Genomic DNA, 56,402 nt, shown 5'->3' with positions numbered 1-56,402 from the left:
CCGGGGTGTGCCTGGTGTTCACCTTCCTGCTGTCCCTTCCGGTGTCCTCTGCCTCCGGCACAGCCACGCCGCTGCACCAAGCCCTGTTCACGGCCGTTTCGGCGGTCTGTGTCACCGGGCTGACGGTGGTGTCCACTGCGGTCCACTGGTCCTTCTTCGGACAGCTGGTGATCCTGGTGGGCATCTTCATCGGTGGTTTGGGCACCCTCACCCTGGCCTCGCTCCTGGCGCTCATGGTCAGCAAGCGGCTCGGCGTGCGCGGCAAGATTATCGCCGCCGAGTCCATGAACAACGCAGGGCGCCTGGGCGAGGTCGGCACCCTGCTCCGGATCGTCATCACCACGTCGGTGGTCATCGAAGGCATTCTGGCCCTGACCCTGATCCCCCGCTTCCTCACCCTCGGCGAGGGCTTCTGGCAGTCCGTCTGGCACGGCATCTTCTACGCCATTTCAGCGTTCAACAACGCCGGCTTCACGCCGCACTCGGACGGCATCGTGCCCTACGAGACAGACTTGTGGATCCTGATTCCCCTCATGGTGGGAGTCTTCCTGGGCAGCCTCGGCTTTCCGGTGGTGATGGTCCTGCAGCAGAACGGGCTGAACTGGAAGAAATGGAACCTGCACACCAAGCTCACCATCCAGGTCTCCTTCATCCTCCTGGCCGCCGGAGCGTTCCTCTGGGCGCTGATGGAGTGGGACAACGCCCGCACCATCGGGCCCATGGGGCTCGGTGACAAACTGACCCATTCCCTCTTTGCCTCCGTCATGACCCGATCCGGCGGCTTCAACCTGGTGGACCAGAACCACATGGAATCAACCACCAAGCTGCTCACGGACGCACTGATGTTCGCCGGCGGCGGCTCGGCATCGACGGCGGGCGGCATCAAGGTGACCACCATTGCCGTCATGTTCCTGGCCATCATTGCCGAGGCGCGCGGCGACGCGGACGTGAAGGTGTACGGCCGGACCATTCCGCAGGGCACCATGCGGGTGGCCATTTCCGTGATCGTTGCCGGTGCCACACTGGTTTCCGTCTCCGCCTTCCTGCTTCTGCAGATCAGCGGCGCGTCCCTGGACCGGGTACTGTTTGAGACGATTTCGGCCTTCGCCACCGTTGGCCTGAGCACCGGGCTCAGCGCCGAGGTGGCGCCCGAAGGTGTCTACGTCCTCACCGCGCTCATGTTCGCAGGCCGCGTGGGCACCGTGACCCTCGCCGCTGCCCTGGCCCTGCGCCAGCGCAGCCAGCTGTACCACTACCCCGAAGAGAGGCCCATCATTGGCTAGTTCGTCAGAAGCTTCCCGGCGCCCCGCCCACAACGCGCCGGTGCTGGTTATCGGGCTGGGCCGCTTCGGCTCGTCCACGGCCGAGCAACTGGTCAAGCAGGGCCGCGAGGTCCTGGCGATCGAGCGGGACCGGAGCCTGGTGCAGAAGTGGGCTCCGCTGCTGACCCATGTGGTGGAGGCGGACGCCACCAACATCGACGCCCTGCGCCAGCTCGGTGCGCAGGAATTCAGCTCGGCAGTGGTGGGCGTGGGCACCTCAATCGAGTCCTCGGTGCTGATCACGGTGAACCTGGTGGACCTTGGCATCGAGCACCTGTGGGTGAAGGCCATTACGCCGTCCCACGGCAAGATCCTGACCCGGATTGGCGCCAACCACGTGATTTATCCGGAAGCGGACGCCGGCGTCCGGGCGGCGCACCTGGTGTCCGGCCGCATGCTGGACTTCATTGAATTCGATGACGACTTCGCCATCGTCAAGATGTACCCGCCACGCGAAACGGTAGGCTTCACGCTGGATGAATCGAAGGTCCGCTCGAAGTACGGCGTGACAATCGTCGGTGTGAAGTCCCCGGGCGAGGACTTCACCTACGCCCGCCCGGAGACCAAGGTTTCCTCCCGCGACATGCTGATCGTCTCAGGCCACGTGGACCTGCTGGAGCGGTTCGCGGCCCGCCCTTAGCCGAGCTGCTTGGTGATTTCCGCTGCCCGGTCCGCTGCTGCCCGCGCGCCGGCCGCGATGATGGACGGAATGCCCTGTTCATCGAAGGTGGCAATGGCGCGTTCGGTGGTGCCGTTGGGGCTGGTTACTGACTTGCGGAGCGCCGACGGATCCGCGCCGGGCTCTGCCAGCATAAAGCCGGCGCCCGCCACGGTCTCCCGTGCCAGCAGCACTGCGAGATCGCGGTCCAGGCCCAGCTCTTCCCCTGCCGAGGCCATGGCCTCAGCCAGGTAGAAGGCGTAGGCGGGGCCGGAGCCGCTGATGGCCGAGAGCGCGTCCACCTGTTCCTCGGGCACTTCGACGACGGTCCCCGCACCTTGGAAGAGGTCCTTCACCTGCTGGAGCTGGCCGGGTGTGCAGTTGGTGCCGGGCGAGACGGAGATGACGCCGCGGCCCAGTTTCGCCGGGGTGTTGGGCATGGTCCGGATAACGGGCTGCCCCGCCGGGAGGGCGGCTTCAAGCTGGGCGATGGAGACGGCTGCGGCAACGCTGACTACGATCGTGTCCGGGGTGAGCGCGGGGCTGATCTCCCGGGCAAGGTCCGCAATGCCCACCGGCTTGACGCCAAGGATCGCGACGGCGGACCCTTTCGCGGCCTGCCGGTTGTTGTCCGGTTCCTCCTCGCCGGCGATCGCGGTGATGCCGTGGTACCGCTCGGCCAGTTCAGCGGCACGCTCGGCCCGGCGGACTGTTGCCACGATGTCTGCCGGGTTGGTGCCGGCTTCCACCAGGCCGCCGAGGATGGCTTCGTTCATGGACCCACAGCCAAGGAATGCGATTCGGTTGCTCATGGCTCCATCATTGCAGGCTGCCCCCATTCACAGGCAACTCCCATGTTCAGTGCAGGGAGCGCACAACTTGCGGTCCTAATGTAGTTATTACCTCATTGAGGGTGCGAGTGATGCGGCAGGCATGGGGATGCCTGCCAGGGCACCGGCGGTGGCAACAGGTTTTCCCCCATTTTCCTGTTGCCACTGCCGGTGCTTCCGCTTTTAAGTGGTCCTTTAGAAAGTGGGCTGCACGGCCGGCGGCGCCGCAATGTGGGGCGCAGGCTCCAGTGGCCCGGCGAACACCAGCTGGTCCAGCCGGCGCAGGATGAGGCCCTCACGCAGGGCCCACGGGCAGATCCGGAGCTTCTTGAACTTGAACAGCTCCAGGGCGGCCTCCGCCACCAGCGCACCGGCCAGGAGCTGGTGGGCCCGAGCCTCGGAGACGCCGGGCAGGTGCAGCCGGTCCTCGGCCTTCATGGCGGAAATGCGCTGCGCCCAGACGCCGAGGTCCGTGGCGTTCAGTTCCCGTTTGACGTAGGGGCCGGCTGCGCTGGGCGCTGCACCGGCGATGCGGGCCAGTGAGCGGAAGGTCTTGGACGTTCCGGCCACCAGGTTGGCCCTGCCCAGGCCATCGAACTCGCGGACCGCAGGCTTCAGCGTTGACCGGATGTACCGCCGCAGTTCCTTGACGCTCCTGGCCGAGGGCGGGTCCTCAGCCAGCCAGTCCCGGGTGAGCCTGCTGGCGCCCAGCGGTACCGAGGTTGCGACTTCGGGGAGCTCGTCCTGGCCGAAGGCCATTTCGAACGAGCCGCCGCCGATGTCCAGGTTCAGGATGGGGCCGGCGCCCCAGCCGTGCCAGCGCCTGACGGCAAAGAACGTCATGGAGGCCTCTTCGCTGCCGGTCAGTTCCTGGAGCGTCACAGTGGTTTCGTGCTTGACGCGCGCCAGGACCTCGGGGCCGTTGGTGGCCTCGCGGATGGCCGAGGTACAGAAGGCCAGGAGGTCCTCGGCCTTATGGCGGGCGGCGAACTCCCAGGCTTCCAGGACAAACTCGGTGAGCTCGTGCTGGCCCTCGTCGCTGATGCTGCCGTCCGGTTCCAGATACTGCACCAGGGACAGCGGCCGTTTGTGCGAGGCGAACGGCAACGGCCGCGCCCCGGGGTGGGCATCCACCAGGAGGAGGTGGACAGTGTTTGACCCGATATCGAGGACGCCTAGCCGCATGGTGACATTATTGCTCGTCAGCGCGCTTGAAGTCGCGTTTGATGTTCGCCACGCCTTCCGGGTTGATCTCAAATCCGTAGGCTGCGCCGGGGTTGATCACCAGGCCCAGTTCCTCGCCGATGTTGGCGATGATGGCCGCGCCCTGGGTTCCCAGCACGTTGGGCGCTGCATCCAGGTACTGCTGGTCCACCCGGGTGGGGTGCGAGAAGACGGCCAGGACGGGGGCGCCCTCGGAATTGCCCAGGACCAGGGGCTCCACCTGTGAGTCCTCGCCCTCGATGCCGTCGGAGCTGATGATGTAGACCTCGCTGTTGAGGAACGACAGGATGACGTCCACTGGGTTCGCGTCGGGATCGTTGCCCGTGGCGAGCTTCTCCTCGAGGTCGTTGAGCGGCGTGGGATCGGCGATTCCGGTCTGTTCAGTCATTCCCCTAGCCGATCACGATACGGTGGCCGGCGCAAACGCGCCGGCCCCGCTGCTACTTCTTGGCCGTTGCCTTCTTCTTGGCCGGCGCCTTGCGGGTGGCGGTCCGCTTGACCGGGCCCTTGGCGCGTTTCTCGGCGAGCAGCTCCACCGCCTGTTCGCGGGTGAGCTCCTCCAGCGAGGTGGCCCGCGGAACCGTGATGTTGGTGATGCCATCGGTGATGTACGGGCCGAACCGCCCTTCCTTCACCACGATGTTCTTTTCCGACACCGGGTCCGGACCGAACTCGGCCAGCGGCGGCACCGCGGCACGGGCACCGCGCTGCTTGGGCTGCGAGTAGATCTCCAGCGCCTGTTCGAGCGTGATGGTGAAGATTTCCTCTTCGGTCCCGATGGAGCGGGAGTCCGTTCCCTTCTTCAGGTACGGGCCGAACCGTCCGTTCTGGACGGTGATGAGGTTTCCTTCGGAGTCCTCCCCCAGTGCCCGGGGCAGGCTCATGAGCTGCAGCGCCTCGTCCAGGGTGACGGACTCAACCGTCATCGACTTGAACAGCGACCCGGTGCGCGGCTTGGCCTTGACCGGCTTCTTGGGCGGCTTGGGCTTGCCGTTCTTGTAGTACTCCACCGGCTGGGCAGCGATCTGTTCCTCGGTCATCTCGGGAATGACCTCGGTGACGTAGGCGCCGTAACGGCCATTCTTGGCGACGACGGTGTGCCCGGTGTGCGGATCAGCGCCCAAAACGCGTTCCTCCGGCGCCGCCGTCTCCATCAGTTCCACGGCCTTGGCGGCGGTGAGCTCGTCCGGGGCCAGGTCCTCCGGGACGTTGGCACGCGGGGACTCGACGATCTCGCCGGTTTTGGGATCAACCGTGGCCGCAGAGCTTTCCAGGTAGGGTCCGAACTTGCCCACCCGCAGCGTTATTTCGTCCGTGATGGGGATGGAGTTGATCTCGCGGGCATCGATCTCACCGAGGTTGTTCACGATGCTCAGCAGGCCGGGGTCCGAGTCTTCACCGAAGTAGAAGTGCCGCAGCCACGAGGTTCCGGCGGCCTGGCCGTTGGCGATCTTGTCCAGGTCGCCTTCCATGTCCGCCGTGAACTCATAGTCCACGTAATCCGAGAAGTGCTGCTCGAGCAGGCGGATCACGGAGAACGCGATCCAGCTGGGCACCAGCGCGGAGCCCTGCTTCCGGACGTAGCCGCGGTCCTGGATGGTGGAGATGGTAGAGGCGTAGGTGGAAGGGCGGCCGATGCCCTTCTTTTCCAGCTCCGCCGTCAGGGACGCTTCGGTGTAACGCGGGGGCGGCGAGGTTTCGTGGCCCACTGCCACGATGTCCGAGGCCTTCAGCGTGTCGCCCTTGGCCACGTTGGGCAGGCGGCGGGCTTCGTCGGAGTCGTCGTCGCCGCGGCTTTCGTCCTTGCCTTCCTCGTAGGCGGCCAGGAAGCCGGGGAACGTGATGACGGTGCCGGAGGCGCTGAACTCGGCATCGCGGCCGGCAGCGTCGCCGCTGACAGCCACGGCACCCAGGCGGATGGTCGCCGTCGAACCCTTGGCGTCCGCCATCTGCGAGGCGACGGTGCGCTTCCAGATCAGCTCGTAGAGGCGGAACTCGTCGCCGCGGAGCTGGGAGGCAACCTGGGCGGGGGTCCGGAAGGAGTCACCGGCGGGGCGGACGGCCTCGTGGGCTTCCTGCGCGTTGGCTGCCTTGTTGGTGTAAACCCGGGGCGAACCGGGAATGTATTCGGGACCGTAAAGCTCGGAGGCCTGGCGGCGGGCTGCCGTCAAGGCTTCGTCGCTCAGCGCCGAGGAGTCGGTACGCATATAGGTGATGTAGCCGTTTTCATACAGACGCTGGGCGATCTGCATGGTGCTCTTGGAGGAGAAGCGCAGCTTGCGCCCGGCCTCCTGCTGCAGCGTGGAGGTGGTGAACGGCGCGGCGGGGCGGCGGGTGTACGGCTTCGTTTCAACGGACCGGACCGTGAAGGGGGCGTCCTGCAGCCCGGCGGCCAGGGACGCGGCCAGCTCCTCGTTCAGGTGCGCCACGTTCTTGGACGTGAGGACGCCGTCGTCGTTGAAATCGCGGCCGGAGGCAACCTTGGCGCCGTCCACGGAGGCCAGCTTCGCTTTGAAGGAGCCAGAATCCGCGCCGAACTGTCCGGTCAGGTCCCAGTAGGAAGCGGACTTGAAGGCCATGCGTTCGCGTTCGCGGTCCACCACCATGCGGGTGACCACGGACTGCACCCGGCCGGCGGAGAGGCCGCGGGCCACCTTGCGCCACAGCACGGGGGAAATTTCGTAGCCGTAGAGGCGGTCCAGGATGCGGCGGGTTTCCTGGGCGTCCACCAGGTCCTGGTCCACGTCGCGCAGGTTGCCCATGGCACGCTGGATGGCTTCCTTGGTGATTTCGCCAAAGGTCATCCGGTACACGGGGACCTTGGGCTTGAGCACTTCCAGCAGGTGCCACGCGATGGCTTCGCCTTCGCGGTCCCCATCGGTTGCGAGGTAAAGTTCGTCGGCGTCCTTGAGCGCAGCCTTGAGCTCAGTCACCTTTTTCTTCTTGTCCGGCGACACCACGTAGTAGGGCTTGAAGTCGTGGTCGATGTCGACGGCGAACTTGCCTACCGAGGTTTTCTTGAGTTCGGCGGGGAGCTCCGACGGCTGCGGCAGGTCGCGGATGTGACCGATGGAGGCCTCAACAATGAAGCCCTCGCCGAGGTACTTGGCGATGGTCTTGCTCTTGGCTGGAGACTCCACAATCACGAGTTTCTTGCCGGTTTTGGCCTTGCTTGGCACGGTGCTCCTACAGAAAAAGGTTGCTGGGGCAGATGAGCCCATATTGGCCTAGTTCACCATATTTTGGACAATCCTGCGCATTCATGTGGAAAACGGGGGGTACCAAAAGGGGTGCGGAGACCACGGGTGGATGGTCAGTTTTCGGCCGGCAGGAGGAAGCCGTCGCGGACCAGATTTTCGACGTCGGCCAGCAGCCTCCCGCGGAAGGAGTCCTCTCCGGATCCGCCCTCCCCGCTGCCCAGCAGCGCCTCAAGGGCGCCGGCAATCTGGCCGGCGGTCAGGTCGCCGTCGCACGCTGACACGAACCCGGCAAGTTCGGTGCTGAGGAGGTTGGTACGCCGCAGCCCGGCACCCTGCCGCAGCAGGATCACGCCCGGGTGCTCGGCACCGGGCCGCTGGTGGCGCTCCTCCGTGACATCGCCGGCCACCAGCAGGTACGTGTCCGCCACAGAGTGCGCCGCCAGCCAGTCGCTGCGTTCGACGGCGGCGCCCAGGTGGGGGCCGACAGGCTGCTCGATGGGGTAGCTGATTTCCTCGAAGCGGCGGAGCACGGGCTGCGCGTCCGCGGCCGGGCGCCGGAGCCACACCATGCCGAAGCCGATGCCTTCGACGTTCCGGGAGGCGAAGTCGGCGAGGTACGCCCCGTAGGCGTCGCGGTAGTGGTCGCGGTCCCTGCCCTCGGAAGCGTCCTGCAACCAGGTCTCTGCGTACTGTTCGGGGCTGACCTGCTCGCGCTGGATGAACCAGGCGTCGGTGCCGGGCCGGACCCATGACTGCGGCCGTTCGTGCCAGTCGGTGCCGGCTGCCACTTCCCAGTTGCCGAGCATCTGGGCCGTGGCGCCCGGCGCCAATACGGCGGGCAGGTCCGCCACGAGGGAAGCGACGATTTCGTCGCCCGGCAGGCCGCCGTCGCGGTAGGTGAACTGGTCCGCGGCGTCCTCGCCGGCGCTGCGCGGGGTGATGACGAACGGCGGGTTGGACACCACCAGGCCGAACTCCTCGCCCGCCACTGGCTCCAGCAGTGAGCCGAGCCGCAGGCTCACGCGGTCGGCCAGCCGGCCGGGGTCGACCGAGAGGGCCTCGGCGTTGAGCAGGATGTTGAAGCGGGTGAACGCCAGGGCACGTGCTGAAATGTCGCTGGCCGTGACGTGCTCGCAGTGGTGCAGCAGGTGGAAGGACTGTATTCCGCAGCCGGTTCCCAAATCCAGGGCGCGGGCGGTATGCCGGCGGACGGTGGTCTGCACCAGGGTGGTGGAAGCCTGCCCGATGCCCAGGACGTGGTCATGCCGCAGGACACCGGCCTGCTGGTGCGCGGCGAGGTCGCTGGCCACCCACAGTTCGGCGCCGCCGCTGCCGTCTTCATTCTTCTCCCAGCCGTAGGGCCGCAGGTCCGCCTTGGCGGACAGCCGGCCGGTGCCGGGTACGGGCTGCAGCAGCCCCAGCTCTTCCAGGCCTTCCGCGCGGATCCCCGGCAGGGCGGCGTCGAGCGTTGCCCTGTCCTGCGGTTCTGCCAGGAGCCAGAGGCGCACGACGGCGGCCAGCGGCGCCGCGGCGGCGTCCTCCCGGACGGCGCGGTCCACGGCCAGCATCGCAGGGATGATCTGGTCCCGGTTCAGCGCGGCGGACGCTGACGGGCCCAGGAGGCCCGCGACGCCGTCGAGCGTGTAGTCCAGCCGCCGCAGGTCCGCGGCAAGCGCCCGCAGCAGGTGGGGCAGGTCGCTGCGGGGAGCGTCGGGAGTGTTGCCGGCAGTGAACTCAAAAGGGGTTTCAGGCACCGGACAAGTTTAGTCCGGGACCGGACAGCAGGTAGCGTTGAGGCATGCCTTCCAGCCTTCCCTTCCTGGCGCGTGCCCGCGTGCGGTCCGCCGCCCACCCTCCGGAACGGTCCGGCGGGCCGAAGCTGAAGGCCCTCGCCGCCGCTGCTGCCGCGCTGGCTGCCCTGGCCCTGGCTGGCTGCTCATCAGTTGTTTCGGTGGAAAACGCCGACGTTCCGCAGTGGCGCACCACGGCGCTCCCCACGGCCCCGGACTCGGTGCTTGACGACGCCGGCAAGATCCTCAACCGCGACCGCATCGTGCAGGAGGCGGCCGACGTCCCCGCGGGCAATTACACGCTGACGGCCACCTGCGACGGCGGCGGAAAGGCCTTCTTCGCGGTCTCGCTGAACGGTGCCGCGATCACCGAGGCGGGGGCTGCCTGCAACGGCAGCAAAGAGACGTCCAAGGTTGCGCTCCCCGAAGCGGGCCGGCTCGAAATCAGCACTTCAAGCGTTGATGCGCCGCTCATTTATGCCTACCAGCTGGCTCCGGCGGCAGCGCGTTAATACGGTGGTTCCTGCTCTGGCAGGCGGGCGCCCGCAGGCATAAAGTCGGGATATGCCCAGTGTGCGGAGATTCTCCGTGCCCCGTCCCGTGGGAGTACCTCGCGAAGCGACAGCACGAGCGACAGCACGGGCGACGCCAGCGCGGAAGCCGGCCGGCGCCGTCGTTGGCGTTGTGCTGGCGGCCGGCCTGGCGCTGGGCGGCTGCGAATACACGTACGACGACGGCCGGAGCTACGCCGCGTCGGCGGGGGCCGAAGCGACCGCCGACCCCGGTCCCCTCTTCACCAGGGACCCGCTGACGCGCGACCCCGTGGGCCAGGATGAGCTGGACGGGTGGGTGGCCCGCACGCTCCCGGAGGCCCCGCAGCCCGCTATCCACATGGGCGCGGGCGTGCTGGCCGCCGGCGAAGTGCGGTCCGATGCCTCGCCCGCCCTGGGAACAGGGACCTACGCGTTGACCCTGGCCTGCCGGAGCCAGCGCCGCGTGAACTTCACCGTCCGCAGCGACTCCCTGACCCTGGTGGATCTGGGCCTGCGGTGCGGCATCAACCGTGAGAACGTCATCTACCTTTCGGCACCGACTGCCCTGACCGTCACGGTGGAGGCCAGGACCGGGGCCAACTACGCGTTCCGGCTCCGCAAGCTGTAAGACGGCGGACTTTGGTGGTGCAGCCGGGTCAGGCCGCGCAGCCCCCGGGGCAGCGGAGGGTTTCCGGGCTGGCGGCGCAATCCGCGCAGTACAGGGTGAGGGTGCGGCAGCTGGGATTGGAGCAGTTTTCGAACTTGCTGGTGGGCGCCTTGCAGCGGACGCATTCGCCGATGGTTTTGGCTTCGTCGCTGAATTCGAGGTGCATGCGTTTGTCGAAGACGTACAGCGAGCCTTCCCACAGGCCCTGGTCCTTGAAGGCCTCGCCGTAGCGGACAATCCCGCCGTCCAACTGGTAGACCTCCTTGAAGCCGCGGTTGACCATGAGGCTGGACAGGACTTCGCAGCGGATCCCACCGGTGCAGTAGGTGACCACCGGTTTGTCCTTCAGGGCGTCGTACTTGCCGGAATCCAGTTCCTTGATGAAGTCATGCGTGGTGGCCACATCCGGCACCACGGCGTCCTTGAACCTGCCGATCTGGGCTTCGAAGGCGTTACGGCCGTCGAAGAAGACCACTTCTTCGCCGGACTGCTTCCGGGCCTCCACCAGTTCGTGCAGTTCCTCCGGCTTCAGGTGGGTTCCGCCGCCCACTACTCCGCCGGCGTCCACCGTGAGCTCGCCAGGCGCGCCGAAGGAGACAATCTCGTCGCGGACCTTAACGCTCAGCCGGGGGAAGTCCTCCGCGCCGCCGTCGGACCACTTCACGTCGATGCCGTGGAAACCCTTGTATTCGCGGGTGGTCTTGACGTACTGCTTGACCGCACCGATCTCGCCGCCCACGGTGGCGTTGATGCCGTCCTTGGAGATGATGATCCTGCCGGTCAGGCCGAGCTTCTCGCAGAGGGCACGCTGCCAGAGCCGCACTGCGTCGGGATCCGGGATGGGGGTAAAGCCGTAAAAAAGGACGATTCGGTTCAAAGCCACGTATTTAAGGGTATCCGTCTTTCCACGGGCCGTGTCCGCGTCCGCTCCATCACGAATTGCATAAGCTCTGGGGCGCACCCTGTTGCTTGTGATCGGGCTGGCATAGTCTTCATGCCATGAGTCCGGAAACGTTGATTGAAGACATCACTGGCCTTCTTGAAGTGTGGGTGGCGGGCTGGGCCGGCTGCCGCGGGTACAAGACATCCACCGAGGGCCGCTTCCCCGCCGCCCTCCGGTCCGACACCAGCGGGGAATGGGAATACTTCGCCGCCGACCCCACTGACCAGGAGTTCGGTGAGCTGGCCGCCAGGACTGCGGAAGCCGCGCCGCGGGTCCTGACCATCCTCACCAATGACATTCCCCGGTACACGGCGCTGGCGGCCGGGCACGGGCTGAACGTCACCTCCGGTTCCCAGACCATGATGATCGTGGACATGGAAACGCAGGATGCCGAGGACCCCTGGCTCTCCGACGACGACCTGTCCCTGACCACGTCCACCCACCACGGCGTGCACTATGCCGAGGTCAAGTCCGGTGAGGCGCTTGCCGCCAGCGGCAGGGTGTTCGTGGTGGGCGAGACGGCGGTCTTCGACAAAATCATCACCGAGCCGGCGTTCCAGCGCCGCGGACTGGGCAGCTTCATCATGCGGGCCCTGGCAGCGCAGGCCTTCGAACACGACGTGCAGACGGGGCTGCTGCTGGCCTCCATCGACGGCCAGAAGCTGTACTCCCACCTGGGGTGGAGCACTGTTTCGCAGGTGCTGATGCTCTCGGCGTCGCACGACGGTTCGGATCTGTCCCTGAGCTGACTCCGCCGCCGATCTGCGCGCAGGTCCGTTACCCCGATGGCGAACCCGGCCGGCGGTGTCCGTGCCGGGTGAAACAATGTTGGGGTGAATCCCCATGACTCCCTGATCCCTTTGCTGGGCCGCGGCCCGGACCCGGAGCAGCTGCGTCATGTCCGGACCATTCCCGCGCGCGCCGCGGTCCATGAGCCGTGGCCGGAGTGGGCGCACCCGGACCTGGTGGCGGCCTACGGCTCGCTGGGGATCGGGGAACCGTACCGGCACCAGGTGGAGGCGGCAGACATCGCCCATGGCGGCGGGCACGTGGTGGTGGCCACCGGAACGGCGTCGGGGAAGTCGCTCGCCTACCAACTGCCGGCCCTGGACGCCATCCACCGGTCCGAGCTGCGGGTGCTGGCCGAGCCCGGGAAGATCCACGACGACGGAGCGGTCACCCTGTACCTCTCCCCCACCAAGGCCCTGGCCGCCGACCAGCTCAACGCCATCCGTGCGCTCAGGCTGCCCACCGTCAGGGCCGAAACCTACGACGGCGACACGGACCCGGCGTCCCGGCGATGGATCCGCGACCACGCCAACTTCATCCTCGCCAACCCGGACATGCTGCATTTCGGCATCCTGCCCAACCATGCGTGGTGGGCGGGTTTCTTCCGCCGCCTCCGGTACGTCATCGTGGACGAGGCCCACAGCTACCGCGGCGTGTTCGGCTCCCATGTGGCCAACCTGATGCGGCGGCTCCGCCGGATCTGCGCCTACTACGGCGCCGGCAGTTCCTTCCCTGAGCCGGTGTTCATTGCCGCATCCGCCACGGCGTCTGACCCTGACACGTCCTTCTCCCGGCTGATCGGTGCACCGGTCAAGGCCGTCTCCCGGGACGCCTCACCCCACGGTTCCACCACTGTGGCGTTCTGGGAGCCTGCGCTGACCGAGTTGCGCGGTGAAAACGGCGCCCAGGAGCGGCGCACCGCAGTGGCCGAAACCGCTGACCTCCTGGCCAACCTTGTCTCTGCCCAGGTCCGGACCATCGCGTTCATCAAGTCGCGCCGCGGAGCCGAAACCATTTCGACTATCACCAAACGCCTGCTGGACGAGGTGGACCCCAGCCTCCCGCAGCGGGTGGCCGCCTACCGGTCCGGCTACCTGCCCGAGGAACGCCGGGCAGTGGAGAAGGCCCTGCGGTCAGGCCAGTTGCTGGGGGTTTCCAGCACGTCGGCACTGGAACTGGGCATCGACATATCCGGGCTGGACGCCGTTCTGGTGGCGGGCTGGCCGGGAACCAGGGCGTCCCTGTTCCAGCAGATTGGGCGGGCGGGCCGGGCCGGGCAGGATGCCATCGCGGCCTTTGTGGCCAGCGACGATCCCTTGGACACCTTTTTGGTGAACCACCCCGAGGCTATTTTTGATGTATCGGTGGAAGCCACGGTCTTCGACCCCGCCAACCCCTATGTACTGGGTCCGCACCTCTGCGCTGCCGCAGCCGAGCTTCCCCTCGGTCCGGGCGAGCTGGGCCTGTTCGGCGCCACCGCCGAAGGGTTGCTGGACCGGCTGGTCGCGCAGGGGTACCTGCGCCGGCGCCCGGCCGGCTGGTTCTGGACGCACCCCCAGAGCGCCGCAGCCATGGTCAACTTAAGGGCCGACGGCGGCGGTCCCGTCAGCATCGTGGACGCGGACACCGGCTCGCTGCTGGGCACCATGGACTCCCCCCAGACCCACTACCAGGCTCACAACGGGGCCGTGTACATCCACCAGGGCGACAGCTATGTGGTGGAAGACCTGAATGAGGAGGACCACTGCGTGGTGGTCCGCCGGGCCAACCCCGATTACTACACCACGGCCCGGGACGTCACCCAGATTGAGGTGCTGGAAACACAGCGGACCATGCAGTGGGGCGACATCACTGTCCACTTCGGTGACGTGAAGGTGACCACCCAGGTTGTCTCCTTCCAGCGCAAGGCCCTGATTTCCAATGAAATCCTGGGCGAGGAGCCGCTGGAACTCGGGGCAAGGGACCTGTTCACGAAGGCGGTCTGGTTCGTGGTGGACAACCGCTCCCTCACCGCCGCCGGTCTCATCGAGGCCCAGTTCCCCGGGGCCCTGCATGCTGCCGAACACGCCGCGATAGGCCTGCTGCCGCTGGTGGCGTCCAGCGACCGCTGGGACATCGGCGGTGTGTCGACGGCCCTGCACGCAGACACCGGGGTGCCCACCATCTTCGTGTACGACGGGCACCCCGGCGGCGCCGGATTTGCTGAGCGCGGTTTCGAGAAGGCCAAGGTGTGGCTGGCGGCCACCCGTGCCGCCATCGAAGCCTGCGAGTGCGAGTCCGGGTGCCCGTCCTGCGTCCAGTCACCCAAATGCGGCAACAAGAACAACCCGCTGGACAAGGCAGCCGCCATCACCCTGCTGGGCGTCCTGCTGAAGGACGCCACAGAGTCCGCGCCGGTTGAACAGCCGGACACAGGATCCCGGCTCACCTAGGTTCCCTGCCGTCGCCGCAGGCAGCCTAGGGCGGCGGTCCGGCACGAGCTCGCCCGGTGGCCGCGCCCAGCATCGATCGTTCGTGCAGTTCCGTCCTGACCTCGAGGGTCAACCCGGGGCCCTTTACGCAGCTGAGGACCCGTGCCGCGTGCCGGGACGCGACGTCGTTGGCCACGGTGCAGGGCTCGCCTGCCGAGATTCCGCGCAGGGCGTCGGCCCCTGCGAGCGCTGCCAGGTCCGCGGCCGACGCCGCACGGCTGGCCTGCACCGCTGACTGGGCCAGGAGCATCACCAGCACGGCTGCCATCAGGACCACCAACGCCAGCCCGGCCGCGAGAACGGTGCCTGATCCCCGTTCCCGGTGATCGGGGCCAGGACGGGCTTGCTGACCACGGCGTTGACCCGGGCGGCCCGCTGTCACCTGTTCCCCTTTCCGTCGGTGAGGCCGCTGCTCCCTGCTGGCGCACCGGCCGTGCGCTCCGCTCGGGTGGACGCCCGGGCAGTGAGGGTCCACGGGATGGATGTTCCCAGCGGGCCTCCCACGCGGTCCGTCACGGTGACGTTGAACCATTCGCCCTCGGCTGCCACCGTGGCGGCTGCTGTTCCACCCGCGAGGGTGCGGACGGTCTGCGCCACGGTGGCAGGGTCTTCGCCCCTGGCCAGGGCCCTGGCGCCGGACCGCGCCCCCTCCTCGATCCGCAGCTGGGTGACACCGGCGGCGGCTCCGGCCAGGAGCATGGCCAACAAGGCCACCACGACGGGAAGGGTGACGGCGAACTCGGCTGTGACCGCACCCCGGCACGCAGCTGAACTATTCGCCCGCCGCGGAGCGGCTCCCCGCGCGGCCGGCGCACCCGGCACGGCCGGCGCAGCTGTCACGGCAACGCCAGTGCCGTACGGATCAGGTTCAGCAGGAAACCCCGGACTTCATCGCTGCGGAGGATGAAGACCAGAAGGCCCGCGAATCCGACCGCGGCGAGGGTGGCGATGGCGTACTCGGCGGTGGCCATTCCGGCTTCCGACCCCATCAGCCGGACGGAACGCCGCCGGCGGCGGGACGTACCGGCCCCGGGCCGCAGCTCCACGACGTTTGCCGGCAGGGTGCTGTCCCGTGCGCGGCCGATGGACTGTGGCCCGCCGGCGCTGCGGCCTGAGGGAGCGGGCCGGGCGGCGAGCGCGGACGTGCCGGCAAAGGTGTGACGGTGGTGGTTCGTGGACATGTGGTTTTTCCTTCCGTAGCGCCGGAGGTTCTTCCGGCTGGTGATGACTCTTCCGGCGCGGGCGGCGGCCGGTAAGGTCCCTGTTTCGGTAAGTGGATAAGCAGTGGCGGCCAGCCGCTGTGGAGGACTGGACAGCGGGCTCCTGCCCGGGGCCGCTGGAGCCCCGCTGCTGCGGTCAGGAGCCCCCGGTCAGGAGCCTGAAGGCACCAGGGCCAGCAGTACGGGGACGACGCCGAGGCAGATGAAGGCGGGGAGCGAACACAGTCCCAGCGGAATGACGAGCTTGACGCCCAGCGACGCGGCACGCTTTTCGGCGGCCCGGAAGCGTTCCCGGCGGAGCCTGGCCGCCTGGGCGTAGAGGATGGCCGACGACGGCGCGCCGGTCAGCGCAGCGAAGCCCAGTGCATCCCGCAACTCGAGGATGTCGGGCTGGCGGACGGCGGAGCTGCGCCAGGCCGTTTCCCAATCGGCACCGATGGCCAGGGCTGAAACCACCGGCCGCAGTGATTCGCTGTACTTCGCCGAGGCGGACATGGAGACCAGTTCCAAGGCGCGGCCGATGCTGGAACCGGCGTCGAGCATGGCCGCTACAAGTTCGAGCATCATGGCGGTGTCGGCAAGGCCGGGTCCGGCCCGGTTGCGGGGTTCCGGGATTATTGGCGTATGCCCCGGGCCCGGGTCATGTAATTCGAGGGTGCGGAGCCGTGTCCGGGCCCTGCCTCGTCCGGCGCAGGCCAGGAACGCTGCGGCGGCAAGGACGGCGAACAGCCCCAATGCTGCGATGCCGGTGCCCGTCACAGCTTCCCGGTTCCCGCGGCAGTTGCCACCAGGCGCGAGGACCAGAGCCTGCCGGCAACGGTCAGGGCCACGCCGCCCAGCAAGGCAGCCAGGCCAAGGGGCGTACCCAACAGCATGGCAAGCGGGTCAGCGCCCAGTGCCATCCCGAGCCCAAGGCCCATCAACGGCAGCCAGGTCAGCAGCGAGACCGTGGCTTTTGGACCGGCCAGGGCAGTCTGGCGCGCCGCGGCCGCGTCGGCCTCCACCTCGAGCTGGGCCGCAAAGCGGGTGAGCACATCAGCGAGGGGGCATCCGCTGGCCTCGGCGATATCGAAGCAGGCTGCCAGCTCGGACCAGATCCTTGCCTCCCGGTGCCCGCCTGGAAACACCTCCGGCAGCGCCCGCCTGATGGCCGCCGACACCGGTGTGCCACGCGCCGCGGCACCGCGTGCTGCAGCCAGCACGGCAAGGGAACCGTCCGACAGCCCTCCCTTGGCCGGACCGGCAGCAGCATCCCCCGCAGATGGTTGCGGGCCGTCCGTTCCATAAACGATCCAGAGTTCGTCCCACAGCCTGGCAGGTGTCCGGCCTCCTTTCAGCAGTGCAGCCAGCTGCTGCACCAGGACGGTAAGGGGTGTCCCCACAGTGGCGTTCTTTCCCGATCCCCTATGTCCACGGCGCGAGAATGGCCTGGGGGCGGGTCTGCCCATCAGATCGGATGCCCGGGCGGGCGGCCGGCCCGCGGCACGGCGCAGCCGCGCGGCAGCACCCCGGGGCGGCTTGAGCAGCAGCAGCGCCGCCAGGGACAGGGCAAGCGCCAGCAGGACAATCACCGGATGTCCTCCGGGTCCATGCCGAGCCGCGCGGCCAGCGCCGGCCACGCGGGTCCTGCGACACCGGCCGCAGTTTCCAGGGCCGGCACCACAGTCAGCCCCTCCGGCGAATCGACGAAAACACCGATGCACGTGACCTCGCGTCCCCGGGGTGTCCGGTCGACGTGGATGGCCACGTCCAACGCGCTGGCTGCCTGCAGCCGCACACCGTCCGGGCTCATCCCTGCCAGTGCACCAAGGGCCGTGAGCCTGGCCGGAACCGAGGCCGCCGTGTTGGCGTGGATGGTGCCGCCTCCGCCGCTGTGGCCTGTATTCATGGCGGTAAGAAGCTCCCGGACCTCGGCGCCGCGGCACTCACCCACCACCAGCCTGTCGGGTCGCATGCGGAGGGCCTGCCGTACCAGTTCGCCCAGGTCCACTTCGCCGCCGCCTTCCAGGTTTCCGTGCCTGGACTCCAGGGAAACGATGTGCGGGTGGACAGGATTCAGTTCCGAGGCGTCCTCGATGAGGACCAGCCGCTCCCCCGCCGCACACAGCCCCAGCAGCGTGGACAGCAGGGTGGTCTTTCCGGAGCCGGTGGCGCCGCTGACCAGGAAGCTCAGCCTCTGCTCCACTACGTTCTCCAGTACGTCCCGGACCGGCAGGCTGAACATGCCTCCTTCCTGCAGTTCAGCCATGCCGAAAACGTGCTCCCGCCTGATGCGGATACTCAACAGGGTCCCCGCCGTGGAGACGGGCGGCAGGACAGCGTGGACACGGTAGCCGCCCGGGAGGCGGACATCAACGCAGGGCGCCCCGTCGTCCAGCCGCCGGCCGCCCGCGGCCACCAGCCTGCAGGCGAGCGCGCGCAGCTGGGATTCGCCCTCGAATGCCACCGCCACACGCTCGATGCCGCGCCCCCGGTCCACCCAAACGGAGTCCGGGGCATTGGCGAAGATGTCCGTCACGGCGGGGTCCCGGGTGAGCTCCTGCAGGGGACCCAGTCCGTTCAGTTCCGCGCTGATCCGTTCCACTGCGGCGAGCGCTCCCGCAGTTCCGAGCAGCTTTCCGGTGGCCTGGACCGCAGCGGCCACCCGGGACGGAGTCACAGCCCCGGCTTCGGCCATCATCGATTCGCGCACCGATTCCAGGAGGCCCGCATCGACAGGACGGCCCCGGGCAGGCGTCCCGCCCTGATGGGGTCCGCGCCGCTGCCCTTCCAGGATCCGGGCACTTCGCCGGGACCGTGGCGGCAGCGCGGAAACATCGGGAGGTGCCGCAACAGCCCTGGATGCCTCCCCTTCGCCCGGGGTCATACCGGTTCTCCCACGGGCAGCCCGTCACCGAGGGAATCGAGCACCGTGCCGGCGAAGCGCCGCACGCTGCGCCGCCTGCCAAGATCCAGGAGCCTGCCGGATTCCACTGCGGCAGCCATGCCGCGCAGTTCGGGCACCCGGCCCAGGACGGGAAGCCCGATGGCGTCGGCGAGGAGCGGGCCGTCAATGGCGGCCCCCGGTTTGCCACGCATCAGCACCGACGCTTCCACGGGCGGGAATTCCTGCAGCAACCGCACCGCGGCCACGGCGGCCTTCAGCTGGGCCGGAACCACCACAAAGATGCGGTCGCAGTCCCAGGCGAACGTCTTCAGCGGCTCGGCGCGGCGGCCAATGTCCACCACCACGAGTTCGTAACCCCGCCGGGCAGCGTCCAGGACACCGGCGGCAGCTGGCCCTGCCACCTGATCGGGCTGTTCGCGGCTGGCGGGCCAGGACAGGAACGAGAAACCGCCGGACACAGGCAGGGAGTCGGCCAGCTGGAGGGGATCGATGCTGCCCCGGGCGTCGGACAGGTCCGGCCAGCGCAACCCCGGGTAGTCCTCGGCGGCGATGGCCAGTTCCAGCCCGCCGCCCCAGGGATCGCCATCCACCAGCAGTACGCGCACACCCATGCCCGCCGCTGCCTGCGCAATCCAGATGGCCGCCGTGGTGGCTCCTGCACCGCCACAGCCGCCGGTCAAGCCGAGAACCAGCCCACCGGGCCCCGGCGACCGTGACCGGCTTAGATGGTCAGCCAGCCAGGCAGCCGCATCCGGGAGCACGGCCACGCGTTCGGCTCCAAGCGCGGCGGCCAGATGCCACAGGCTGTCCCCCTCGCCGTCCAGGCCGACGAGGACGGCAGGCGCCCGCCGCCGGGGCGGCAGCTCCCTGATGTCACTGCCCACCAGCACCGCCGCCGCCCCGTCCCAGTGACGGCCGCCCTCTGCTGCATCCAAGGCCACGCGCAGGCGTCCGCCGGCGGCAGCAACAATCCGTTCCACCTCCGAGCGGAGGAAAGCCGACGCCGTCACCAGCAGCACTTCGCCGGATGCGTCTGGCAGCCATGCGTCAGCGGCCCCGTCCGCCGGGCCGGCGGGTGCACGCGATGTACCTGCCGGCGGCGAGCCCGGGGCATGGCCGGCGGGCCCGGCAGGGCCCTGCCCCGACGGTGGCGGAAGTATCTGGTGCCTGCTCATGGAGCCACTCTCCATGCCGGTGCGGTGGCAGTTAAGGGCCGCCGTCAGCTATGTGGATAAAGCCGACGTGGACAAGGCGGACGGGAACCGCCGTACAGAGGCGTCCCGCCAAGCGTGCACAATTGGAGCATGTATGTCCTGCTCGCCGCCCACCCCTCCGGGGCCGCGCTGCAGGAACTCACCCAGGCGGGCGAACCCCAGCCGGCCAATCCCGAAGTCCGCGTCGTCAGCATTGGCGACCTTCCCGCCGTCGTCCGCCAACTGGAAGGCGGCTCCACGCCGCCCCGCTGGATCTGGCACCGTACCCAGGACTGGTACCCGGCGCTGCTGCGGGCCGGCGTGGAGCTGGAGCGCTGCTACGACCTCACGCTCTGCGGCAACATCCTGGCGTTTTCGCAGTTCACCGCCCACACCGAGTACGCCCGCACGTCGGACAGGACCCCGGTGGACGATCCGGTCCTGCCGCCGAAGTCGCTGCTTCCCCCTGCTCCCCCGGCGGACCAGGGCGCCCTGTTCGAGGACCCGGTCAGCGCGCCGCCCCTGCGCCATACCCCGGAAGAGCTGCGGACCGAGTACGCCGCACAGCAGTCCGCCCTGGCCGGGGCCGGCACCGATGGCAGCATGCGCGGCCGCCTGCAGCTGCTGCTGGCAGCTGAATCAGCAGGCGCGATGATCGCCGCCGAGATGCAGTACGCGGGCGTGCCGTGGCGGGAGGATCTGCACGAGGAAATCCTGGCCGGCTTCCTTGGCCCGCGTCCGCCCGCCGGGCAGCGGCCGGCACGGCTGGAGGCGCTGGCCGCCGAACTGCGGCAACTGCTTGGCTCCCCCATGCTGAACCCGGACTCCCCGCAGGAACTCATCCGCGCCCTGCACCGCAACGGCATCGAGGTGAAGAGCACCAGCAAATGGGAGCTGAAGGACTCTCCCCACCCGGTGATCGGCCCGCTGCTGGAGTACAAGAAACTGTCGCGGCTGCATACGGCGAACGGCTGGTCGTGGCTCGATGCCTGGGTGGCGGGCGGGAGGTTCCGGCCAGAGTACGTGGTGGGCGGAGTGGTGTCCGGCCGCTGGGCCTCGCGGGGCGGCGGCGCCCTCCAGATCCCCCGGCAGATCCGTGGTGCCGTGCACGCGGATCCCGGCTACAAGCTGATCGTGGCCGACGCCTCGCAACTGGAGCCGCGGGTTTTGGTGGCGCTGGCACGGGACTCGGTGATGGCCGAAGCCGCGCGGGACCAGGATCTCTATGCGGGCATCGCCGCCAAGGGCTTCGGCGGTGACCGCGCGAAAGCCAAGGTGGCCCTGCTCGGGGCGATGTACGGTGCCACGTCCGGCGAATCCGGCCGCCTCATGCCGCAGTTGGCGCGGACGTATCCGCGGGCTGTGGACTTCGTGGAACAGGCCGCCCGGGCAGGCGAGGCCGGTGGCACGGTAACCACCCGGCTGGGGCGCAGCAGCCCGCCGCCGTCGGAGCGCTGGTACCAAAGCCAGCGCTCGGCCACCGCTGAAGAGCAGCGCCGTGCCGAGTCGATCGCCAGGTCCCGGGGCCGGTTTACCCGCAACTTCGTGGTCCAGGGCTCGGCTGCGGACTGGGCGGCATGCTGGCTGGCGGAATTACGACGGCGGCTGCGCACCCTCCGCGCGGACGGCACCGGCGCAGGGGCCGGCGGTGCCGGTCCGGAACTGGTGTTCTTCCTCCACGACGAAGTCATGGTGCACGCCCCGGCCGGCGGGGTGGACGAGTGCATCAGGGCGATTGAGGACGCCGCCGGTGCCGCGAAGGACCTCCTGTTCGGTCCCATCCCGGTGGAATTTCCCGTCAGCGTCGCTGTGGTGGACTCCTACGACCTGGCCAAGTAAGCCTCCAGCGCGGACAGGCCAAACCCGGATTCCTACCCATATGACGGAGAAAGTAACCTACCGGGCAGTAGCTCGACGCACCGCGTGACGCGGATTACAGTCTGTAGCGGCGACTGATGCAGACCGGTCGGGCTGATGCGACGACGCATACCAGGGGAGGTCCGGCATGGCGGGCAGATTTGAGATTCACCGGGCAGGAGACGAGTCCTACCGGCTCCGGCTTACGGACGCAGAGGGCAACATCGTTGCCGTTTCACCAAGCTTCAAATCCTTGAACAAGCTGATGGACGGCGTCAACGCAATGCGCGAGAACGCCGCGACAGGAATCGTGGTCGACCTGCGGCAGCAGCAGGCCTGACCCATCCATACGGCCTGAAAAGGCCCCAACAACCGGGTGGCCGCGCTCAATGGCGCGCGCGGCCGTCCTAATACCTACACGCTGATGGGGTGCAGCCTGGTGCTGTCCCAGGGCACGGACCAGCCCAGCTGGTCGAAGAGGCCACTGAGCACGATGCCGGTGAAACCCCACACCACCACGCCGTTCACCGTGAATGCCGGGCTGTCGAACGCACGCCCGGCCCGGTGGACGGTGGCCATGACCCGGTTGTCCGGGTCCAGCAGATCGCGGACGGGGATCCGGAAGACCTGGGCGGATTCTGCATAGTCCACCACGCGCACCGGCGACGGCGACGCCCACCACCCGAGCACAGGGGTCACCAGGAAGTTGCTGTGGGCCAGGCCGAGCTGCTGCAGGGTACCCAGGACTTCAACGCCGCCCGAGTCCAGGCCGGTTTCCTCCTCGGCCTCCCGGAGGGCTGCGTCCACGGCGGATTCACCCGCATCCAGGCTTCCGCCTGGGAAGGCGACCTGGCCGGGATGCGACCCGAGCGTATGGGCCCGTTCCAGCAGCAGCACGTCGAGATCGGCCGGGGCCAGGGGCTTGCCGGAAACCGCCGGGACGTCGTCCAAGGCGCCGAAGAGCATCAGCACGGCAGCACGGCGGGCCAGGTTCGCGTCGACCGTCAGGGCCGCCCACCGCGGGTCCGGGGTGGTGTTGGAACCGGACGCCGCACGCCGCGCCAGCCCCAGCAGGTCTTCCCTGGCGCTCACAGGCTTTCCCCGGCGCTCAAAGGGGCCGCCGCTGCGACGCCATCCGGATCTCGGCCGCCCGGTGCGTGTCAGCCTGCAGCTGCTCCAGCAACGCCTCGTTGCCCGGCGCGAGCTCATATTTGAGGAGCTTCGCGGCCTTCACCGGATCCATTTCGCCAAGCCCATAGCTGGGGCACCAGTTGGCCACCGGGCAGGCGCCGCAGGCCGGCTTCCGGGAGTGGCAGACGCGCCTGCCGTGGAATACCACCCGGTGCGAGAGCATGGTCCAGTCGCGCGGCTCGAAGAGTTCAGCCACGTCCGATTCGACCTGCACAGGATCGTCCGACTGCGTCCAGTTAAACCGCCGCGCCAGCCGCCCGAAGTGGGTGTCCACGGTGATGCCGGGGATGCCGAAGGCGTTGCCCAGCACCACGTTGGCAGTCTTGCGGCCCACGCCGGGCAGCGTGACCAGGTCCTCGATCCGGCCGGGGACCACGCCGTCGTACTCGTCCACCAGGCGGGTGGCCAGGGCCAGCAGGTTCCGGGACTTGGCCCGGAAGAACCCGGTGGGCTTGAGGATTTCCTCAAGCACGGCCGGGTCCGCTTCGGCCATGGCACGGGCGTCCGGGTAGCGTCCGAAGAGCACCGGCGTGACCAGGTTGACGGTGACGTCGGTGGTCTGGGCGGAAAGGACCGTGGCCACCAGCAGCTCAAACGGGTTGGTGAAGTCCAGTTCCGCGTGGGCGTACGGGTACTTTTCGGCCAGCGCACGGTTGATCCGCCGGGCACGCCGCTTCAGGGCCAGTGCCGACTCGGACGAAACCACCGGCATCCCTGCAGCCTGCCCACCGGACACAGCCTGCCCGCCCTTTCCGGTGCCCCGCGGCGCGGCCATGGGGGCTAGCCGCGCTCGATGTTGCTGAGGTCGCGGAGGACGCCCAGGCGTCCGTCGGTGTGCTGCACCAGGAACTCGTGTCCGCGGTCTTCCAGGGCCAGGACCCAGCCGCCGGGCTCAATAACGAAGGCGGGGGAACCGCTGTGCGGATCGAACGCGGTGCGGTGCTGGGCCACGGCAAACCAGAAGGCCTCGTGGACGGGGTGCTCGTCCTCGGCGTCGTGGCTCGACGGATCGACGGTGGCGCCGATCGGTTCTTCGACCCGGACCTGCTGGTGCACAGCGGTGGCGGCCGGCGGCTCCCACGTGCGCTGCGGAGCCGGGGCAGCCGGGGAACCTCCGGCGTCGTGCGTCGCCGTCTGCTGGCCCGCGGGGGCGGCGGGGACGTTGGCGCGTTGCGTTTCCTCCGCGGCTGGTGCCTCAGCAGGGCGGACGACGTCGGCGGCCTGGGTTGGCGGGCCGGCGTCCACCTCGGGAGCGTGGTCGGCTGCATCGGGCGCGGTGGATACGGGAGTGCCCGCAGCTGCTCCTGCTGTTGCTGCCGGAGCCGGAGCCGCGGTGGGAACGGCAGCGGTGGCGGGCGCCACAGCGTCCGACGGGCGGGCCGCCGCTACGGTGGCCGCCGCCGGTGCGTGCTGCGAAGGCTCAGGCGCTTGGTGCGGGGACTCGGGGGTCACCGCGGAAGATCCGGCACCGGCCCCGCCGAACAGCTTGCCGCCCAGCCGGGACTTCGGGGTGGCTTCGTGCTTGTGGTGGGAGCCCGTTTCAGGGTGGGATCCGGGCTTTTCCGCCGTCTCAGGCTTGGGCTGCTTCGGGGCTCGGGGCGCCGGTGCGGGTACTGCAGACTCACGGGCTGTAACGTGCGCCGGTGCTTCGGCGCGGCCCAGGAAGTCGCTGGCGAGATAGGGCACGAACCGGCCCAGGACGGTGGCGACAAACAGGATGATGGAACCGATGAGGCCCACCAGCAGGCTGGGAACGTAGGCCCCGGCAACGGAGATGAAAAAGAACGCCACTGCGAAGCACGCGGACACCGAGGCGAACTGGTCAACGGAGAGGGAGCCCACGCGGATCTTCGTGGCGGGCGCCAACCGGCGGGCAGCGAACAGTGCACTGACAATCAGCGGCAACAGGATGCCGAGGCCCAGGAAGAAGAGGTTGTTCAGGTTCCACAGGTTGTAGCGTGCGCCGAAGATGGGCAGCAGCGAAGCAACGAACAGGACGATGGTGGCCACGAAGACCGTCAGGTCCCGCACCGTGAAGGGGCCAAGCACTGCCTGGTTGGAATCCTTGGCGAGGCGGAACGGCGTCCCGGCGCCTTGAGGCGCGGCCTGCTGGCCTGCCCCGGCGGCGCCGGCCTGGCCGGCACCCGTTTCCGTGGCGGGGCCGGTTTTCTGGCCGTAGCTGGGCTGGTTCATTCTGCTCTCCTTAGCATGGCGGCACGGAACCGGCCTGGGCCGATCCACGATGTGCCGTCGAAACACCGTTCCCCCGGCCGGGCACGGAGCCCGGCCCGCGGGCCCGAAGTAAAGTCACAATTTCATTTCAGCCTAGTCAACAGCCCGGCTGATCACTAGCTGAAACGGCGGCAGGGGGACCTCCCCGAACTGCCACAGAAACCATTCACCGCACAAAAAATGCCGCTTACGGGCACAACTGTGACAAGGCACACATGGCCGTGCCGGCAAGAGTTAGGGTGTATTCCGGAACAGCTCTTTGCGGTATGTCCGTGATCGGCCGGTGCCCGGTGTCGTGCTTGCGGCCCGGCACGGCCGTGGCCTGCATCCCGCGCAGCAAAGATCGATGAATGATGAGGTTCACATGTCCCAGGACACTCCAAGCTCCACGGCCACCGTCCCCGCTGCCCCGGCAGGACAGGGTGCACAGCAGGGCGACGCGTTTGAAAACCTGCTGCATGAGACCAGGACCTTCCCGCCCACGCCGGAGTTCGCGGCCAACGCAGTGGTCAAGGCCGGTGATTACGCAGAAGCCGACGCCGACCGGCCGGCTTTCTGGGCCAAGCAGGCCCGCGAGCTGCTCACCTGGAGCAAAGACTTCAGTGAAGCCCTTGACTGGTCCAACCCGCCGTTCGCCAAGTGGTTCGTGGGCGGCGAAGTCAACGCCGCGTACAACGCGCTGGACCGGCACGTGGAAAACGGCCTGGGCGACCGCGTCGCCATCCATTTCGAAGGCGAACCGGGCGACAGCCGCAGCTACACCTACGCCGAGCTGACCGAGGAAGTGAAGAAGGCAGCGAACGCGTTCGAGTCCCTCGGCGTGTCCAAGGGCGACCGTGTGGCCGTGTACCTTCCCATGATCCCCGAGGCGGTCATCACGCTGCTCGCCTGCGCACGGATCGGCGCGGTCCACTCCGTGGTATTCGGCGGCTTCTCGGCCGATGCCCTGCGCTCACGCATCGACGATGCTGAGGCCAAGCTGGTGGTCACCGCTGACGGGACGTACCGCCGCGGCAAGCCAAGTGCGCTGAAGCCGGCAGTGGACGAAGCCCTGTCCCAGGATGGACACACGGTCCAGAACGTCGTGGTGGTCAAGCGCAACGGCCAGGACGTGGACTGGCACGAGGGCCGCGACCACTGGTGGGACGAAACCGTCGGTGAAGCGTCCACCGAGCACACCGCCGTCGGGCATGACTCCGAGCACCCGCTGTTCATCCTGTACACCTCCGGCACCACCGGAAAGCCCAAGGGCATCCTGCACACCACCGGCGGGTACCTCACCCAGACCGCGTACACGCACAAGGCGGTATTCGACCTGCACCCGGAGACGGACGTGTACTGGTGCACGGCCGACGTCGGCTGGGTCACCGGGCACTCCTACGTCACCTACGCACCGCTCATCAACGGCGCCACCCAGGTCATGTACGAGGGCACCCCGGACTCACCGCACCAGGGCCGCTGGTGGGAGATCGTGGAAAAGTACAAGGTCTCCATCCTGTACACCGCTCCCACCGCCATCCGCACTTTCATGAAGTGGGGCCGGGACATCCCGGACAAGTACGATCTGTCCTCCATCCGGGTCCTCGGCTCCGTGGGTGAACCCATCAACCCCGAGGCGTGGATGTGGTACCGGACGGTCATCGGCGGGGACAAGGCGCCCATCGTGGACACCTGGTGGCAGACCGAAACCGGCGCCCAGATGATCGCCCCGCTTCCCGGCGTCACCGCAGCGAAACCCGGCTCCGCCCAGGTGCCGCTGCCGGGCATCGCCGTGGACGTGGTGGACGAGATGGGTCAGTCCGTACCCGACGGGCACGGCGGGTTCCTGGTGATCCGTGAACCGTGGCCGGCCATGCTCCGCGGAATCTGGGGCGACCCCGAACGGTTCAAGGACACCTACTGGTCCCGGTTCGAAACCATGTATTTCGCCGGGGACGGCGCCAAGAAGGACGAGGACGGCGACATCTGGCTCCTCGGCCGGGTGGATGACGTCATGAACGTCTCCGGGCACCGGCTTTCCACCACGGAAATCGAGTCCGCCCTGGTCTCCCACCCCGCCGTGGCCGAGGCCGCCGTCGTGGGCGCCTCGGACGAGACCACCGGCCAGGCCGTCGTGGCCTTCGTCATCCTCCGCGGCGACGCCGCGAACAACGGCGACGAAACCGTCCAGGAACTCCGAAACCACGTGGGCAAGGAAATCGGCCCCATCGCCAAGCCCAAGAACATCCTGGTGGTCCCGGAACTGCCCAAGACCCGCTCCGGCAAGATCATGCGGCGCCTGCTCAAGGACGTCGCCGAAGGCCGCGACCCGGGCGACGCCACCACCCTGGCCGATCCCACGATCATGCAGCAGATCGCGCAGTCGCTCAGAAAGTAACACTGGCTTAGTAATTGCCGCAGCACCGACGGATGGCCCCGTTTACCCCGTATTTCCGGGATAAACGGGGCCATCCGGCGTTTGTGACGATTCAAAAATAACAATTGCAAAAGTGTTATTAAGCGTTCTTCCATGTTCTGTTTTGCGAGGTTATAGTCGTACTGATGTGAGGTGCCTCACATGCTGCTATTACTCAAGGGAGAGAACATGGCTTCACCGTTTGATGCGTCCGCAACTGCCTTCCCGAGCAGGCGGAGCATCCTCAAGACCGCCGGCGTTGGCGCTGCCAGCCTGGCCGGCATCCCGTTCCTCGCAGCCTGCACCGGCGGCAGCGCACCGTCCGCAACAGGTACCGATTCCGGCGGACTGACCTTCGGCTCCGGCTCCTCCGACGATGTGCCCAAGCGGGCCTACCAGGCGGTCACCGATGCCTTCACGGCCAAGACCGGTAAGAAGGTCACCACCAACACGGTCCCCCACAACGACTTCCAGAACAAGATCAACTCCTACCTCCAGGGCTCCCCGGATGACACCTTCACCTGGTTTGCCGGCTACCGGATGCAGTACTACGCCGGCAAGGGACTCCTGGCTCCCATCGACGACGTCTGGGAAACTATCGGCGCGAACTACTCCGATGCCCTGAAGAAGGCCTCCACCGGGCCCGACGGCAAGCTGTACTTCGTCCCCAACTACAACTACCCGTGGGGGTTCTTCTACCGGAAGAGCCTGTGGGCCGAGAAGGGGTACGAGGTCCCGGAAACCTTTGACGCCCTCAAGACCCTCGCCGCCAAGATGAAGGGGGACGGCATCATCCCCATCGGCTTCGCGGACAAGGACGGCTGGCCGGCCATGGGCACTTTCGACTACATCAACATGCGGCTGAACGGCTACCAGTTCCACGTGGACCTGTGCGCGCACAAGGAATCCTGGGACCAGCAGAAGGTCAGCGCCGTCTTTGACACCTGGTCGGCGCTGCTGCCGTTCCAGGATCCCGGGGCCCTCGGCCAGACCTGGCAGGATGCCGCCAAGTCACTTGAGTCCAAGAAGACCGGCATGTACCTGCTGGGCTCGTTCGTCACCCAGCAGTTCACCGATGCGGCAGTGCTGGCCGACATCGACTTCTTCGCCTTCCCGGAGATCGCCATGGAGGGCCGGGACGCCGTCGAGGCCCCCATCGACGGCCTCCTGCTCTCCAAGAAGGGCGGCGAGAACAAGGCTGCGCGGGACTTCATGGCGTACCTGGGCACACCCGAAGCGCAGGACGCCTACGCCGCAGTGGATGCCTCCAACATCGCCACCGCCAAGGGGACCGACACCTCCAAGTTCAGCCCGCTGAACAAGAAATGTGCCGAAACCATCGCCGATGCAAAGTACATCAGCCAGTTCTTCGACCGTGACGCGTTGCCGGCCATGGCCAACAACGTGATGATTCCCGCCCTCCAGAGCTTCATCAAGGACGGCAAGATGGACGTCAAAAACCTCGAGGCGCAGGCCAAGACCCTCTACGCCGCGCAGTAGCCGCCCACAGCATACCGGCACCGCAACCTGCAGGACGGACGACGGCGGCGCACGCCCGCCGTCGTCCGTTCCCTTCCAGCGTCCCCACCCAGCAGCACCGCCCCAGCGGCGTCCCACCAGCAGAGGGAAGATTTCCATGAGCAGCACCGCGCAAGAACTGATCCCGCCGGAAGCGCAGGAACCCGGCGGCGGCCGGATCGGCCGGACCAGGGGTGGCCGGGTCCGCCGCCTGACTGGCAAGGACAAAGTAGTCCTGTCGCTGATGGTGGGCATCCCCACCCTGATTGAGCTGGCCCTGGTATGGCTGCCGACGCTGATGTCCATCGGGCTCAGCTTCACTCGGTGGAACGGCCTGGACCTGGCCGACATCCGTCCCGCCGGCACCGAAAACTACCAATACATCACCCAGGACTACCCGCCCTTCTGGCCGGCCGTCCAGCACAACCTCATGTGGCTCCTCTTCCTGGCCCTGATCGCTACGCCGCTCGGCCTGCTGCTGGCGGTGCTGCTGGACCAGAACATCCGCGGCAGCAAGATCTACCAGAGCATCTTCTTCGCACCCGTGATGCTCTCCCTGGCCCTCATCGGCATTATCTGGCAGCTGTTCTACCAGCGCGACAACGGCCTCCTGAACTTCCTCCTCGGCACTGCGGGGACGCCGCAGGCCGTCGACTGGTTCGGAGACTCGTCCGTGAACATCTGGGCCGCCATGATCGCGGCCACCTGGCGGCACGCCGGCTACGTCATGCTCCTCTATTTAGCCGGCCTGAAAGGCGTGGACCCCAGCCTGCGGGAGGCGGCATCCATTGACGGTGCCAATGCCGCGCAGACCTTCTTCCGGGTGGTGTTCCCGGCCATGCGCCCCATCAACATCGTCATTGTGGTGATCACCATCATCGAATCCCTGCGGGCCTTTGACGTGGTGTACGTGATCAACCGCGGCACCAACGGCCTGGAGATGCTCAGCGCCCTGGTGATCCAGAACCTCGTCGGCGAAGGCCAGGTGATCGGCGTCGGCTCCGCCCTGGCTGTGGTGCTGCTGGTTATCTCCCTCGTCCCCATCGTCTTCTACCTCAGCCGCACCTTTGGCAAGGAGAACAGAGTATGAGCACCACCCCAGCACCCACGGTCCGCACCGGCAGGACCCCGGCGGCTGCCGCTCCGCGCACCGGCAGCAGGCCCAAACGCCACTACGGCACGCACATCTTCCTCGTGGTCATGGCGGTGATGTGGCTGGTTCCCCTCGGTTGGTCGCTGTACACGGCGCTCCGCCCGGTGGCCTCCACGAACGAACACGGGTACTTCAGCTTCGCCGGTGACTTCAACTTCGATAACTTCGTGCAGGCCTGGACGCAGGGCGGGTTCGCCACGTACTTCTGGAACTCCGTCATCATCACCGTCCCGGCCGTGCTGCTGACCCTGTTCCTGGCGTCCGTGATGGCGTTTGCAGTCAGCCGGGTGAGCTGGAAGTTCAACGTCACGCTGCTCATCATGTTCACCGCCGGCAACCTGCTGCCCCCGCAGGTCCTTGCCGCGCCGCTGTTTGAAATGGCCAAGCACTTCGAAGTGCCCTATTCATTCAGCGACTCCGGGAACATGCTGAACACCTACATCATCGTCATTGCCGTCAACACCGCCTTCCAGATGGGTTTCTGCACGTTCGTGCTGTCCAACTACATGAAGGCCCTCTCGGCGGACCTGACGGAGGCGGCGCTGGTGGACGGCGCCGGGATCTGGCGGCAGTACCGGGAAATCATCATGCCGCTCTGCCGGCCGGCCTTCGCCGCACTCGGCACCCTCCAGGTCATCTTCATCTACAACGACTATTTCTGGCCCCTGATCTTCATCCAGAGCGGCAACCGGCTCCCTATCACCACAGCCATCAACAACCTGCAGGGCGAGTTCCTGAGCAACTACAACCTCCTGGCGGCGGGGGCGGTCATCACCGTCATCCCCACGCTGGTGATCTACCTGCTCCTGCAACGGCAGTTTGTTGCGGGCCTGACTCTTGGTTCCAGCAAGGGGTAGACCATCATGGAAGGTGACGGGGAGACCGCTCCCCCACCGCAGCACGAAAGGATCTCCATGCTCCCCGCAGCACGCCACCAGGCAATAGTGGACGTCGTCCAGCGCGAACGGGTAGTCCGCGTCTCGGACCTCGCCCAGCAACTGGGCGTCTCGCTGATGACGGTCCGCCGGGACATCGAACTGCTGGAGGAGGGCGGCAAGCTGGAGCGCATCCACGGCGGCGCCAAGCTTCCCGGCGATGCCAGCACCCACGAGCCCGGCTTCGAGCAGAAGTCCACCCAGCTGACAGCGGAGAAGCGGGCCATTGCGGTGGAGGCTGCGGCGCTGGTCCAGGAAGGGATGGCGGTGGGGCTGAGCGCCGGGACCACCACGTGGGCGCTTGCCAAGGAACTGGTCAACGGGCCGCCCATCACGGTGGTCACCAACTCGGTGCGCATCGCGGACCTGTTTCACCATGCCGCCTCCACGGGCCCGGCCCGCTACAGCTCCACGGTGATCCTGATCGGCGGCCAGCGCACGCCCTCGGACGCCTTGGTGGGACCCATCGCCACGAGCGCCCTCAAGCAGCTGCACCTGGACCTGCTGTTCCTCGGTGTCCACGGCATGGACTCGGTGGCCGGTTTCACCACCCCCAACCTCCTGGAAGCCGAGACTGACCGGGCCTTCGTGGCCGCAGCCCGCAGGACCGTGGTGCTGGCGGACCACACCAAATGGGGTGTGCTGGGCATCAGTTCCATTGCGTCGCTGGACGACGTGGACGAGGTCATCAGCGATCCCGGGCTCGGTTCCGATGCACAGCGCGTCCTGCAGGACAGGGTTGGCAGGCTGCGGCTCGCGCCCGCCCTCGGCCAGCCTGCCTAGGGCAGCCGGCCTGAGGCAGGTCAGGGGCAGGTAGTCAGGGGCAGCCGCAGGATTGGCGGACCTGGAGGTCGGCGGGGAAGATGAGGTGCTCGGGGGTGTTGCCACGCCCGGTGCCGATCAGGGCGTTGACCGCGGCTTCGGCCATGGCTTTTGCCGGCTGCCTGACCGTGGTCAGGGGCGGCCAGCTGTACTCCGCTTCCGCCGACCCGTCGAAGGAGGCCAACGCCATGTCCTGGGGCACGGACAGGCCCGCCTCGTGCAGCGCCCGCAGGATCCCCACGGCCTGCAGGTCCGACGTCGCAAAAATGGCCGTGGGACGCTCCGCCCCCGCGAGGAGGCGCTTGCCCGCAGCGTAACCGCCCTCCCGCGTGAACGGGGTCCGCACAATGGGGCCCTCGGGCAGGCCCGCGCCGGCCAGGGCCTGCAACCAGCCCTCCTCACGGCCGTCGTAGTAGTTGCCCGTGTTCGTTCCCATCGCCAACGCGATCCTCGTGTGCCCGTGACCGATCAGGTGCTCCACGGCAGCCCGCGCACCGGCCACCAAATCCACGCCCACACTGTTAAACCCCGGTGCCTCGGCGTTGTGGTTCAACAACACCACCGGGACCTCCGCCGACTCGAAGTCCGCCGCCCCGGGCTCCATCAACACACTCGAGACGATCACGCCGTCCACCTGCCGGGCCGCCAGGTTGCGGACGTTCCGGCGCTCCTTGGCCACATTCCCATCCGAATTGGTCAACACCAGCGCATACCCCAAATCCGCTGCGGCCTCTTCCACCGCGTGGGCCAGCAACGAAAAGAACGGGTTGCTGTTATCCGGAATGACCAGCCCGATGGTCTCACTCGAGCCCAGCTTCAACGCCCGCGCCGCAGCATTGGGCCGGTACCCCAACCGCCGGATCGCATCCTGGACCTTCGCCTCAGTGGCAGGCGCCACCCGCTTCGGACCACCATTGACCACATAACTCACCACGGCAGTACTGACCCCGGCGAACCGCGCAACATCCTTACGCGTCACAGGCCCCCTGGGCCCCGGCACAGCCGAAATGGTCATGGAGTACATGCTAGCTCCAGGCTCCGACAGGAGGAGGCACGTAAGAATGCACGGCACGCCGGGCCAGCCGATAGATTGGCAGGCATGACTGAAGCCTCCACCCCGGACACCGGCCGCGGCACTATCCTGGTAATCAACGGCCCCAACCTGAACCTGCTCGGCACCCGGGAGCCCGAAAAGTACGGCACCTCGACGCTCGCCGATGTGGAGCAGCTGGCACGCTCAGCAGCGGAGGCGCACGGGTTCGCGGTGGAATGCGTCCAGTCCAACCACGAAGGCGTCCTGCTTGACGTCATCCACGCCGCGCGCGAAACAGCGGCAGGCATCGTCATCAATGCCGGCGCCTTCACCCACACCTCCGTGGCACTGCGTGACGCCCTCGCCGCCGTGCAGCTACCCGCCATCGAGGTCCACATCACCAACGTGCACCAGCGCGAGGAGTTCAGGCACCACTCCTACCTGTCGCCCGTGTGCGCGGCCGTCATTGTGGGCGCCGGCGTTACCGGGTACCGGCTGGCCATCGATTACCTGGCCGAGACCCTCTAGCTGCTCGGGAGCCCCTACTTCTGGATGCACTGGCCGGAGGACACCGGCGCGCTCAGGGAGGATGCCTGCGCGGCCACGGGGTTCAGCTCATCCATGGTGATGGCGAAACCCACGTCCGAGTCCGTTGTGGCCTTAGCGAAAATGACTCCGGCCACTTGGCCGTCAGTGGTGAGCAGCGGGCCGCCGGAGTTGCCCGGCTGAACGTCACCGGCCAGCCGGTAAATGTCTTCGGGGGCCGGGTTGTTGCCGTAGATATCGGGCACCAGGACGGTGGCGATGTCCTGGACGGTGGCCGGCTTGGACTGGAACGGTCCGCCGTGGGGATAGCCGGAGAACGCGGCGGGGCTGCCACCGGGAAGGTCTGCCGACAGGGACAGCGGCTGCGCAGGCAACCCGTCGACGGCCAGCACCGCGAGGTCGTGCCTGCTGTCGAAGTAGACCACGCGCCCGGGGATGGCATCGCCGTCGGGCATCTCCACCACGGGCTGCGACACGCCCGCCACTACATGCGCGTTGGTGACTACGCGGTCCTCGGACACCACAAAGCCGGTGCCGGTCTGGTTCTGGCCGCACTCGTACGCAGTTCCGGCGATGCGCAGCACCGATGCGGCGGCACGGTTGAGTGCGGGCGTATCCGTGCTGGCGTTGGGAACGGGAACAGCCGGACCCTGCCCCAGGCCCTCGATCAGGGTGGGGATGCCGTTGCCGATCACCGTGGAGCGCAGCTGCGCCATGGTGGCTTTGACGGGGATGGGAGTCAGTCCGTCGATGAAACGGATGACCTTGGATTCGGCCAGCTGCTGCGACACCATCGGCACACCCAGGGAGCTGACGCTGAAAGCCAGCATGGACATCACCAGCGCCGCAACAACCACGTTCACGGCCCCACCCACCAGCCGGTCCACGGCGCGGAGCGGCCGGATCCGCACGGCGCCCCGGACCTGCCGGCCCACCATGGTGCCCAGGCCGTGGCCCAGCACCACCAGTACGACGGCGGCAGCCACGATGGCGGTCAGCCTCCATCCGGAGTCCGCAACGAAGCCGCTGACCAGCGGGACGGCGAAGAAGGCGGCGACGGCGCCGGCTGCAAAACCGACGAGGCCGCCAACAGTGACGAGGAAGCCGTTCCGCAGCCCGTAGACCAGGTAGGACAGCAACGCCAGGATCAGGATCAGGTCCAGGACAGTCAAGCCGACCACGAAGGCTCCTTATAAACAGTTGAAACCTCATTCTAATGGGGGTCCCTGACAATCCTCTGTGACGTCATCCCCGTCACAGAGGGCCTCCCGGCCGGGACAGGCAAGCCCCGTCGCAGGCCGTCTTATAGGCGTTTCGGCTGCCAAGTTCGTCACAGAAGCTTGAAAATTCTGAAACAATGGCAAAAGCGCCACAGACGATACTTTTACTCAGGAGATTTCATGGACATCGAGGTACTGCGCCGAGCACCCCTTTTCGCCACGCTCGACGACGACGCATTCCGTCTGCTGACGGACGAGCTCACCGAGGTGGACCTTTCCCGCGGCGCGTCCGTGTTCCGCGAAGGCGACCAGGGTGACCAGCTCTACTTCATCGTCTCCGGCAAGGTGAAGCTCGGCCGCACCTCCCCCGACGGCCGCGAGTCCCTCCTGGCTATCCTCGGCCCGGGCGAGCTCTTCGGCGAGATGGCACTGTTCGACCCCAGCCCGCGCACCGCCACGGCCACCGCCGTTTCCGAGACCCGGCTGGCCGGGCTCAAGAACGAGAGCCTGAACAACCTCCTGCGCACCCGCCCCGAGGTTTCCGCGCAGCTGCTGCAGGCCCTGGCCCGCCGCCTCCGCCGCACCAACGACTCCCTGTCGGACCTCGTCTTCTCGGACGTCCCCGGCCGTGTGGCCAAGGCCCTCCTGGACCTCGCAGACCGCTTCGGCCGCCCGGCAACCGACGGCGTCCTGGTGGCCCACGAACTCACGCAGGAAGAGCTGGCGCAACTGGTGGGCGCCTCGCGCGAAACCGTCAACAAGGCCCTGGCCGAATTCGTCCAGCGGGGCTGGCTCCGCCTGGAAGCCCGCGCCGTCGTCATCCTGGACATGCAGCGCCTCCGCCAGCGCTCACGCTAAGCGCTGCGCACCTCAGCGAAACGGAAAAGGCCGCCCTTCCACAGTGGAAGGGCGGCCTTTCTGCTCCCCGTTGCCCGGACACGCCCGCTCACTTGTGGTGGCCTCCCACCCGACGCCCGCTCACTACTGGCGGCATCCCACCCGACGCCCGCTCACTTGTGGCGGCTTCCCAACCGACGCCCGCTCACTACTCTTGAGAGAGTGAGCGCGCGTTTGCGATTTGCCCGCCACAAGAGAGCGCGGGTTTGCGATTTAGCCGCCACAAGAGAGCGCGCGTTTGCGATTTACCCGCCACAAGAGAACGCGCGTTTGCGATTTGCCCACCACAAGTGAGCGCGCGTTTGCGATTTGCCCACCACAAGAGAGCGCGCGTGACGTTAGCGTTCGCGCTGGGGGTCGCCCGGGGTGGTCTTGGCGGCTTCCACTTCGAGCATCAGCTGTCCGTCCTCTTCCACGAGGGCCGGCTGGTAGACGTGCGCCTTGCGCTTGTAGCTGAGGTAGGCGATGCAGCCGTTGGCCGATGCCATCTTTTCGAGCATGATCTCGGAGCCCGGCACCAGGAGCTTGCCCAGGGTCTGCCCGGTGGTGTTCTCCTGCCCCGCTTCATCGCCGAGGGCCGTGGTGTTGCGCCCTTCGATGACCTGCGCGGCGTTGACCCACCGGCCCCAGATGCCTTTGCCGTCCAGCAGCGTGGGCTCCTGGCCCATGGGGACAGTGGCGGCGAAGTAGCGCGTATCGAACCGGCGGTGCGCAAAGTCGGGGGTGCGCCAGTTGACCAGGGACTTCAGCAGGTCGGTCCGCAGCAGGAGGCCGCGCTTCTCCAGGACCTGCGCGAGGGTCTTTTCCTGTTCGGCCACTGCAACGCGGGCACGCATCCACTCGGTGGTGGAGGTGGCCTCAACGGTGCTGGACATGTCCGGACCGGCCAGCAGGATCCCGGTCTCTTCGAAGAGTTCGCGGATGGCACCCACGACGTGCCGGCGCGCCAGCCCGACGTCGTCCGTTCCCATCTGCTCAGCCCAGTGCTGGGGTGAGGGACCCAGCCAGCCCATGGGATCGTCGTCGGCCGTGTCCAGCGATCCACCGGGAAACGCAAGGACCCCCAGCGGCGAGGAACCAGGCCGGTAGGCCAGCCAGGTTTCCAGGCCGTTGGGGGAATCCCGCAGCAGGACTACAGAGGACGCCAGGCGTGCGGCCCGCGGTGTCCGCTCGCCGTGTTCAAGCCAGCTTTGCGCTGCTCCAACAAGTTCCTCGGGGAGTGCAAAAAGACGGCGGGCGAGCTGTGGCAAGGAAAGGACCGGTCCTAGCTGAATTCGGCGATCAGTTCGACTTCCACCGGGGAGTCGAGGGGAAGGACGGCAACGCCGACGGCGGAACGGGCGTGCTGGCCGGCGTCACCGAGGACGCGGCCCAGCAGTTCCGAGGCACCGTTGATCACGGCGGGCTGCCCGGTAAAGGTGGGGTCCGAGGAGACGAATCCCACCACCTTGACGATCCGGGTGATCCGGTCAAGGTCGCCGATGACGCTCTTGACGGCGGCAAGGGCGTTCACAGCGCACACTGCGGCGTACTTCTGGGCGTCTTCGGGGGAAACCGTGGGCTCGTCGGCGAATGCTTCGGCACCGGCGGCCACCTTGCCCGTAGCTTCGAGTTTGCCGTTAATAAACGGCAGCTGGCCGGAGGTGTAGACGTGGTTGCCGGAGATGACGGCGGGAACGTAGGAGGCCACAGGGGCGGCAACCTCGGGGAGCGTCAGGCCGAGCTCGGCCAGGCGCTGCTCAACAGCTGAAACGGGGGCTGATTCCGCGCCGGTGCGGGCTTCTGCGGGGGTGCTCATGCTACTGCTTCTCCCTCTTGAGGTAGGCAACCAGTCCGTTTCCGTCCGGTCCTGTGACTACCTGGACGAGCTCCCAGCCGTCCTCTCCCCACTGGTCCAGGATCTGCTTCGTGGCGTGAATAATGAGCGGAATCGTCGCGTACTCCCATTTGGTCATGAGAGAAAGACTAGTCCTTGCCGGTAAAGTGGAAAACATGGCAACTCGTAAGAACCCCTTATTCGACACTGCCACCACCCTCGGAAAGATCCTCATTTTCCTTGGTGTGAGTGCTGTCTGCGGTGTCCTGGTGGCCGGCCTCCTGGTGCCGGCCGCTGCCGTCTCCGGCAGCGCAGCGAGCGGTTCGATCGAGTTCTTCGACACCCTCCCGGCAGAACTGAAGGTCGATCCGCCCAACCAGACCACCAGGATCCTGGCCGCGGACGGCAGCGAGATTGCCAGCGTCTACACGGAGAACCGCACCAAGGTTGCCCTGGACCAGATCTCCCCGTTCATGAAGGAAGCTGTCATCGCCGTCGAGGACAGCCGTTTCTATGAGCATGGGGGTGTGGACACCACCGGCATCCTGCGTGCCTTGGCTGCCACCGCCCGCGGCAACAAGCAGGGCGCCTCCACCATCACCCAGCAGTACGTGAACAACGTGCTGAACGCCAACCTCGCCGCCGAAGGCAACGAGGACCAGATCAAGCTCAACGGCGTTAACAAGGGCGTGGGCGACAAGCTCCGCGAGATGAAGCTGGCCATCGCCCTCGAGAAGGAGTTCAGCAAGGACCAGATCCTTGAGGGCTACCTGAACATCGTCTTCTTCAACCGCGACGCGTACGGCATCGAAGCCGCCTCGCGGTACTTCTTCAGCACCTCCGCCAAGGACCTGACGCTCCCCCAGGCCGCGCTCCTGGCCGGCCTGGTGAACAGCCCCTCAGCTTTCGATCCCATCACCAACCCGGAGAGCTCAAAGCAGCGCCGCGACCTGGTGCTTGGCCTGATGCTGAACCAGGGCAAGATCACCAAGGAAGAGCACGACGCCGCAGTGGCCACCCCGGTGGAACCCAAGGTGACCCAGCCCAAGCAGGGTTGTGCGTACGCGTCGTCCGCCCCCTACTTCTGTGACTACATCCTGCACCTGCTGGAGAACAACCCGGCCTACGGTGCCGAACGTGAAGAGCGCCAGCGCCTGATCTACGGCGGCGGCCTGACCATCACCACCACGCTTGACCCGAAGGCCCAGGCTGTTGCCCAGGACCAGGTCAACGCTTCCGCAGGTGCCAACCCCGACAAGTGGGGCGCCGCCCTGGTGTCCGTCCAGCCGAACTCGGGCAAGATCATTTCGATGGCCCAGAACACCACGTTCCTGCCGAACCAGGGGTTCGATTCGCAGCTGAACTTTAACGTGGACCAGATGGACAAGGACGGCAACGACCTCAACGGCATCGGTGGTTTCCAGCCCGGTTCCACCATGAAGCCGTTCACGTTCGCGGAGTGGCTCAATGAGGGCAAGTCCATGAACACCGTGGTCAACGCCGCCCAGCGCGTGTACCCGTTGAGCTTCCCGTGGCGGAACACGTGCGGCAAGGTAACCGGCGGCTACAGCACTGCGCAGAAGAACGCGGGCCTCGGCACCGCCGACGACCTGCAGAACGCCGAACCGCAGTGGTACAGGAACCTCTCCGTCCTGGAAGGCCTCTACAACTCCATCAACACGGTCACGTTCGCTTCGGCCGCCCAGCTGGACTTCTGCGGCATCCAGAAAGTGGTTGACGCCGTAGGACTCCACAGCGGCCTGCCCTCGGCAGACGGCTCGGATCCCAACCCGAAGATCGACATGAACCTGCTGGGCAACCTGCTGGGTTCCACGCAGACGTCCCCACTGACCATGGCCAGCGCGTTCGCCACGTTCGCCAACGACGGAAAGTACTGCGAGGCCATTGCCATCACGTCCGTCACGGACGCTACCGGCAAGCAGCTGCCTGCGCAGTCCACCAACTGCCGTGACGCCATCAAGCCAGAGGTTGCCCGCGGCGTGAACTACGCACTTCAGGAAGTCCTGAACCGCGGTTCCGGTTCGCTGATCCAGCCCCGGATCTCCACCCGGACCAGCTTCCCCATCGGCGCCAAGACGGGTACGTCCAACAACAACGGCTCCACCTGGGTTGTTGGCCACACCACCGGCCTTGCCACCGCCACCTGGTTCGGTGACGCTTTGGGCGCCCAGGGCCGTCCGGGCCAGAACATCACCGTCAACGGCAAGTTCTACCAGGGCATTGACGGGTACATGATCGCCGGGCCGATGTTCTCGAACTACATGTCCCAGATTGCCCCGGGCTACGGTACCGATCCGTTCCCGGCACCGCCGAGCAACCTGGTGAACGGCACCACCCGGAGCACCACTCCGGCCACCACTGCTCCACAGGCCACGCAGGCACCGCAGGCACCGACCGCCCCGGCAGCAAGCCAGCCAGCCCCCCAGCCGAGCAACAACGGCAACGGGAATGGCAACGGCAGCGGGAAAGACTAGCCGGCCATGACCATGGACACGTTGGTAAGCCGCGCCCGGACTATCGGGCGCGGCTTTGCCGTAACCGCAGGAGCAGGGACGGCGGCCGGGCTGGCCGCCTTCGGGTATGGCCTGTGGGAGAAGAACCAGTTCGTCCTGCGTGAAGAGACGCTGCCCATCCTTCCGCCCGGCAGGGATCCGTTCCGCATCCTGCACCTCAGCGACATCCACTTCGTTCCGGGCCAGGACAAGAAAGCTGCCTGGCTTCAGCAGCTGGCCACCCTCCGGCCGGACCTGGTGGTGAACACGGGCGACAACCTCAGCCACATCAAGGCCGTGGAACCGCTCCTGGCCGCCCTCAAGCCGCTGATGGAGTTCCCCGGCGTCTTCGTCCCGGGTTCGAACGACTACTTCGCACCCACCTTCAAGAACCCCGCTTCCTACCTGATGGGTCCCTCCAAAGCCAAGCCCAAGCCGGTGGCCCTGGACTGGCCGCGGCTGCGGTCCGGCTTCGGAATGGGCGGCTGGGTGGACCTGACCAACCGGAACCAGTCGCTGGTCCTGAACGGCATGCGCTTCGACTTCTCCGGCGTGGATGATCCCCACCTGAACCGGGAGCGCTACGCCGGCTGGCCCCGCGGGACCCGGAACCAGGACGCCAAGGACCACCTCCGGGTGGCCGTCATCCACGCGCCCTACCAGCGGGTGCTGGACCACTTCACGGGCGAGGGTGCGGATCTCCTGTTGGCGGGCCACACCCATGGCGGGCAGCTGTGCATCCCCGGCTACGGTGCGCTCGTCTCCAATTGCGACCTCCCCACCTGGCGCGCCAAGGGCCTGAACGATTGGCAGAGCAACGGACGTACGACGCCGGTCAACGTCTCCGGCGGCATCGGCACCTCGCGCTTTGCTCCAGTCAGGATCGCTTGCCGCCCCGAGGCCGTCCTGCTGACCCTCACCTCTCCCTCCTGACCACCGTTGCCCATCAGATCGGGCACCCAAAACTGGGTTTTGGATGCCCGATCTGATAGGGCAACGGGCATTACGGAATGCAATAAGTCAGCAAGCTGGCTGATGTGCTCTGGATCCTGTGAATCGTCTCACGTGATGGCATAGGGTAGTTGCTACGGGAAACTACATTCGTTTTAGAGCTTTAGAAGCGGGCATGGCGAAGCAAACTCCATTTTTCAGGTCAATAAGCCGTCTCTACCCCCATGTCCGGCCCATCATCCCCCGGCTGCTGCTCGGGCTCCTCTGCGCATTGATGGCAAGTATCGTGGCCCTCACCATCCCGCAGGTCCTGCGGGTGCTGGTCAACGAATCACTGAAGCCCGGCGGCGCATCCGATGCTGTGTGGATCTCGGCCGGCGTCATCCTGGTCCTCGGTGTGGCAGAAGCGGGCCTGGTGGCGTTGCGCCGCCAGTTCGTCATCAACCCGGCCACCACCGTCGAAACCCGGATGCGGGTGTCCCTCTACGACCACCTGCAGGACCTGACCGTATCGTTCCACGACCGGTGGGGTTCCGGGCAGCTGCTGTCCCGCGCAATGACGGACCTGAACTTCCTCCGCCGCTGGATGGCTTTCGGCGCCATCATGCTGGTGGTCACCACACTGACGGTCATCATCGGCATCGTGGCCATGTTCGCCATGAGCTGGCAGCTGGCCCTGATCTTCCTGGCCGCCGCCGTTCCCATCACCATCAACAGCTTCCGGTTCCGCACCCGGTTCAGCAAAGTTGCACGGCGCAGCCAGGACCAGGCCGGCGACCTTGCCACCACCGTGGAGGAGTCCGTTCACGGCATCCGCGTCCTGAAGGCTTTCGGGCGCAGCCGGGAGGCTCTGGAGAACTTCAACGAGCAGGCGGAGGAACTCCGCCAGACAGAGATCGAAAAGGCCCGCCACCAGGCGACCTTCACCATGGTGGTCACCCTGCTCCCCGAGCTCGCCCTGGGCGCCGGACTGGTGGTAGGCGTCATGCTCTGCGCCAGCGGCCAGCTCAGCATCGGTTCGCTGGTTGCCTTCTTCGCCACGGCAGCCGTCATCGCCTCTCCCGTGGAGTTCTCCGGAATGCTGCTGGCCATGGCGCTCACCGCTAAGACCGCCATCGACCGCCACTACGAGGTGATGGACACGCAGAACACCATCACCAGCCCGCCCCAGCCCCGCACACCCGCCACGCTGGCGGGAACGCTGCGCTTCAACAACGCCTCCTTCGCGTTCGAGGACGCGCCGGACAAACCCATCCTGAAGAACATCAACCTCGAGGTCCGCCCCGGGGAAACCATGGCTCTGGTGGGCATCACCGGCAGCGGCAAGAGCGCCCTGATCCAACTGGTCCCCCGCCTGTACGACGTCAGCGACGGTTCCATCACCATCGACGGCGTGGACCTGAAGGAGTTCGACGTCGGAGAGCTGCGGCGGCTAGTGGGCGTCGCCTTCGAGGACACCACGCTCTTCTCCAATTCGGTCCGGGACAACGTCCTCCTGGGTGCCCGGGAACGGACGGACGACGTCCTGGAGGAGGCCTTGGACGTTGCCCAGGCCCACTTCGCGCACTCCCTGCCCGAGGGCGTGGACACCCTCATCGGCGAGGAAGGGCTCAGCCTCTCCGGCGGCCAGCGCCAGCGGATCGCGCTGGCGCGTGCCATCGCCGCCCGGCCCCGCGTCCTGGTGCTCGATGACCCGCTCTCCGCGCTGGACGTGCACACCGAGGAACTCGTGGAGGCACGCCTCCGGGAGGTCCTGAAGGACACCACCACACTGATCGTGGCGCACCGCCCCTCCACCGTGGCGCTGGCGGACCGGGTGGCCCTGCTGGAGGACGGCCGGATCGCCGCCGTTGGAACACACACCGAGCTGCTGGCAAGCAACGCCCACTACCGCTACGTCATCGCCAGCCTGGACCAGGAGCCGCGGGACCTGGACTCCGAACTGTCGGAGCTCGAGGACCAGGCCGAGGAAGTGACCCGATGAGCACAGCAACGTTCGGTACCGCCAACGAAGACAACGCCCACCTCAGCAAGAGCGACAGCCGCGCAGTACGGCGCCGCTCACTGGCCCTGCTGCGCTCGCTCATACGCCCGGTCCGGGTACGGTTCTGGCTGACCATCGCCATGGTGGTCCTCTCCCAGGCCGCCCGCGTGGCAGGCCCGGCGCTGATCGCCTTCGGCATCGACCGCGCACTGCCCGCCCTGCAGGCCGGAGACAACCTGCCCTTGGTGTTCACCGGCGTCGCGTACCTGCTGGCAGCGGTGGCGACGGCGGGACTCACCGCCCTGTACGTCACCTCCACTGCGCGGCTCAGCCAGGCAATGCTGCTGGACCTGCGGGTGCGCGTTTTCCGGCACACCCAGCGGCTCAGCCTCGAGTTCCACGAGAAGTACACCTCCGGCAGGATCATCGCCCGGCAGACCTCAGACCTCGAGGCCCTTCGCGAACTCCTGGATTCGGGCGTCAGCTCGCTGGCCTCCGGGCTGCTGTTCATGGTGTTCACCGCAGTGACCGTCTTCGCCCTGGACTGGCGCAGCGGCCTGCTGGTCCTTGCAGCCGGGGTGCCGATGTTCTTCCTGGCCCGCTGGTACCAGAAGCACTCGCAGATCGCCTTCCGGGAATCCCGGGTGGTGTCCGCGCGGCTGATCGTGCATTTCGTGGAGACCATGACCGGCATCCGCGCCGTCAAGGCCTTCCGTAAGGAACGCGAGAACGCGGAGACCTACGGGCAGCTGGCCGAGGACTACCGCAAGGTGACGGTCCGTTCCATCAACCTCAACGGCATCTTCCAGCCGGGCCTGGTGCTGATCGGCAACGTATGCGTGGCGGTGGTGCTGCTGTTCGGCGGATTCCGGGTCCTCTCCGGGGACCTCGCCGTCGGCGTCCTGCTGGCCCTGATCCTTTCCACCAAGCGCTTCTTCCAGCCCGTGGACCAGATGGCAATGTTCTACAACTCGTTCCAAAGCGCCCAGGCGGCCCTCGAAAAAGTCTCCGGCCTGCTGGAGGAGGTCCCCACCGTGCGGCCGCCGAAGAATCCGGTGGCCCTGGAAAACGCCCGCGGCGGGATCGACTTCAACGGCGTGGAGTTCCGCTACGGCTCCGGCCCGCTGGTGGTTCCCCGGCTGGACCTGCACATCCCCGCCGGGCAAACCGTGGCCCTGGTGGGCCAGACCGGCGCCGGAAAGTCCACGCTGGCCAAGCTGATCGCCCGCTTCTACGACGTCACGTCAGGGACCCTGACCCTGGACGGGGTGGACCTGCGGGACCTCAGCAGCACGGACCTGCGCCGCAACATCGTCATGGTCACCCAGGAGGCCTTCCTGTTCAGCGGCTCGGTGGCGGACAACATCGCCCTGGGCCGTCCCGAGGCGTCGAGGGACGAAATCGAGGACGCCGCCAAGGCCGTGGGTGCCCACAACTTCATCCTGCAGCTGCCGGAAGGCTACGACACGGACGTCAACAAGCGCGGCGGCCGGGTCTCCTCGGGCCAGCGGCAACTCATCAGTTTCGCCCGGGCGTTTCTGGCCCGGCCTGCGGTGCTGATCCTGGACGAAGCCACCTCGTCCCTGGACATCCCGTCCGAGCGGCTGGTGCAGAGCGGGCTGGCACGGCTCCTGGCAGGCAGCGATTCCGCCGGCAGGACAGCGCTGATCATCGCCCACCGGCTGTCCACCGTGGAAACCGCGGACCGGGTGCTGGTGGTCCATGACGGCCGCATCGTCGAGGACGGCAGCCCGGCGGATCTGATCGGCGGCGGCGGACGTTTTGCGGACCTGCATGGGGCGTGGAAGGACTCACTGGTCTGAAGTCGCCCACGATTTCGCATCGGGACCCAGCATCGGCTATTCTTGTAAAGTTGCTTTTGGGCAACGGATCGGGATGTAGCGCAGCTTGGTAGCGCGCTTCGTTCGGGACGAAGAGGTCGCAGGTTCAAATCCTGTCATCCCGACCACACTGAAAGAGGGTCTCCTTGCGGAGGCCCTCTTTTGCTTTACCTGCCACGTTGCTTAGCGGCGAAGACGCACGAAGCCCGGGCAGGGCCGGGTTAAAGGAAACAGCCCCGGAGCAATGCTCCGGGGCTGTCCTCGCCTCCTTGGTTGAGGAAGCTGTTACATCGGGTCCGGCCAGTTGCCAACGTACGTGGTGTACGTGGTACCGGAGGTGTCCTTCTTGGTGTCCTTGACCTTCTTGGACATCGGGTCCGGCCAGTTGCCAACGGCTACCGAAGTACCGGTGGAATCAGCAATGGAACCGGCGGACAGTACGGCCGGAGCCGCAGCAGAAAAAGCAAGGGCACCGGCCAGCGCAGCCGCTGTTGCGATCTTCTTCAACATAAATAGGTTCCTCAATACGAGTCGGATTCGTTACAAAGCCAGCACTGTCCTTGTTGACATACATTGTAAAATGTTTTCCACAGGGACTGTCAAGCATTTGGTGGAAAGACTGTCCGGAAGAGGAGGAAACGCCGTGGGCAACGGATTCGGGGAGAAGCTCCGCGCGGAGCGTCTCGAACGGGGGTTGACGCAGGCTGAACTGGGCAAGGACCTGTATTCACCCAGCTACATCTCACTGCTCGAAACCGGCCGGAGGGAACCCACGGCCGAAGTGATCGAGGAGCTGGCACGCAGGCTGGAGCTGGCACCCAAGGCACTGGAAGCCTGGAGCCAGCCCATCTCGGTAAGCGACGCCGAATACGTCCTGGCCGGCCTGTACGCCCGGCAGGCCTGGGACCTGCGGGATTACCCGCTCGCCGCCAGCCACGCCGCCACGGCCGCGCAGATCGCGCTGGACGGCAGGAACACCAGCGCCTGGTGGAACATGACTTACATGCAGGCCGAATGCCTGATCAAGCAGGGCAACTGGCAGGAATGCCAGCGCATCATGCAGCACCTCCTGGAACACCCCATGGCCACCGAATCGGCCGGGCTCGCTGTCCGCGCCCGCCAGATGCTCGCCGGCATCTGCCAGGGCCAGGGCCAGCTCGGCGCCGCGGTGGACCACGCCCTGGAGGCCGTCAAACTCTGCGCGCAGCTGCCCAAGGGTTCCACCCTCATCATCGGCGCACACCGGGCCCTGATCGGCGCCCTGGCCGAAAGCGGCCGCCTGGATGAGGCCTGGAAGTACTGCCAGGACATGAACGACCATGTGGACGAACACTCCATGTCGCAGCTGGCCGGTGAGGTCGCCTGGGTGATCGGCAACGTGGCCTTCATGCGCCACGACTACCAGGAGGGCATCAAGCACCACGAGCGCGCGGCACGCCTGCTCTCCCCCGCCAACGACATCGAACTGTGGGCACGGTTCAACAAGGCCTCCGCCGCGGTACGGCTCTCCTCGGGGATCGTGGAACCGGAAACCCTGTCATCCATCGAGCGGGCCGAGCTGGCCCTGTCCATCGTGGGCGGCAACAAGTCGGATCAGCTTGAGGTAGCCTTCATCCGCGCCCGGTGGCTGTACCTGACCGGGGACATTGTGGCCGCCGTCGAAAAGCTCCGCGAAATCCATGCCGAGCGGGCCTCACTGGCCAAACACACGGCAGGCGAGGTTTCGCTGCTGCTGGGCAAGTCCCTCAAGGCCGCCGGTGAGTCGGAAGAGGCGCTGATCCACCTCCAGGAAGCGCAGAAGGCCTTCAGTGCAGCAGGTGCGGCGGACCGCGTCCAGCAGGCACTGGACGCGGTCCTGGAGATCAAGCTGGCCCAGCGGCGGGCCGCCAACGCCGCGAAGGCCAGCTAGCGCAGCAGCACCGTGCCGGAGCGGGCAGCCGGGGCCCGGTCAGGCGAAAGTCTTGCCCGTGATCTTCTCGTACGCCTCGACGTACCGGCTGCGGGTGCGCTCCACCACTTCAGCCGGAAGTGCGGGCGGCGGCGTATCCGAGGCCCGGTCCCAGCCGGATTCGGCGGACGTCAGCCAGTCCCGGACATACTGCTTGTCATAGGACGGCTGGGCCTGGCCCGGCTGGTAGGTGCCGGCGTCCCAGAACCGTGAGGAGTCCGGCGTCAGGACCTCGTCACCCAGCGTGATGGAACCGGAGACGGCGTCATAGCCGAATTCCACCTTGGTGTCGGCCAGGATGATGCCACGCTCGCGGGCAATCTTTTCCGCGGTGGTGTAGATCTTCAGCGTCAGTTCGCTCAGCCGGGCCGCAATATCATCCCCCACCAGCGCAACCACGGCGTCGTAGGTGATGTTTTCGTCGTGCTCGCCAACAGCTGCCTTTGCCGACGGAGTGAAGATGGCATGCTCCAGCCGGGAACCGTCCACCAGGCCGTCCGGCAGCGGGATGTTGCAGACGGTGCCGGACGCCCGGTATTCGAGCAGCCCGGATCCGGTGAGGTAGCCGCGGGCGATGCACTCCACCGGGAACATGTCCAGCTTCTTGCAGATCATGGCACGGCCCTCGACTTCGGCGGGGACCCCTTCTTCGACGGTGGAGCCCAGGACGTGGTGCTCCACGCCCAGCTGGTCGAACCACCACAGGCTCAGCTGGGTGAGGATGCGGCCCTTGTCCGGGATCTCGCTGGAGAGCACATGGTCGTAGGCGCTGATCCGGTCGCTGGCCACCACCAGCACACAGTCCTGGCCCACGCGCTCCTTGACGGACTCGTCGGCGGGCTCATACAGGTCGCGGACCTTGCCGGAATAGACGTGGGTCCAGCCCGGCAGGTCCAGGGTGCCGGCGCTGCTGAAGCCGCGGGATGCGGGAGTTTCGCTCATGCTAGGCCTTCGCTTTCGTGATGGGCAGCGCACCCGTGGCGGCGTACGGCACCTTGATTTCGCCGCGGGCAGCCTTGCGGCCGATGTCGCTGCGGAACTGTCCGCCGTCCAGCTGGACCAGTTCCACGCCGTCGTAGGCGCGTTCGCGCGCCTCCACCAGGTCACTGCCCAGGGCAACCACCGCCAGGACGCGGCCGCCGGCGGAAACTACCTTGCCGTCGTCGTCCAATGCCGTTCCGGCATGGATGACGTGCACGCCGTCCAGTGCCTCGGCCTTCTTCAGGCCGCGGATCCGGTCTCCGGTACGCGGAGTGTCCGGGTAGTTTTCGGACGCGACCACGACGGCGACGGCGGTGTCCTTGGACCAGCGCAGCTCTTCGGCGGTCTCCAGTTCGCCCTTGGCGGCGGAGAGAAGCAGGGAGCCCAGCGGCGTCTTGAGCCGTGCCAGGACGGCCTGGGTCTCGGGGTCGCCGAAGCGGACGTTGAATTCGATGACCCGCGTGCCGCGGGAGGTCAGGGCCAGGCCAACGAACAGGACGCCCACAAAGGGCGTGCCGCGGCGGGCCATTTCGTTGACCGTCGGCTGGGCCACCCGGTCGAGGACTTCCTGGACGAGGCCTTCGGGGGCCCACTCAAGCGGGGTGTAGGCGCCCATGCCGCCGGTATTGGGGCCTTCGTCATTGTCGAAGATGCGCTTGAAGTCCTGGGCGGGCGAGAGTGCCACGGTATTGCGTCCGTCGCAGAGGACGAAGAGGGATACCTCGGGGCCGTCGAGGAATTCCTCGATCACTACCGACCCGCCGGCGTCGAAGCAGGACTGGGCGTGGGCCAGGGCCTCCTCGCGGTTGCGTGTGACCACCACGCCCTTGCCGGCGGCGAGGCCGTCGTCCTTGACCACGTAGGGGGCGCCGAAGGTGTCCAGTGCGGACGCGGCCTCTTCGGCGTTGGTGGCCACCAGGGCCATGGCCGTGGGCACGCCTGCCTCGGCCATGATCTCCTTGGCGAACGCCTTGGACGCTTCCAGCTGCGCGGCGGCCTTACTGGGGCCGAACACGGGAATGCCCGCCTCACGGACAGCATCGGACACGCCTGCGGCCAGCGGCGCTTCGGGTCCCACCACCACGAGGTCGACGGCCAGATTGGTGGCCAGCTTCGCGACGGCGTCGGGATCGTTGCCGTTGATCTTGTATGTGGGGACCAGCTTGCTGATGCCGGCGTTACCGGGCGCTGCGTGGACCTCGGACACGTTGGGGTCGGCGAGCAGGGAGCGGACAATGGCGTGTTCGCGGCCTCCGGGGCCGATGACGAGTACCTTCACAGTCTCCAAGGGTACTTTGTGGACCCTGCCCGCTCCTAAGCTGTGTCCTTGCCGCCCGCTGCCATCCGCAGGCCTGTCCCGCTCCGAACACCTGCCATGACAACGCTACGGAACCGCCTCACTGGACCCGCTCCCCTGGCTGCGCTGGCAGGTGTGGTGGCTGCCGCCGTCGTACTGGCCGTGGCTGAGCTGCTCGGCGCCTTCTTCACCGCCCGCGCCACACCGCTCTTTGCCCTGGGCTCCACGTTCATCGATTTCACCCCGGGGTGGCTGAAGGACTTCGCCATTGCCACGTTCGGCACCAATGACAAGGCGGCCCTGTTCGTCGGCATGGGCCTGACCATTACCGTCCTGGCCTGCGTCCTGGGTGTTGTGGCGTACCGGAAGTGGGCGTTGGGCGTCCTGGGCGTCCTGTTCATGGGCGCGGTGATCGTGGCGTGCGTGGTGACGCGGGCGGGTGTTTCGGCCGTTGATGCCATCCCCGCGGTCCTCGGGACCCTCGCGGGTGTGGCCGTGCTCCGTTTCCTGGTGAACCGGGTGCAGGCCCTGAAGGCCTGGCCCGAGGCGCCTGCAGACCTGGCGGACGACGCCGATGCACGGGTTGGGAGCGAAGGCAGCAGCCGCCGGAGGTTCTTCGCCGCGGCCGGAATCACCGCTGTTGCGGCCGGCGTCGCGGCCACGGGCGGCCGGCTGCTCGGCGCCGCACGCAGCAACATCGCCAAGGCACGGGACGCGCTCCAGCTCCCCGCGCCAGCCACGGCTGCCCCTGCCATTCCCGCCGGCGTCCAGTCCCCCGTGGACGGTGCGCCGCCGTGGGTGACCCCCAACAACGACTTCTACCGCATCGACACTGCCCTGAGCGTTCCCGAGATCCATGCCGACGACTGGGAACTGCGGGTCCATGGCCTGGTGGAGGAAGAGGTGCGCCTGACGTTCCAGGACCTGCTCGACGCCGACCTGATCGAATCGCATGTAACCCTCACCTGCGTCTCGAACCCGGTGGGCGGAAACCTGGCGGGCAACGCGAAGTGGCTGGGACTGCCCCTCCGGGAGGTGCTGAAGCGGGCCAAGCCCAAGGACGGCGCTGACATGGTCCTCTCCACCTCCATCGACGGCTTCAGTGCGTCCACGCCCCTGGAAGTACTGCAGGACGGCCGGGACGCCATGCTGGCCATCGGCATGAACGGCGAGCCGCTGCCCCTGGAGCACGGCTACCCGGTGCGGATGGTGGTGCCGGGCCTGTACGGGTTCGTCTCCGCCACGAAGTGGGTGGTGGACCTGGAAGTCACCCGGTTCGCGGACAGCAAGGCGTACTGGACCGAGCGCGGCTGGTCCGAACGCGGACCCATCAAGACCATGGCACGGGTTGACGTGCCCAAGTCCTTCGCCAAGGTCCCCGCCGGGAAGGTTGCCGTGGGCGGCACCGCATGGGCCCAGACCCGGGGCATCACCAAAGTGGAAATCCAGATCGACAACGCGGACTGGGTGGAGGCCACACTGTCCACCGAGGCATCGCTGGTGACCTGGCGGCAGTGGTCCTACGAATGGGACGCCACGCCAGGTCCCCACTACATCAAGGTCCGCGCCACGGACGGCACGGGCGAGGTGCAGACCGAGCAGCGCGCGGACCCCGTCCCTGACGGCGCCTCGGGCTGGCAGTCCGTAATGGTCACGGTGCAGTGACGCCGCGTCGGCCGGTCCCGCCCGGGGGTTCCCCCTAGACTGGCAGCATGCCGCACAATCCCCACGCCACCTTTACGGTGGACTCCGCCGTCGAACTGGCCGTGATCGAGCGCAGCGGCTTCGTGGAGTCCCGGCACATCGGCTCGGCTGTCCTTCTTTCCGCTGACGGATCCGTGGTGACGGAGCTGGGCGACATCAACACCCCCATCTACGCGCGGTCGGCCCTCAAGCCATTTCAGGCCCTGGCCTCCATGCAGTCCGGCGTCCCGCTGCGGGGAGCCCAGGTGGCCGTTGCCTGCGGCAGCCACACGGGCTCACTGGACCACATGGACGTGGTGGCGGGAATGCTGAAGGCCGCCGGAGTGCGCGAGGACCAGCTGCAGTGCCCCGAAGCATGGCCGCAGGACGAAACCGCACGGAACTGGCTGGTCCGCTCCGAGAAGGGCAAATCCCGGCTGGCCTTCAACTGTTCCGGCAAGCACGCCGCGTTCCTCTGGGCCTGCACCGAAAACGGCTGGGACACGCATAGCTACCTTGAGCCGAACCATCCGCTGCAGCAGCGGGTGCGGAGCGTCATCGAGGAATACACCGGGGAGAAGATCGCGCACCTGGGCATCGACGGCTGCGGCGCCCCGGTGGCGGCCCTGTCCCTCAAGGGCCTGGCGCGGGGGTATTCCCTCCTGGCCAAGGCCCCCGGCGACCAAAGCTCCAACGCCCGCGCCGCCACCATTGCCACGTCCATGCTCGATTACCCGTGGGCGGTGCAGGGCCGGGGCGAGGCGAACACCCTGGTGATGGATGAGCTGGAGGTCATTGCCAAGATCGGCGCCGAGGGCGTGCTGGCCATGGCCACCCCGCAGGGTGTCTCGGTGGCCGTCAAGATCCTCGATGGGAACCTTCGTGCCACCTCCCTGGTGGCGCTGACGCTGCTGGCCGCTGCAGGCGCCGTGGAAATTCCGGGTGTGGCCAGCGTCCTCGAAAAGGTGGTGGACCCCGTGCTGGGCGGCGGCCGTCCCGTGGGCAGGATCCGCCTGGGCCCCGCGGTTTCGGCTCTCCTGGACTGACCGACCCCGCGTTGACCGACCCCGCACTGATCGAACCGCCACCGGAACTAAGGATGGAATCATGGCAACCGCCCGCCGCCGCGTCGACGTGAAGGAAGGCAAAGCGGCCCTGGACGCGTGGCTGGAAGCGGCCCGGTCGCCGTCGGACGCTCCCCTCCCGCGGAACGTCCTGGCCACTGCCGTGCGCTACACACTAGAGGAAGTCACCGCCCGCGCGCCGGGCAACTCCGTGGAGGTCCGGGTGCCGCCCTTCGGCGTCACCCAGTGTGTGGAAGGGCCGCGGCACACCCGCGGCACACCGCCGAACGTCATAGAGTGCGACGCCGCCACCTGGCTTGCGATGGCCACCGGCGGGCTTGTCTGGGCGGACGCTGTCGGGGCTGGCAAGGTGGCCGCGTCAGGTCTCCGCGCAGACCTGTCGGGCCTCCTGCCGCTCTAGGGCTGCGCCTGCTGTACCAGTGGAACACTCGCGGGATGCGGCACCGAATTCTGCAACCGGGTGGACAGCGCGGCCACGGCCGCAAAGGCAAAGGCTCCGACGGCAATCAGCAGGGACATCACCGCAACAGTGCCGTAGCCGGAACTCCGCGGATCCAGGAACGGGTAGGGATACCAGCCCACCAACGGGCCGCGGAGCAGGCTGTAGACGAGGTACAGCAGCGGAAACGCCAGCCATACCAGGGAGGTCCGGACAGGGATCCGTTCCCTGGGCAGGTCCACCAGCCAGTCGATCACCATCACGGTGGGCACGGTGTAGTGCAGGACCACGTTGACCCACGGGATGGGGGTGTTGACGTCGATGTCGCTCAACAGGAGGCTGTAGGTGATGCCGGTGATGGTCATGTACACCGTGGCGGCACCGCGCAGGAGTTCCAGCCACCGTGGGCTGGCGCCCTGCCAGGCGTACCAGCCGGCGATGCCCAGGGTCACGAAGGCGATGATGTTGGACTCGATGGTGAAGTAGCTGAAGTAGTTTCCGGCACTGGCTCCCGGAACGTTCTGCACCAGGTGCAGGAACTGGAAGAGCACCGCCACGAACCCCAGCAATGCGAACCAGAATCGGAAAAGAGCAAGCCCCCTGTTTGCGGTCATGTGCTGAGCATAGCCGCGGGGAGGCCCGGGCCGGTCAGCCGCGGCCGATGAAGGGCATGCCCGCAGCCGTCACCACCACGGAGCCGACGCTGGCCGACGCCGGCATGTTGGCCATCATCAGCACCGCACGGGCCGCGTCCGCCACCGGAAAGGTCGGTTCCACCCGGCGGGTTCCGTCGGCCTGCAGCGCACCGGAGCCCACGCCGATGGTGTCCATGATCTCCGTGGTGGTGTTGCCGATATCGATCTGCCCGCAGGTGATCCCGAACCCGCGTCCGTCCAGTTCGATGCTCTTGGTCAGGCCCGTCATGGCGTGCTTGGTCACCGTGTAGGCGACCGTCCGCGGCCGGGGCGAGTGGGCCGCGATGGACCCGTTGTTGATGATCCTGCCACCCTGCGGTTCCTGGGCCTTCATGGCACGCACCGCGGCCGCCGCGCACAGCATGGACCCTGTCAGGTTTACGGCCACGGTGGCGTTCCAGTCGTCCACGCTGATCTCGTCCACGCTCGCGGCGGGGCCGAACACGCCGGCGTTGTTGAACAGGACGTCCACGCGGCCCCACCGTTGCAGGGCGGCGGCGAAGAGGCGTTCGACGTCGTCCGGCCGGGAGACGTCACACGCCACCACGAACGCGCCGGGATGGTCCGCCGCGGTTTCCTTGAGCGGAGTTTCCCGCCGGCCGGCCAGGACTACCTGGTACCCGTCGGCCAGCATCTGACGTGCCACCTCCCGCCCGATGCCGGAGCCGGCGCCGGTGACGACGGCCACCCGTCCTTCGGAGTGGGACATGCTCACGTGTGCTCCTTGTTCTACGGCTGGTTGTTCTGCGGCTGGTTGTTCTGCAGCTGGTTGTCCTGCAGCCGGGTCCTACGGCCGTGTGTTCTGCAGCTGTGCTGCCGTTCCGGCGCTGTTCAGCGGCCAGCCTATGACGGTCTTGGGCCGGGGCGCAGCGTAGGTCCGGATCTTGGAGGTGGACAGCCGCATCCGCACCAGCGACTCCGCGATGGTGACGGCCGAGGCCACGCCGTCCACCACGGGAACCCCTGCGCGCTGCCGGATCTGCTCATCCAGGCCGGCCATCCCGCCGCAGCCCAGGACAATCACCTCAGCTTTGTCCTGGGTGACGGCCCGCATGGCCTCGCCGACGATCGCCTCCACGGCCCGCTCCGGCTCTTCCTCAAGTTCCAGTACCGCCATGCCGCTCGCCCGGACCGAGGCGCAACGGGCGTCCAGGCCGGCGAGCTTGAGCCGGTCCTCGATGAGCGGTACGGCGCGGTCCAGGGTGGTCACCACGGAGTACTTGTGGCCCAGGAACATGGCGGTGCTGGCCGCGGCCTCCGTTATGTCCACCACCGGGACGTCCAGGAGTTCCTGCAGCCCTTCCCGGCCGTGCTCGCCGTAGCCGGCCTGGACCACCGCATCGAACGGCTCCGGGTAGGACGTCACCGCGTCCATAACGGCGATGGCCGCCAGGTAGCTTTCGAAGTTTCCCTCACAGGAGTCGGCGCCGAAGCGGGGCGTGATGCCCACGATCTCCGTGCCCGGCGCGGCAACCGCACGGGCAGAGGCGGCGATGGATTCGGTCATGGACTCGGTGGTGTTGACGTTGGCAACGAGGATGCGCATGGTGTTTCCTTTGCGGGGCTGCGGCGGTGGGCGCCGGTGGGTGGACCCTGGTCAGTGGGTGCTGGCGACGGCGATGGACTCGCCGTCGCGGTCTTCCAGCCGTTGCGTCCGGTCGGCAGCGAAGTAGTACACCACTGCGGCGATGCTGGCCGCGAAGAACCAGGCGAAGGGCGCCACGGCGGCCAGCGCCGGAACAAAGGCGATGCATAGGGCCACGACGGCGGCCGGCACCATGGCGGTGATGGCCCGCGGGTTGACGCCGTTGCGGTAGAAGTAGGCGCCGTCGGGTGAAGCTGTGTAAAGCTCCGGAACGTTGACCTTGCCGCGGCGGATCAGCCAGTAGTCGGCCATGACCACGCCGAACAGCGGGCCGAGCAGCGCACCGAGGCCGCCCAGGAAGTAGAGGATGACCAGGGGGTTGTTGTAGAGGTTCCAGGGCAGGATCACCAGGCCGATGACGGCGCTGACGACGGCGGCCCGGCGGAAGTTGAGCCGCGTGGGGAACAGGTTGGTCAGGGCGTACACGGGGGCTACGAAGTTGGCCATCAGGTTGACTGCGATGGTGAGGATCAACAGGGCCAGGCAGGCCAGGACCAGGAAGAGCGTGTTCGGGATGGTCTGGACGATGTCCGACGGGCTCTGGATGATGGTGCCGTTGATCTTGAACTGGCCGCCGGCCATGACCACCACGATGGCACCGAAGAGCAGCATATTGATGGGGATGCCCCAGAAGTTGCCCCGCACCACTGCGTTCTTGGAGACGGCGGACCGGGTGAAGTCGCAGAAGTTCAGCACGAACGTGCCGTAGATGGATACCCAGAGGGCACCGCCGGCGAAGATGGTCCGCCACATGTCCAGCCCTTCCAGGGCGTTGTTCGATGACCAGGCGATGGACCCGCCCGCTTCCATGAAAATCCAGATGGCCATGGCTGCCATGGTGGCCAGGATGACGGGCCCGGCGAAGGCTTCGTACTTGCGGATCATCTCCATGCCGAAGCTCACGATGACCAGCTGCACCACCCAGAGGACCAGGAACGCGGCCCAGCCAAGGGTGGACAGCCCCAGGATGGAGTCTTTATCCAGGTCGGCCAAAGCGGGGAACATGGCCACGAGCATTACGCGGAACACGACGGAGGCAAGGTACGTCTGGATGCCGAACCAGGCCACAGCGACCGCGCCGCGGAGGAGGCTGGCGATCTGGGCTCCCCTGATGCCGAAGCTGATCCGGCTCATCACCGGGAAGGGGACGCCGGTCTTGACGCCCATGAAGCCCGAGAGTGTAAGCAGTCCGAACAGCAGCGCCGCTCCGATGCCCAGTGCCAGGAGGATCTGCCAACCACCGAGGCCGAGGGCGAACAGGCCGATGGCGAAGGCGTAGTTTCCGAGGCTGTGCACATCGTTGGCCCACAGCGTGAAGATGCTGTAGCTGGTCCAGCTGCGGCCTTCACGCTTGGTGGGGGCAAGGTCCACGTTGTAGAGGGTGGGGCTGATGCTCTTGCCTGATGCTGCGCTTGCTGCGTCGCACAGGTCGTCAACGCTGACGGACGGATGGGTGGGAGCAACTGACGGCGCTGTCAGGTCCTGGGCCGCGTCAACGCCCGCCGAAGGAGGGGTCTTCATAAGGGGGTCTCAATTCGTTGGGGCTTCCGGGGTGGTGAGACCGACCTGGGAATCAGCGCTGCTGGCCCCTGTCGTTTCTGTTATTCCACTCTGCGGAATCGAGATATTGAATAGTGAAAACCAGCGTATGACCTGGGTCACGTACCGTCAAGGCAATGCCGCCCGCGCGAACAGTCACAAATGGTTGGCAAGGCCCCAGCCGCGGCCATAGGTGGAAGTGGCGGGCGGCCGCATTGACCGGACCCTCACCTCGCGGATAATCTCGTCATACAGAAATGTTTTCTCACAATACGAAAACATGGGCCATTCGAAGATGAAAAGAGGCTCCCGTGGCTGCAGGAGAAGATACCTCCCATATCCTCAGCGGGTTGACTGACCAGCTGCCTGATCGTGATCCGGAAGAGACTGCGGAGTGGGTTGAGTCCCTGGATGCGTTGATCCGGGAACAGGGTACCGAGCGTGCCCAGTACATTATGC

Annotated in this window: 51 protein-coding genes and 1 tRNA gene (1 of these 52 running past the window's edge); 24 read left to right on the top strand and 28 right to left on the bottom strand. The window is 67.1% G+C overall.

Annotated features, from left to right (window positions below; genetic code table 11):
* Both AC1DBN_RS05900 and AC1DBN_RS05895 read left to right on the top strand, forming a co-directional pair.
* Window positions 1-1,283 carry the 3' portion of a TrkH family potassium uptake protein gene (locus AC1DBN_RS05900; protein ID WP_091722913.1) on the top strand. The gene continues 151 nt to the left of window position 1, outside the view, so 1,283 of the gene's 1,434 nt are visible here — the last part of the coding sequence; its start codon lies off the left edge, out of view; the stop codon is at window positions 1,281-1,283.
* A gap of 40 nt (window positions 1,284-1,323) precedes the next feature.
* Complete coding sequence (locus AC1DBN_RS05895) at window positions 1,324-1,962, top strand: potassium channel family protein (protein WP_171059109.1); 639 nt, start codon at window positions 1,324-1,326, stop codon at window positions 1,960-1,962.
* On the opposite strand, the gene proC is transcribed toward AC1DBN_RS05895, so the two are convergent.
* From proC to AC1DBN_RS05870, 5 genes are all read right to left on the bottom strand, one after another.
* Window positions 1,959-2,792 carry a pyrroline-5-carboxylate reductase gene (gene proC / locus AC1DBN_RS05890; RefSeq protein ID WP_091722916.1) on the bottom strand — a complete coding sequence of 278 codons (834 nt, stop codon included), beginning with the start codon at window positions 2,790-2,792 and terminating at the stop codon, window positions 1,959-1,961. The two genes, AC1DBN_RS05895 and proC, sit on opposite strands and share 4 nt — an antisense overlap.
* A gap of 213 nt (window positions 2,793-3,005) precedes the next feature.
* The gene (locus tag AC1DBN_RS05885) at window positions 3,006-3,995 is read right to left on the bottom strand and encodes a Ppx/GppA phosphatase family protein (protein ID WP_091722918.1); all 990 of its coding nucleotides are present in this window, start codon (window positions 3,993-3,995) and stop codon (window positions 3,006-3,008) included.
* A gap of 7 nt (window positions 3,996-4,002) precedes the next feature.
* A complete protein-coding gene (locus tag AC1DBN_RS05880; RefSeq protein ID WP_091722920.1) occupies window positions 4,003-4,422 on the bottom strand; it encodes an SseB family protein in 420 nt (139 codons plus the stop codon).
* Between the two features lie 52 nt (window positions 4,423-4,474).
* Complete coding sequence (gene topA, locus AC1DBN_RS05875) at window positions 4,475-7,213, bottom strand: type I DNA topoisomerase (protein ID WP_091722922.1); 2,739 nt, start codon at window positions 7,211-7,213, stop codon at window positions 4,475-4,477.
* A 134-nt stretch (window positions 7,214-7,347) separates the two neighbouring features.
* Window positions 7,348-8,988, bottom strand: a complete 1,641-nt coding sequence (locus AC1DBN_RS05870; protein WP_477722751.1) for a DUF7059 domain-containing protein — start codon at window positions 8,986-8,988, stop codon at window positions 7,348-7,350.
* Window positions 8,989-9,032: 44 nt separating this feature from the next.
* Here AC1DBN_RS05870 and AC1DBN_RS05865 point away from each other — a divergent pair, with 44 nt between their 5' ends.
* Together AC1DBN_RS05865 and AC1DBN_RS05860 are read left to right on the top strand one after the other, a co-directional pair.
* On the top strand, window positions 9,033-9,536 hold the full coding sequence (locus AC1DBN_RS05865; protein ID WP_314215718.1) for a hypothetical protein: 504 nt from the start codon (window positions 9,033-9,035) through the stop codon (window positions 9,534-9,536).
* Between the two features lie 76 nt (window positions 9,537-9,612).
* On the top strand, window positions 9,613-10,185 hold the full coding sequence (locus tag AC1DBN_RS05860) for a hypothetical protein (protein ID WP_477722750.1): 573 nt from the start codon (window positions 9,613-9,615) through the stop codon (window positions 10,183-10,185).
* Window positions 10,186-10,213: 28 nt separating this feature from the next.
* On the opposite strand, the gene trhO is transcribed toward AC1DBN_RS05860, so the two are convergent.
* Window positions 10,214-11,107 (bottom strand): oxygen-dependent tRNA uridine(34) hydroxylase TrhO, encoded by an 894-nt coding sequence (gene trhO / locus AC1DBN_RS05855; protein WP_477722749.1) that lies wholly within the window; start codon window positions 11,105-11,107, stop codon window positions 10,214-10,216.
* Between the two features lie 116 nt (window positions 11,108-11,223).
* Between trhO and AC1DBN_RS05850 the strand changes: the two genes are divergently transcribed.
* Entirely contained in the window at window positions 11,224-11,916 is a 693-nt protein-coding gene (locus tag AC1DBN_RS05850; RefSeq protein ID WP_477722748.1) for a GNAT family N-acetyltransferase, read from the top strand.
* 84 nt (window positions 11,917-12,000) lie between these two features.
* A complete protein-coding gene (locus tag AC1DBN_RS05845) occupies window positions 12,001-14,388 on the top strand; it encodes a DEAD/DEAH box helicase (protein ID WP_477722747.1) in 2,388 nt (795 codons plus the stop codon).
* 25 nt (window positions 14,389-14,413) lie between these two features.
* Here the strand turns inward: AC1DBN_RS05845 and AC1DBN_RS05840 are convergent, their stop codons facing one another.
* The 7 genes from AC1DBN_RS05840 to ssd form a co-directional block, all read right to left on the bottom strand.
* On the bottom strand, window positions 14,414-14,809 hold the full coding sequence (locus AC1DBN_RS05840) for an Rv3654c family TadE-like protein (RefSeq protein ID WP_091722940.1): 396 nt from the start codon (window positions 14,807-14,809) through the stop codon (window positions 14,414-14,416).
* Entirely contained in the window at window positions 14,806-15,267 is a 462-nt protein-coding gene (locus AC1DBN_RS05835) for a TadE family type IV pilus minor pilin (protein ID WP_477722746.1), read from the bottom strand. Before AC1DBN_RS05835 ends, AC1DBN_RS05840 begins: the two co-directional genes overlap by 4 nt.
* Window positions 15,264-15,608: a DUF4244 domain-containing protein gene (locus tag AC1DBN_RS05830; protein ID WP_314215731.1), complete on the bottom strand. Its 345-nt coding sequence runs from the start codon at window positions 15,606-15,608 to the stop codon at window positions 15,264-15,266. Before AC1DBN_RS05830 ends, AC1DBN_RS05835 begins: the two co-directional genes overlap by 4 nt.
* 189 nt (window positions 15,609-15,797) lie before the next feature.
* The gene (locus AC1DBN_RS05825) at window positions 15,798-16,406 is read right to left on the bottom strand and encodes a type II secretion system F family protein (RefSeq protein WP_314215733.1); all 609 of its coding nucleotides are present in this window, start codon (window positions 16,404-16,406) and stop codon (window positions 15,798-15,800) included.
* Window positions 16,403-17,218, bottom strand: a complete 816-nt coding sequence (locus AC1DBN_RS05820) for a type II secretion system F family protein (RefSeq protein ID WP_477722745.1) — start codon at window positions 17,216-17,218, stop codon at window positions 16,403-16,405. The genes AC1DBN_RS05825 and AC1DBN_RS05820 overlap by 4 nt, the downstream gene beginning before the upstream one ends.
* A complete protein-coding gene (locus AC1DBN_RS05815; protein WP_314215735.1) occupies window positions 17,215-18,513 on the bottom strand; it encodes a TadA family conjugal transfer-associated ATPase in 1,299 nt (432 codons plus the stop codon). The genes AC1DBN_RS05820 and AC1DBN_RS05815 overlap by 4 nt, the downstream gene beginning before the upstream one ends.
* A complete protein-coding gene (gene ssd, locus AC1DBN_RS05810; RefSeq protein ID WP_314215736.1) occupies window positions 18,510-19,709 on the bottom strand; it encodes a septum site-determining protein Ssd in 1,200 nt (399 codons plus the stop codon). The genes AC1DBN_RS05815 and ssd overlap by 4 nt, the downstream gene beginning before the upstream one ends.
* 129 nt (window positions 19,710-19,838) lie before the next feature.
* Here ssd and AC1DBN_RS05805 point away from each other — a divergent pair, with 129 nt between their 5' ends.
* Window positions 19,839-21,566 (top strand): bifunctional 3'-5' exonuclease/DNA polymerase, encoded by a 1,728-nt coding sequence (locus AC1DBN_RS05805; RefSeq protein ID WP_477722744.1) that lies wholly within the window; start codon window positions 19,839-19,841, stop codon window positions 21,564-21,566.
* Between the two features lie 166 nt (window positions 21,567-21,732).
* Window positions 21,733-21,924 (top strand): YegP family protein, encoded by a 192-nt coding sequence (locus AC1DBN_RS05800; RefSeq protein ID WP_056078207.1) that lies wholly within the window; start codon window positions 21,733-21,735, stop codon window positions 21,922-21,924.
* A gap of 74 nt (window positions 21,925-21,998) precedes the next feature.
* On the opposite strand, the gene AC1DBN_RS05795 is transcribed toward AC1DBN_RS05800, so the two are convergent.
* From AC1DBN_RS05795 to AC1DBN_RS05785, 3 genes are all read right to left on the bottom strand, one after another.
* Window positions 21,999-22,676, bottom strand: coding sequence for an NUDIX hydrolase (locus AC1DBN_RS05795; RefSeq protein ID WP_091722953.1), 678 nt, complete (start codon window positions 22,674-22,676; stop codon window positions 21,999-22,001).
* A gap of 16 nt (window positions 22,677-22,692) precedes the next feature.
* Entirely contained in the window at window positions 22,693-23,487 is a 795-nt protein-coding gene (nth, locus tag AC1DBN_RS05790) for an endonuclease III (RefSeq protein ID WP_426764139.1), read from the bottom strand.
* Window positions 23,488-23,555: 68 nt separating this feature from the next.
* A complete protein-coding gene (locus AC1DBN_RS05785) occupies window positions 23,556-24,968 on the bottom strand; it encodes a hypothetical protein (protein WP_477722743.1) in 1,413 nt (470 codons plus the stop codon).
* Window positions 24,969-25,371: 403 nt separating this feature from the next.
* On the opposite strand from AC1DBN_RS05785, the gene acs reads away from it, so the two are divergent.
* From acs to AC1DBN_RS05760, 5 genes are all read left to right on the top strand, one after another.
* Window positions 25,372-27,384: an acetate--CoA ligase gene (acs, locus tag AC1DBN_RS05780; protein ID WP_091722959.1), complete on the top strand. Its 2,013-nt coding sequence runs from the start codon at window positions 25,372-25,374 to the stop codon at window positions 27,382-27,384.
* 207 nt (window positions 27,385-27,591) lie between these two features.
* A complete protein-coding gene (locus AC1DBN_RS05775) occupies window positions 27,592-28,902 on the top strand; it encodes an ABC transporter substrate-binding protein (protein WP_172830004.1) in 1,311 nt (436 codons plus the stop codon).
* 136 nt (window positions 28,903-29,038) lie between these two features.
* Window positions 29,039-30,010 carry a carbohydrate ABC transporter permease gene (locus AC1DBN_RS05770; RefSeq protein WP_477722742.1) on the top strand — a complete coding sequence of 324 codons (972 nt, stop codon included), beginning with the start codon at window positions 29,039-29,041 and terminating at the stop codon, window positions 30,008-30,010.
* Window positions 30,007-30,930: a carbohydrate ABC transporter permease gene (locus AC1DBN_RS05765; protein WP_477722741.1), complete on the top strand. Its 924-nt coding sequence runs from the start codon at window positions 30,007-30,009 to the stop codon at window positions 30,928-30,930. The genes AC1DBN_RS05770 and AC1DBN_RS05765 overlap by 4 nt, the downstream gene beginning before the upstream one ends.
* A gap of 57 nt (window positions 30,931-30,987) precedes the next feature.
* The gene (locus AC1DBN_RS05760) at window positions 30,988-31,791 is read left to right on the top strand and encodes a DeoR/GlpR family DNA-binding transcription regulator (RefSeq protein ID WP_091722971.1); all 804 of its coding nucleotides are present in this window, start codon (window positions 30,988-30,990) and stop codon (window positions 31,789-31,791) included.
* A 34-nt stretch (window positions 31,792-31,825) separates the two neighbouring features.
* On the opposite strand, the gene AC1DBN_RS05755 is transcribed toward AC1DBN_RS05760, so the two are convergent.
* A complete protein-coding gene (locus tag AC1DBN_RS05755; protein WP_477722740.1) occupies window positions 31,826-32,854 on the bottom strand; it encodes a LacI family DNA-binding transcriptional regulator in 1,029 nt (342 codons plus the stop codon).
* A 75-nt stretch (window positions 32,855-32,929) separates the two neighbouring features.
* On the opposite strand from AC1DBN_RS05755, the gene aroQ reads away from it, so the two are divergent.
* Entirely contained in the window at window positions 32,930-33,391 is a 462-nt protein-coding gene (gene aroQ / locus AC1DBN_RS05750; protein ID WP_477722739.1) for a type II 3-dehydroquinate dehydratase, read from the top strand.
* A 14-nt stretch (window positions 33,392-33,405) separates the two neighbouring features.
* Here aroQ and AC1DBN_RS05745 read toward each other — a convergent pair whose 3' ends face one another.
* On the bottom strand, window positions 33,406-34,590 hold the full coding sequence (locus AC1DBN_RS05745; protein ID WP_091722976.1) for a MarP family serine protease: 1,185 nt from the start codon (window positions 34,588-34,590) through the stop codon (window positions 33,406-33,408).
* Window positions 34,591-34,809: 219 nt separating this feature from the next.
* On the opposite strand from AC1DBN_RS05745, the gene AC1DBN_RS05740 reads away from it, so the two are divergent.
* Entirely contained in the window at window positions 34,810-35,487 is a 678-nt protein-coding gene (locus AC1DBN_RS05740) for a Crp/Fnr family transcriptional regulator (protein WP_009359192.1), read from the top strand.
* A 377-nt stretch (window positions 35,488-35,864) separates the two neighbouring features.
* Here the strand turns inward: AC1DBN_RS05740 and AC1DBN_RS05735 are convergent, their stop codons facing one another.
* The 3 genes from AC1DBN_RS05735 to AC1DBN_RS05725 are packed head-to-tail and all read right to left on the bottom strand — an operon-like array spanning window position 35,865 to window position 37,481.
* Window positions 35,865-36,776: an NUDIX hydrolase gene (locus AC1DBN_RS05735; RefSeq protein ID WP_477722738.1), complete on the bottom strand. Its 912-nt coding sequence runs from the start codon at window positions 36,774-36,776 to the stop codon at window positions 35,865-35,867.
* Window positions 36,777-36,790: 14 nt separating this feature from the next.
* Window positions 36,791-37,324: a RidA family protein gene (locus AC1DBN_RS05730; RefSeq protein WP_015938334.1), complete on the bottom strand. Its 534-nt coding sequence runs from the start codon at window positions 37,322-37,324 to the stop codon at window positions 36,791-36,793.
* A 1-nt stretch (window position 37,325) separates the two neighbouring features.
* Window positions 37,326-37,481, bottom strand: coding sequence for a DUF4177 domain-containing protein (locus AC1DBN_RS05725; protein WP_011693223.1), 156 nt, complete (start codon window positions 37,479-37,481; stop codon window positions 37,326-37,328).
* A 37-nt stretch (window positions 37,482-37,518) separates the two neighbouring features.
* Between AC1DBN_RS05725 and AC1DBN_RS05720 the strand changes: the two genes are divergently transcribed.
* The 5 genes from AC1DBN_RS05720 (at window position 37,519) to AC1DBN_RS05700 (ending at window position 44,759) form a co-directional block, all read left to right on the top strand.
* Window positions 37,519-39,837: a transglycosylase domain-containing protein gene (locus AC1DBN_RS05720; RefSeq protein WP_477722737.1), complete on the top strand. Its 2,319-nt coding sequence runs from the start codon at window positions 37,519-37,521 to the stop codon at window positions 39,835-39,837.
* Between the two features lie 6 nt (window positions 39,838-39,843).
* Entirely contained in the window at window positions 39,844-40,788 is a 945-nt protein-coding gene (locus AC1DBN_RS05715) for a metallophosphoesterase (protein ID WP_477722736.1), read from the top strand.
* A gap of 193 nt (window positions 40,789-40,981) precedes the next feature.
* Window positions 40,982-42,790: an ABC transporter ATP-binding protein gene (locus AC1DBN_RS05710; RefSeq protein ID WP_091722987.1), complete on the top strand. Its 1,809-nt coding sequence runs from the start codon at window positions 40,982-40,984 to the stop codon at window positions 42,788-42,790.
* A complete protein-coding gene (locus AC1DBN_RS05705) occupies window positions 42,787-44,613 on the top strand; it encodes an ABC transporter ATP-binding protein (RefSeq protein ID WP_091722989.1) in 1,827 nt (608 codons plus the stop codon). The genes AC1DBN_RS05710 and AC1DBN_RS05705 overlap by 4 nt, the downstream gene beginning before the upstream one ends.
* A gap of 69 nt (window positions 44,614-44,682) precedes the next feature.
* Window positions 44,683-44,759, top strand: a tRNA-Pro gene (locus AC1DBN_RS05700).
* Between the two features lie 157 nt (window positions 44,760-44,916).
* Here the strand turns inward: AC1DBN_RS05700 and AC1DBN_RS05695 are convergent.
* Complete coding sequence (locus tag AC1DBN_RS05695; protein ID WP_056078631.1) at window positions 44,917-45,141, bottom strand: hypothetical protein; 225 nt, start codon at window positions 45,139-45,141, stop codon at window positions 44,917-44,919.
* Between the two features lie 133 nt (window positions 45,142-45,274).
* Between AC1DBN_RS05695 and AC1DBN_RS05690 the strand changes: the two genes are divergently transcribed.
* The gene (locus AC1DBN_RS05690) at window positions 45,275-46,540 is read left to right on the top strand and encodes a helix-turn-helix domain-containing protein (protein ID WP_091722992.1); all 1,266 of its coding nucleotides are present in this window, start codon (window positions 45,275-45,277) and stop codon (window positions 46,538-46,540) included.
* A gap of 39 nt (window positions 46,541-46,579) precedes the next feature.
* On the opposite strand, the gene AC1DBN_RS05685 is transcribed toward AC1DBN_RS05690, so the two are convergent.
* A complete protein-coding gene (locus tag AC1DBN_RS05685; RefSeq protein WP_091722994.1) occupies window positions 46,580-47,521 on the bottom strand; it encodes a phosphoribosylaminoimidazolesuccinocarboxamide synthase in 942 nt (313 codons plus the stop codon).
* A 1-nt stretch (window position 47,522) separates the two neighbouring features.
* On the bottom strand, window positions 47,523-48,839 hold the full coding sequence (gene purD, locus AC1DBN_RS05680) for a phosphoribosylamine--glycine ligase (RefSeq protein ID WP_477722920.1): 1,317 nt from the start codon (window positions 48,837-48,839) through the stop codon (window positions 47,523-47,525).
* Between the two features lie 96 nt (window positions 48,840-48,935).
* Here purD and AC1DBN_RS05675 point away from each other — a divergent pair, with 96 nt between their 5' ends.
* From AC1DBN_RS05675 to AC1DBN_RS05665, 3 genes are all read left to right on the top strand, one after another.
* The gene (locus AC1DBN_RS05675) at window positions 48,936-50,522 is read left to right on the top strand and encodes a molybdopterin-dependent oxidoreductase (RefSeq protein WP_477722735.1); all 1,587 of its coding nucleotides are present in this window, start codon (window positions 48,936-48,938) and stop codon (window positions 50,520-50,522) included.
* A 47-nt stretch (window positions 50,523-50,569) separates the two neighbouring features.
* Window positions 50,570-51,586 carry an asparaginase gene (locus AC1DBN_RS05670; protein WP_091723001.1) on the top strand — a complete coding sequence of 339 codons (1,017 nt, stop codon included), beginning with the start codon at window positions 50,570-50,572 and terminating at the stop codon, window positions 51,584-51,586.
* Between the two features lie 61 nt (window positions 51,587-51,647).
* On the top strand, window positions 51,648-52,025 hold the full coding sequence (locus tag AC1DBN_RS05665; protein ID WP_477722734.1) for a sterol carrier family protein: 378 nt from the start codon (window positions 51,648-51,650) through the stop codon (window positions 52,023-52,025).
* On the opposite strand, the gene AC1DBN_RS05660 is transcribed toward AC1DBN_RS05665, so the two are convergent.
* The 4 genes from AC1DBN_RS05660 to AC1DBN_RS05645 all read right to left on the bottom strand — a co-directional run bounded on the left by AC1DBN_RS05660 (window position 52,022) and on the right by AC1DBN_RS05645 (window position 55,925).
* Window positions 52,022-52,678 carry a Pr6Pr family membrane protein gene (locus AC1DBN_RS05660; RefSeq protein ID WP_477722733.1) on the bottom strand — a complete coding sequence of 219 codons (657 nt, stop codon included), beginning with the start codon at window positions 52,676-52,678 and terminating at the stop codon, window positions 52,022-52,024. The genes AC1DBN_RS05665 and AC1DBN_RS05660 overlap by 4 nt on opposite strands.
* Before the next feature lie 34 nt (window positions 52,679-52,712).
* Window positions 52,713-53,468 carry an SDR family oxidoreductase gene (locus tag AC1DBN_RS05655; RefSeq protein WP_477722919.1) on the bottom strand — a complete coding sequence of 252 codons (756 nt, stop codon included), beginning with the start codon at window positions 53,466-53,468 and terminating at the stop codon, window positions 52,713-52,715.
* 78 nt (window positions 53,469-53,546) lie between these two features.
* Window positions 53,547-54,305 (bottom strand): aspartate/glutamate racemase family protein, encoded by a 759-nt coding sequence (locus tag AC1DBN_RS05650; protein WP_091723012.1) that lies wholly within the window; start codon window positions 54,303-54,305, stop codon window positions 53,547-53,549.
* A gap of 51 nt (window positions 54,306-54,356) precedes the next feature.
* Window positions 54,357-55,925 carry an NCS1 family nucleobase:cation symporter-1 gene (locus tag AC1DBN_RS05645; RefSeq protein ID WP_091723014.1) on the bottom strand — a complete coding sequence of 523 codons (1,569 nt, stop codon included), beginning with the start codon at window positions 55,923-55,925 and terminating at the stop codon, window positions 54,357-54,359.
* Window positions 55,926-56,402 lie beyond the last annotated feature (477 nt).

The sequence above is a fragment of the Pseudarthrobacter sp. 10T415 genome (genome assembly GCF_056394175.1).
Note: the sequence above shows the minus strand (reverse complement) of the source record. Positions and strands in the feature narration are given on the sequence as shown.

What these genes read in the sequence shown, in the direction of transcription:
- nth (WP_426764139.1), bottom strand. Translation starts at nt 23,487, where the DNA reads ATGCCGGTGGTTTCGTCCGAGTCGGCACTGGCCCTGAAGCGGCGTGCC.
- AC1DBN_RS05660 (WP_477722733.1), bottom strand. Translation starts at nt 52,678, where the DNA reads ATGACCGCAAACAGGGGGCTTGCTCTTTTCCGATTCTGGTTCGCATTG.
- AC1DBN_RS05760 (WP_091722971.1), top strand. Translation starts at nt 30,988, where the DNA reads ATGCTCCCCGCAGCACGCCACCAGGCAATAGTGGACGTCGTCCAGCGC.
- AC1DBN_RS05775 (WP_172830004.1), top strand. Translation starts at nt 27,592, where the DNA reads ATGGCTTCACCGTTTGATGCGTCCGCAACTGCCTTCCCGAGCAGGCGG.
- AC1DBN_RS05730 (WP_015938334.1), bottom strand. Translation starts at nt 37,324, where the DNA reads ATGAGCACCCCCGCAGAAGCCCGCACCGGCGCGGAATCAGCCCCCGTT.
- AC1DBN_RS05720 (WP_477722737.1), top strand. Translation starts at nt 37,519, where the DNA reads ATGGCAACTCGTAAGAACCCCTTATTCGACACTGCCACCACCCTCGGA.
- AC1DBN_RS05705 (WP_091722989.1), top strand. Translation starts at nt 42,787, where the DNA reads ATGAGCACAGCAACGTTCGGTACCGCCAACGAAGACAACGCCCACCTC.
- AC1DBN_RS05675 (WP_477722735.1), top strand. Translation starts at nt 48,936, where the DNA reads ATGACAACGCTACGGAACCGCCTCACTGGACCCGCTCCCCTGGCTGCG.
- AC1DBN_RS05880 (WP_091722920.1), bottom strand. Translation starts at nt 4,422, where the DNA reads ATGACTGAACAGACCGGAATCGCCGATCCCACGCCGCTCAACGACCTC.
- AC1DBN_RS05740 (WP_009359192.1), top strand. Translation starts at nt 34,810, where the DNA reads ATGGACATCGAGGTACTGCGCCGAGCACCCCTTTTCGCCACGCTCGAC.
- aroQ (WP_477722739.1), top strand. Translation starts at nt 32,930, where the DNA reads ATGACTGAAGCCTCCACCCCGGACACCGGCCGCGGCACTATCCTGGTA.
- AC1DBN_RS05815 (WP_314215735.1), bottom strand. Translation starts at nt 18,513, where the DNA reads ATGACCCCGGGCGAAGGGGAGGCATCCAGGGCTGTTGCGGCACCTCCC.
- ssd (WP_314215736.1), bottom strand. Translation starts at nt 19,709, where the DNA reads ATGAGCAGGCACCAGATACTTCCGCCACCGTCGGGGCAGGGCCCTGCC.
- AC1DBN_RS05670 (WP_091723001.1), top strand. Translation starts at nt 50,570, where the DNA reads ATGCCGCACAATCCCCACGCCACCTTTACGGTGGACTCCGCCGTCGAA.
- AC1DBN_RS05830 (WP_314215731.1), bottom strand. Translation starts at nt 15,608, where the DNA reads ATGTCCACGAACCACCACCGTCACACCTTTGCCGGCACGTCCGCGCTC.
- AC1DBN_RS05765 (WP_477722741.1), top strand. Translation starts at nt 30,007, where the DNA reads ATGAGCACCACCCCAGCACCCACGGTCCGCACCGGCAGGACCCCGGCG.
- AC1DBN_RS05710 (WP_091722987.1), top strand. Translation starts at nt 40,982, where the DNA reads ATGGCGAAGCAAACTCCATTTTTCAGGTCAATAAGCCGTCTCTACCCC.
- AC1DBN_RS05755 (WP_477722740.1), bottom strand. Translation starts at nt 32,854, where the DNA reads ATGTACTCCATGACCATTTCGGCTGTGCCGGGGCCCAGGGGGCCTGTG.
- AC1DBN_RS05865 (WP_314215718.1), top strand. Translation starts at nt 9,033, where the DNA reads ATGCCTTCCAGCCTTCCCTTCCTGGCGCGTGCCCGCGTGCGGTCCGCC.
- AC1DBN_RS05695 (WP_056078631.1), bottom strand. Translation starts at nt 45,141, where the DNA reads ATGTTGAAGAAGATCGCAACAGCGGCTGCGCTGGCCGGTGCCCTTGCT.
- proC (WP_091722916.1), bottom strand. Translation starts at nt 2,792, where the DNA reads ATGAGCAACCGAATCGCATTCCTTGGCTGTGGGTCCATGAACGAAGCC.
- AC1DBN_RS05770 (WP_477722742.1), top strand. Translation starts at nt 29,039, where the DNA reads ATGAGCAGCACCGCGCAAGAACTGATCCCGCCGGAAGCGCAGGAACCC.
- AC1DBN_RS05725 (WP_011693223.1), bottom strand. Translation starts at nt 37,481, where the DNA reads ATGACCAAATGGGAGTACGCGACGATTCCGCTCATTATTCACGCCACG.
- AC1DBN_RS05685 (WP_091722994.1), bottom strand. Translation starts at nt 47,521, where the DNA reads ATGAGCGAAACTCCCGCATCCCGCGGCTTCAGCAGCGCCGGCACCCTG.
- AC1DBN_RS05805 (WP_477722744.1), top strand. Translation starts at nt 19,839, where the DNA reads ATGTATGTCCTGCTCGCCGCCCACCCCTCCGGGGCCGCGCTGCAGGAA.
- AC1DBN_RS05715 (WP_477722736.1), top strand. Translation starts at nt 39,844, where the DNA reads ATGACCATGGACACGTTGGTAAGCCGCGCCCGGACTATCGGGCGCGGC.
- AC1DBN_RS05645 (WP_091723014.1), bottom strand. Translation starts at nt 55,925, where the DNA reads ATGAAGACCCCTCCTTCGGCGGGCGTTGACGCGGCCCAGGACCTGACA.
- AC1DBN_RS05885 (WP_091722918.1), bottom strand. Translation starts at nt 3,995, where the DNA reads ATGCGGCTAGGCGTCCTCGATATCGGGTCAAACACTGTCCACCTCCTC.
- AC1DBN_RS05785 (WP_477722743.1), bottom strand. Translation starts at nt 24,968, where the DNA reads ATGAACCAGCCCAGCTACGGCCAGAAAACCGGCCCCGCCACGGAAACG.
- AC1DBN_RS05655 (WP_477722919.1), bottom strand. Translation starts at nt 53,468, where the DNA reads ATGTCCCACTCCGAAGGACGGGTGGCCGTCGTCACCGGCGCCGGCTCC.
- AC1DBN_RS05665 (WP_477722734.1), top strand. Translation starts at nt 51,648, where the DNA reads ATGGCAACCGCCCGCCGCCGCGTCGACGTGAAGGAAGGCAAAGCGGCC.
- AC1DBN_RS05800 (WP_056078207.1), top strand. Translation starts at nt 21,733, where the DNA reads ATGGCGGGCAGATTTGAGATTCACCGGGCAGGAGACGAGTCCTACCGG.
- AC1DBN_RS05850 (WP_477722748.1), top strand. Translation starts at nt 11,224, where the DNA reads ATGAGTCCGGAAACGTTGATTGAAGACATCACTGGCCTTCTTGAAGTG.
- AC1DBN_RS05650 (WP_091723012.1), bottom strand. Translation starts at nt 54,305, where the DNA reads ATGCGCATCCTCGTTGCCAACGTCAACACCACCGAGTCCATGACCGAA.
- acs (WP_091722959.1), top strand. Translation starts at nt 25,372, where the DNA reads ATGTCCCAGGACACTCCAAGCTCCACGGCCACCGTCCCCGCTGCCCCG.